Source organism: Pusillimonas sp. T2, from assembly GCF_002236805.1.
Lineage (GTDB): Bacteria > Pseudomonadota > Gammaproteobacteria > Burkholderiales > Burkholderiaceae_B > Neopusillimonas.
On the sequence record NZ_NIQA01000004.1, the window covers coordinates 1 to 57,671 of the forward strand.

Sequence of the window (57,671 nt, forward strand, 5' to 3'; positions counted from 1 at the left end):
GTAGCCGCCTGCCTTGCCCCAAGGCTCCGCGCTCGTGCAGTACACTTGGACTTCGGGTGCGCTCAGCGGTGAGAGGGTGCGTTCAGCGGTGAGAAAGTGACTGTAGTGGTTGGCCCGGACAGTAGGTAGAGCAGTAGGCAAAGATCAATGGGTCAAGATCAGTGGGTAAAGATCATTCCCAGCGTTGCTGGTACGAAAACACAGGCAAACGCCAATGGAAGCGGATGGCCAACATGCGAAACGCCACACCGCAGCCAAAACAGACCAGCATCGTGATGTTCTCGCCAACGCCTACCCATTGCATGAGCAAGAATAGAACACATACAAACAACGACACACTGGCGTAGAGTTCGCGGCGAAACACTACCGGTACCTGGTTGCACAATACATCGCGCATGACGCCGCCGCTAATGCCTGTCAGCATGCCCGAAATAATGACAACCACAATGGGGTAGTCGAGCGTCAGTGCAATGGTGCAGCCAATAACCGAAAATGCAACCAGCCCTAAAGCGTCCAGCATTAGAAACAATTGCTTGAGCCGAAGCATGTATCGTGCAACTAGCGTCGTCAGCAGTCCTGCTGACAGCACGATATAGACATACTCGGGGTGTTGGGTCCAACCTATGGGGTAGTTGCCCAACGTAACGTCGCGGATAGTCCCGCCGCCTAAGGCGGTCACAAAAGCAATTACCGCTACACCAAAAATGTCCATACGTCTGCGCCCTGCGGCCAGCGCACCCGACATTGCTTCGGCAGTAATCGCGATCAAATAAATGATCAACATCATATTGATGTCGAGATTGCTAAAAGGGTGCAGCGCGCTGGATAGACTGTCCATGAGGGTTCTGGGTAAGTTGACGAGTATCAGGCCCGTAATAGAAGGGCAGGTTAAAATATACTGAAATTAATTGCTACTGATGATTTGGAGGGTCTATGACCGAAGCACTACCGCCGGAAGAAAACAAAGGCTTGTCACTCAAGTGGCTGACGCACATTATTTATGGCTTGTTCGCCTTGGGTGTGCTTAGTGCCGGTTTTATCGGTGTAGCTACAATCGCGGCCATGGTGCTGGCTTATCTAAAGCGCAGTGATGCCGCAGGCACAATTTATGCCGTGCATTTCGACTGGGTCATTAAAACATTCTGGTGGGGTCTGCTCTGGGTCATTGTCAGTGCTTTGCTGACCTTTGTTTTTATCGGCTGGCTTACTGGCCTGGCTGCTGTGATTTGGGTGGTTTATAGGCTGATTAAAGGCTGGCTGGCCCTCCTTGAAGGCACTGCCCCCAGTCCCGAAATCTAACGCACTTTTTGGCCCCAAAAAAACTTCACCCCAAAGGTTGGCATAATGTCCAACGTTTGGGGTGAAGTTCGTGGTGCAGGCTTGTTAACGCAAACCTGTGCCGCTGTTTACTTCAAATGGGCGCTGACCAGCTTGGTCATTTCGAACATAGAGACCTGGTCTTTACCAAAAATAGGGCGCAGTTTGTCATCGGCATTGATGTTGCGACGGTTTTTGGGGTCTTGCAAATCGTTCTTTTTGATGTAGTCCCAAAGTTTTTTAGTAACTTCGGTACGCGGCAACGGTTCGGCGCCAACAACAGCAGCCAAAGTAGCGCTGGGGGTAAGGGGCTTCATGAATGCTGCGTTGGGTTTACGCGCGGTTTTTTCGGTGGTTGCCATATGTTATTTGCTCCTGTTAGTAAAGGTCAGGCACGAGCATAACGCTTCTTGAGCCCGACAGCAAAAGTGTTTGTACCTTATTTTTCTGAATTGCGCATCGGGAAATTCTTTTGGTTAGCCCCTGCAACGTTACCATACGCGGTGCTTTCGACTAAATATTAACGAGGTTTTCATGAGTTCCGACATTTCGACATTGACCATTACACGTCCCGACGATTGGCACTTGCATCTGCGTGATGGCGAGATGCTGCAGTCGGTGGTGGCCGATAGTGCCCGCCAATTTGCGCGGGCCATTGTCATGCCGAACCTTACTCCGCCTGTGACCACAGTGGCTGCTGCTCGGGCTTACCGCGAACGCATACTCCAGGCGCTAGCGGCAAACGGCTTGTCTGGCGACGCTTTCCAGCCGCTCATGACGTTATATCTCACGGACAATACCTCACCCGAAGAGATTCGTCTTGCAGCCGATAGTGATGTTGTGTTTGGTGTGAAGCTGTACCCGGCTGGTGCAACAACCAACTCTGATGCCGGTGTTACCGATTTGCTGGGCCATTGCGTTAAGGCGCTGGAAGCGATGCAGGACAAGGGGCTGCCGTTGCTGGTGCATGGCGAAGTCACTGATCCGTCTGTCGATATCTTTGATCGCGAAGCTGTCTTTATTGACCGCGTCATGATTCCGTTACGCAAGGCGTTTCCGCAACTTAAGGTGGTGTTTGAGCACCTGACGACGCAACAAGGCGTTGAGTACGTTCGCGATGCCGAGGGCCCGGTCGGCGCCACAATTACGGCGCACCACTTGCTCTACAACCGCAATGCGCTTTTCCGGGGCGGTATGCGCCCGCATTGGTATTGCTTGCCGGTTCTCAAACGCGAGCAGCACCGTTTGGCGCTTTTGCAAGCCGCGACAAGCCAAAGTAATCGTTTCTTTTTGGGTACCGACAGCGCACCTCATGCCCGAGGCCTGAAAGAAAACGCTTGTGGTTGTGCTGGCTGCTACACCGCTTTGCATGCCATGGAGCTTTACGCGATGGCTTTTGACTCGGTTGGCAAGCTCGACCGTCTTCAGGCTTTTGCCAGCGAAAACGGCCCAGCGTTCTACGGCTTGCCGCAAAACAAGGGCACGCTGACACTTAGGCGCGAAGGGTTTACGGTGCCCGAAGCCTTGCCGGCCGCGGGTACAAGCCTGGTACCTTTGGCGGCGGGTGAGCAACTGTCTTGGTCAGTCGCCTACGAATAAGGCGCGGCCACGCCGCGGCCTCATCGGGGTCGTGATTATTCAGAACCGGCCTGTTTGGCTTCGAGCGCTTCCCAACGCTCGAAGCTTTTACTAAGTTCGGCTTCGATGGTGGCCAGTTCTGTATTAATGTCGTGTACGCGGTCAGGATCTTTTGTATAAATCTCGCCGTCGGCTAATGTCTCTACCAGGGTGCTTTGGCGGCTTTCCAGAGCGGCAATGGTCTCGGGAAGCGCATCCAGCTCTTTTTGCTCCCACGATGTAATACGACTTGCTTTGGCGGGTTTGGCGCGCGATGCCGGCTTGTCTGCGGGCTTCGCTGCCGAAGCGTCGCGCTCCGCAACCGATTTAGACTCATCATTGGAAAAGACGGGTACCGCAGCTGGGCGTTGCTCGAGCCAGTCGTCGTAACCACCCGCATATTCGCGCCATAGGCCGTCCCCTTCCCAGGCCAGTGTCTGGGTGACCACATTATTCAAGAAGGCGCGGTCGTGACTGACCAGCAAGACGGTGCCAGGGTAGTCTTGCAGCAGCTCTTCAAGTAGTTCCAGGGTTTCGATGTCAAGGTCGTTGGTGGGTTCGTCGAGCACCAGAATATTGGTAGGTCGAGCAAACATTCGGGCCAGTACCAGCCTGGCTCGTTCGCCACCCGACAAACTACTGACCGGCGAGCGTGCGCGTGCTGGTGGAAACAGGAAGTCTTCGAGGTAGCTCATGATGTGCTTGCGCTGGTCGCCGATTTCGACCCATTCGCTGCCGGGGCTGATCGTGTCGGCCAAGGTTGCGTTTTCGTCTAGCTGCGAGCGCATCTGGTCGAAGTAGCCAATAGTGAGGTTTGTGCCTAGCTTCACGATGCCTTCGTTGGGTTCGAGCTTGCCCAGAATGATCTTGAGCAGTGTTGTCTTTCCGGCGCCGTTGGGGCCAATCAGGCCAATGCGGTCTTTGCGCAGGATGACAGTCGTCAGATCGTTGATGAGGCGTTTGTCGCCGTACCCGTGTGACACGTGCTGGAGTTCGGCAACCAGTTTGCCTGAACGCTGGCCTTCGACAACGGCCAAATTGACATTGCCGGACCGTTCTCGGCGTGCGGTGCGTTCGCGTCGCAGTTGTTCCAGTCGGCGGACCCGACCTTCGTTACGTGTCCGGCGGGCTTCGACGCCTTTCCGGATCCAGACCTCTTCTTGAGCCAGGAACTTATCGAATTTTGCGTTTTGTTCTTTTTCGGCTTCTAGCCATTCGGCCTTGCGTTGTTGCCACTGCGTGAAGTTACCCGGAAAACTGAAGAGTTTGCCCCGATCGAGTTCGACGATGCGCGTGGCGACGGCGTCAAGGAAGCGGCGGTCGTGCGTGATGATGACCACGCTGCATCGGGCGTTCTGCAGTAACTTTTCGAGCCAGGCGATCCCGATGAAATCAAGGTGGTTGGTAGGCTCATCAAGCAAAAGCAAATCGGGTTCGTCGGCGATTGCTTTGGCCAGGGCAACGCGCTTGCGTGTGCCGCCCGAAAGCCCGGCGATGAGCGCGTCGGCGTTCAGGCCAAGTTCGGTCATCAGCGCTTGTGCGCGCGCTGGCCGTGCCCAGTCTTCGGTTTCTAGGTAGTCGGCGCACAGGACATCGAGTACGGTCGAGTCGGCTGGAAGGTCGGGCTCTTGCTCGACGGTGGCTATTTTTAGGCCGCCTACACGCATAATGTCGCCGTCATCAGGTGCATTGCGTCCGTCAATTAGTTTTAGCAGCGATGACTTGCCAGCACCGTTGCGGCCGATCAGTCCGACGCGTTCGCCGGTTGATAGCGTGAGGTCGGCATGATCGAGCAAGGGATGATGGCCATAGGCCAGTTGAATCTGGGTAAGGGTAACTAAAGGTGTGGCCATATATTTACTGCGCAAAAGAGCTCAAAAAGAAACAACAGCTATTGTCGCAGTTTGTGGCGATTTGTTCAGTGACCATGGGTTAAAGGGGCTACAATGCCGTGGCGGGGCAGGCTGGGCAATCGCGGTATCGTGTATATCGAGGAAGGTCCGGACTCCACAGGGCAGGGTAGCGGCTAACAGCCGTCCGGCAAGCGGGCGTGAACATGCCCTCAAGCCGAGGAACAGGGCCACAGAGACGAGTCTGTTGCATGGGCGTGCATTGCACGCACCGATACGGCAACTTCCGTATGGCGCGGTCGGGTAACCGTTCGCAATGCAGCAGGGTGAAACGCGGTAACCTCTATCCGGAGCAACACCAAATAGGCATACGACGAGCTTTCGGGCTCACAGGGCGGCCCGCCCGAGTATGCGGGTAGGTGGCCAGAGCGCGTCAGCAATGGCGCGCCCAGATGAATGATTGCCCGCCGGGTTTCCCGGCGTACAGAATCCGGCCTACAGGCCTGTCCCGTCTCTTTGCATTTTTCTGCATCTAGTCCCGCAGCCAAAGACACGCGCGCGTGTCTGCGCGTCGGGTTACGGTGTAATTTCCCGCGTTCATATCGTCGGCCCCCGCTGGGTCGGTCTGCTGGCGCGTCCATATCCGCCATGTTTTGCTAAATAGCCGTCTTGCGTTCTTATCTGCACGAAATTTCCGAATAAACCACTTCCAGTTGCAGCTGCAATCTATTGATTTAACGGACTATTTTTTTCAAAGGAATTCTTCTTTTTGGCTCTAAGTGCTTGTTGTCATTGAAAAAAATGCAATTTAGCGCTTGACCGACCCTGTTTGATGTCGTAGAGTGGGAAAAAGTAGGATAATGTGCAAAAAAGTGGGGTAAAACGTGTTCCAGGGTTGTAGCGCACTTACGCTCGATGCTAAAGGGAGGGTCTCTATACCCACCCGGCATCGTGACGCGCTCGTTTCCCAGGAAGGCGGCAGCCTTACGCTGACGCGTCACCCTGACGGCTGTTTGCTGGTCTATCCTCGTAGTGTTTGGGAAGCTCGTCGCGAGCAAATCGCGCGGTTTCCGATTTCGGCGCGCGCCTTGCAGCGTTTGCTGTTGGGTAATGCGCTTGATGTCGACATGGATGGCTCGGGGCGCATTTTGGTGTCGCCCGAATTGCGCCAGGCCGCGGGCTTGACGCGCGAGGTCATGCTGCTCGGTATGGGCAGTCATTTCGAGTTGTGGGATGCCGAAGCCTGGGCACGGAATGAGGCCGAGGCGTTGTCTAAGGGCATGACCGATGCCCTCGATGACTTCTCTTTCTAAGGGCCGCTATGACATTTGTCCACCTGCCCGTGTTGCTCGAACCCACGGTCGATGCGCTCGTTAGCGAGCCCTTCGGTCGCAAGGGGCGCTCGTCGGTTCGGGTGGGTACGCGCCCGGCGTGCGCCAATGGCATTTTTGTTGACGGCACATTCGGGCGTGGCGGGCACAGCCGGCTGTTGTTGTCTCGTCTTGGCCCCGACGCCCGACTTATTGTTTTTGATAAAGATCCCCTTGCTATCGAGACGGCGCTGACGCTGCAGCGCGAAGATGCGCGCGTAACCGTCGTTCACCAGGGGTTTGCGTCTATGGCGCAGGCGTTTGCCGAACTGAATATCGACCACGTTGATGGGGTCATGCTCGATCTCGGGATTTCTTCCCCGCAAATCGACGACGCCGGGCGTGGTTTTTCTTTTATGCGCGAAGGTCCTCTGGACATGCGCATGGATACGAGCAGGGGCTTGACTGCTGCTCAATGGCTGGCGCAAGTCAGTGTTGAAGAACTTAAGGAGGTCATAGCAAAATATGGCGAAGAACGGTTTGCTTTCCAGATTGCAAAGGCGGTTGTTGCTCGCCGCGAATCCAGGCCGCTGCGCACAACGCTCGACCTCGCCGAGCTCGTCGCCAGTGTCGTCCGCACGCGCGAAAAGGGTCAACATCCGGCCACTCGCACCTTTCAGGCTATACGGATTCACATCAACCAAGAGCTTGAAGAACTCGCGTGCGCCCTCGAGGCAGTTTTAACCTTACTGGCACCAGGTGGTCGCCTCGCGGTGATCAGTTTCCATTCGCTCGAAGATCGAATGGTCAAGCAGTTCATCACGGCCGCTTCTCGTCCTCCCGAAGCGACGGCCCGATTGCCTATTCCTGAAAAAGATATGCCGCAGCCCGTGTTGGTGTCGCTCGGGCGTGTGTTGCCATCCGACGAAGAAGTGGCAGCCAACGCGCGTTCGCGTTCAGCGGTATTGCGTGTGGCCCAACGCACAGAAACGCCCGTTTTGCCGGGTGAAGCTGCCGGGTACGTCAAGGCGTTGCGCCTTTCTACTAATGACAGTGGCTCGTCTCATAAACGGAGGCGGGCATGAATCGTTTGTCATTGTTGTTTGCCGTCGTCTTGATGTTGTCAGCCATTTCCTTGGTGACGGCGCGCTATCAATCGCGGCAGTTGTTTATTGCCTCCGAGCGGTCCACCGCGCGAACACAAGAGCTGGATATCGAGTGGCGGCGTCTGCAACTCGAGCGTGCCGAGCTGGCGCGCAATGCCCGTGTTGACGAACTTGCCCGGCACGATCTGCAAATGGTGGTGCCGCGTCCCGTAGGCACCATTTATATTAAAGAGAACCGGGTAGTGGCGAACCCCTTCATGAAAAGCGGGGCCAAGCCATGAAACGCTTCCGCTTTTACGATAGCCCTGTCCTGAACATTCAGATGCCACTGTGGCGATCGCGTTTGGTGCTGGTGTTGATGCTGCTGGGTTTTGTGGCCCTGATCGCCAAGGCTTTGTATTTGCAGGGCTTGTCTAATGACTTTTTGCAGAAGCAGGGCGAGCGACGCTACGAAAAGACGCTCGTGTTGCCTGCCATGCGCGGCAAGGTGTTTGATCGAACAGGTAAGGTCGTACTGGCCTCCAGTGTGCCGGTCAAGGCGATCTGGACAGTACCTGAAGACGCCCAAAACGTGCGTCCCGAGCAGCTGGCGCAAATGGCGACATTGCTCGATATGCCGGTGGTCGACATCAAGGCTCGCCTTGCCAACGTCGACAAGAATTTTGTGTATATCAAGCGTCAGGTGGCCCCCGACGTTGCCGAGAAAATTCGTCAGCTGAAAGTCCCCGGTATCTATTTACAGGACGAAGTGCGCCGCTTTTACCCCGAGGGCGATATGACCGCCCATGTACTGGGCTTTACAAACATCGAAGACCGCGGCATTGAAGGTATCGAGCTGACGTTCAACGATGCGCTTTCCGGGCAGCCAGGTAGCCGTCGTGTAATCAAAGACCGTTTGGGGCGTGTCGTCGAAGATGTGCAGGCAGCCGTGCCGCCCATGCATGGCAAAGACCTGTTCTTGTCGCTCGATGTTGGTCTTCAGTTCGATTTGTACTCTGCGTTGAAAAGTGCAATGCAAGAGCACAAGGCAACGGGTGCTGCGGGCGTGGTCATTGATGTGCGTACGGGTGAAATTCTGGCGCTGGCCAACTTGCCGGCGTATAACCCGAACGATCGCGGCAGCCGCTCAGGGAACGAGTTGCGTAACCGAGCCATTGTCGATACGTTCGAGCCGGGCTCGATCATGAAGCCGTTCACCGTGGGGCTGGCGCTCGACCTGGGGCGTATTCGCACTACCACCCAATTTGATACCGGCGATGGTAAATATCGCTATCACGGTGCAACTATTTCTGACGTGTCCCGTAATGGGGTGATTGATGTGGCCGGGGTGTTGCGCCGCTCAAGCAATATCGGAATGACGATGATTTCCGAGAAGCTAAGCTCGCAAGAAATGTGGACCAAGTTCACGCAATTGGGCTTTGGGCGCGCGCCGGACGCAAATTTTCCGGGTGTTGCCGCAGGTCGGTTACGTCCCTGGGAGCGCTGGCGCCCGATCGAACGGGCCACCATGTCCTACGGATATGGTCTGTCGGTGTCGTTACTTCAAATTGCGCATGCTTACAGCGCATTTGCTCGTAATGGCGATATGGTTTCAATGACCCTTTTGCGTCGTCAGGGCAAGCAGCCCACCAGTGTTCAGGTATTTACCCCTGAAACTGCTAAATCGGTTCGAGCCATGCTCGAGGCAGCAGCCGGCCCCGATGGGGCGAAACTGGCGCAGGTGCAAGGCTACCGTGTGGCGGGCAAAAGCGGCACGGCGCGCAAAATTGTGAACGGCAAGTACAGCACCAAGCAGTACCGCAGCTCGTTTGTCGGTTTTGCGCCGGTTTCAAATCCGCGCATTGTGGTGGCGATTTCTATCGATGAGCCGCAGTCGGGTGTTTATTACGGTGGGCGTGTTGCCGCACCGGTGTTTGCTAATGTAGTGGCCAGCAACTTGCGTCGTATGGGGGTGCAGCCCGATGCACCGATCGATTCCTTGGTAGCGGTAGGCCCGAAAGAAGGAGCCGCCCGATGATCGCCCAGGATCTCGTCAAACAACTCAAGTCTATTGCCGGCGACCAGGCACATCTTTGCCTCGATTCGCGTCAGGTAGGCGCAGGCGATATTTTCTTTGCCTGCCCGGGTCGTGCTTCCGACGGGCGCCAATTCGTGAGTCAGGCCGTCCAGGCAGGTGCGGCCGCCATTGTCGTTGCCGATGTGTCCAGCGACGCCTATGCCGGCTACAAGGTCCCAGTCATTACAGTGCCTGACGTGCAAGATATGCTGGGGCAGATCGGCCACGAATGGTACGGGCAAGCGTCTGCTGCGCTGACGGTTGTCGCAGTGACCGGTACCAATGGAAAGACCTCAACGGTTCAGTGGTTGGCCCAAGCCTTAAATGCCGAGGGTGTAGCTTGCGGCACGATTGGCACATTGGGCGTGGTGTTGCCCGATGGCACCAATTTGGGGGCCACGCTGACGACGCCTGATGTCTTGTCCGTCCATCGCTGCCTCGCGGCGTTGCGCGACGCTGGCGCTCGCGTTGTGGCAATTGAGGCCTCGTCGATTGGGCTCGAGCAAGGCCGATTGCAGTCGGTTTGCATCGAAATTGCGGCCTTTACGAATTTGTCTCATGACCACCTCGATTACCACGGTACCGTCCAAGCCTACGCCGCGGCCAAGCAGCAGCTTTTCGCCTGGCCCGGTTTGCGCACTGCCGTTATTAACGCCGACGATGCTGTAGGCAGGCAGTTTGCCCAGTCGTGCCGGGCGCCGCAAATTGAGACCTACTCAATTGAAGGGGATGTCGCTGCAAGCCTGCGTGCCACTGATATACAGACGGGTTCGCACGGGGTGATTTTCAATCTGGCGCTGGCGCATGGCGTTGCCCAGATCATGACGCGTTTGGTGGGTCGACATAATATTTCGAACTTGCTGTTGGTGGCTGGCGTTTTGCAGGCGCTCGGCTGGCAGCTGTCAAAAATTGCCCGGGTGTTGGGGCAGCTTAAATCCGTTGAAGGTCGTTTGCAGTTGGTCGAGCCACATAACTGTGGGGCGCCCGAGATGGCTTTGCCCATGGTGGTTGTCGACTACGCACATACGCCCGACGCTTTAACACGCGCGCTGGATGCGCTTCGCGATGTCGCGAAAACGCGTTCAGGCAAACTTGTCGTGGTGTTCGGTTGCGGTGGCGACCGTGACCGTGCCAAGCGTCCTATGATGGGCGACATTGCCGAGCGACTGGCCGATCACGTCATCCTGACCAGCGACAATCCGCGCACCGAGTTGCCCGGGCAAATTCTCGAGGCGATTGCATCGGGTATGCGGGATCGGCCTGTCATTATTGCCGATCGGGCCGATGCCATTTTGTCGGCAGTCTGGCAGGCGAACGCAGCCGATGTTGTCTTGTTGGCAGGTAAGGGCCATGAAACTTATCAAGAAATTGATGGTGTCAGGTTGCCGTTCGATGACCGGGAGTGGGCGCAGGCGGCCTTGGCATTGCTGCAGGGAGTCTCAGTTTCGACTGACTCGCGCGCTATCGAACCCGGGCAGCTTTTCGTAGCGCTTAAAGGCGAGACCTTTGACGCACATGATTATCTGGACCAGGTTGCGCGGGCGGGTGCCTGCGCGGCAATTGTCGCTGTTCGCCGGGCTGACCTTGCCATACCGCAGATTGTGCTGGGCGACACTCATGCGGCGCTTACGCGCCTGGGCCGTGGCTGGCGTCGTCGCTTTAACTTGCCTGCAATTGCGGTTACCGGCAGTAATGGCAAAACCACGACCAAAGAAATGGTCGCCTCGATTCTACGGGCCTGGGTGGGTAATGACGATGCGCTGGCAACGTCGGGTAACTACAACAATGACATTGGCGTACCTTTAACGCTCTTGCGTTTGCGTGCCAATCATAAGGCTGCCGTTTTCGAGTTGGGGATGAACCATCCGGGCGAGATTGCGCATCTGGCCGAATTAGCCCAGGCGGACGTGGCGCTGGTCAACAATGCACAACGAGAACACCAAGAGTTCATGCATACGGTCGAAGCTGTTGCGCGTGAAAACGGTGCGGTGATTCAGGCGTTGCCGGCTGATGGCGTAGCCGTTTTTCCGGGCGATGACGCGTACAGCGCCTTATGGTCGGAGTTTGCCGGTCAGCGCCGCAGCTTGCAGTTTGGCTTGGCCGATACCTTTGAGGTCTACGCTGACCATATTCATGCCGAGCCGGCTGGAACGCGGTTTACCTTGCACACGCCGGGCGGTACGGCGACGGTCCAGCTGTCGGCGCCGGGTCGCCATAATTTGAGTAATGCTTTGGCAGCTGCAGCATGTGCTGTTGCGGCCGGTGCAGGGCTTGATGCGATAGTAGAGGGCTTGCAAGCGTTCAATCCGGTCAAAGGACGTATGCAACCCCATCTGCTACTCGATGGTCATCAGCTTATCGACGACAGTTACAACGCGAACCCCGACTCGGTGCGTGCCGCCATTGATGTGCTTGCCAGTTTGAAGGGGGGCAAGGTGCTCGTCTTGGGTGGAATGGCCGAGGTCGGCGAGAACGGACCCGCAATGCATGCTGAAGTTGGCGCATATGCACGGTCGCAAGGTATTGAGCATTTGCTGACACTGGGTGGTGCCGCACGTGACTGTGCTACTGCGTTCGGGTCGGGTGCAGAAACGTTCGACAACGTCGACGACTTGGTCTCACGTTTGGTGGCGCTGACGCCGGCGCATGTGCTGGTCAAGGGGTCGCGCAGCAGCCGCATGGAGCGGGTTGTTCAGGCATTTCAAAAACAAAAAGTATCTGTAAACGAGGGATCTGATCATGCTGCTTGAGCTTGCACGCTGGTTGTCCGAGTCGCCGCACTTCCGTGCCCTTGGTGTTTTCGAATACATCACTCTGCGTGCCTTGTTGGCTTGCGCCACGGCCTTGTTGATCGGCCTTGTCGCCGGGCCGGCAGTAATTCGCAAACTTACCGCACTGAAAATCGGGCAGGCCGTCCGTAGTTATGGGCCCGAAACCCATCTGGTTAAGACAGGCACCCCCACCATGGGCGGCGCCTTGATTCTGATTTCAATCGCTGTCAGTACCTTGTTATGGGCCGACTGGACGAACCGTTTTGTATGGGTCGTGCTGTTGGTGACTTTCGGCTTTGGCTGGATAGGTTGGGCGGACGACTATAAAAAGGTCGTGCATCGCGACCCCGAGGGCATGTCGTCGCGCCAGAAGTTTTTTTGGCAGGCGCTGATTGGCATCGTTGCTGCCGTCTATCTTGCCTTTGCGGTGTCGGCGCCGGCCAATGCAGAGCTTTGGCCGCTGTTTCGCGATTGGGTGGCGAGCGGGTTTACCATGTCTTTGCCCACGCGCGCTGACTTGATCGTGCCGTTTTTCAAGAGCGTAAGTTATCCGCTGGGCGTATTCGGCTTTGTGGCGCTGACCTGGTTCGTGATCGTGGGGTCGAGTAACGCGGTCAATCTGACTGACGGCCTAGACGGCCTGGCCATCATGCCCACCGTCATGGTTGGAAGCGCGCTGGGTATTTTCGCGTATGTCGTGGGTCGCGTCGACTATTCCAAGTATTTGCTTTTCCCTTATATTCCGGGCGCTTCAGAGCTCATGGTATTGTGCGCGGCCATTGCCGGTGCCGGTCTGGCGTTTTTGTGGTTCAACACGTATCCGGCCCAAGTTTTTATGGGTGATGTCGGTGCGTTGGCGCTTGGCGGTGCGTTAGGCACAATCGCCGTTATCGTGCGTCAAGAAATCGTACTGTTCATTATGGGTGGCGTCTTCGTCGTCGAAACGTTGTCGGTCATGATTCAGGTCACGTATTTCAAGTACACCAAACGAAAGTACGGACAAGGGCGACGAGTATTTCGAATGGCGCCGTTGCACCATCACTTTGAGGTCGGCGGCTGGAAAGAAACCCAGGTGGTCGTTCGGTTCTGGATCATCAGCATGATGCTGGTGCTGATCGGTTTAGCTACTTTGAAGTTACGTTGAGCTCATGAGCGAATTCGATTTTCCCTCCATCCCTGTCGAACAGCCAACGCTTGTGCTTGGCCTGGGCGAAACAGGTATGGCCGCAGCACGCTGGTGCGCCCGTCATGGTGCGCCGTTGCGTGTGCTCGATACGCGCGAGAGTCCTAAAGGCCTCGATGCATTCAAGACAGCCCTGTCAGGGTACGCTGTTGAGTATCAACTGGGCGTCAATGCGCTGGTCCCTGCGGCGCTAGAGGGTGTTGCACAAATTGTTGTCAGCCCCGGCCTTTCGCCGCTCGCCGAGCCGGTGTGCGGGTTTCTTAAGGCCGCACGCGAGGCCGGTATCGAGGTGCTGGGCGAGATCGAGTTGTTTGCGCGCGCGTTGGCAGACATGCGCGGGCAAGGTTATGCACCCAAGGTATTGGCGGTCACTGGCACCAATGGGAAAACGACGGTTACGGCCATGACACGCCATTTGTTGGCGGGTTGCGGTATCAGTACGCGTGCTGCCGGCAATATCAGTCCGGCCGCATTGACCGCCCTGATGGACGCCATGGACAACGACGCGTTGCCTCAGGCCTGGGTTCTGGAGTTGTCGAGCTTTCAGCTGGAAACCACCCATTCATTGGCGCTTGATGCTGCGGTAGTGCTCAACGTGACACAAGATCATCTGGATTGGCACGGATCGATGCAAGCCTATGCTGATGCCAAGGCACGCTTGTTGAGCATGGCGAGTGTGGCCGTGATCAACCGTGATGACCCTGCTGTGTCCCAGATGGTAGGTGCATTGGAAGATGTGGCAGTACGGTCTTTTGGCCGCGCCACGCCGACGTTGACCGGTGATTTCGGGTTGTCGTCTGATCATGGTGTCAACTGGTTGTGTGTGGCTGAAGCGGCTGACTTCGATGCGCCATCGGCGCCGCGACGTCGCAAACAAACAGAGCAGCAACGACGCGAGGTTGGCCGTCTCAGTCGCCTGATGCCTGTTGATGCATTAAAGATTCGTGGCATGCACAATGCCCTGAATGCCCTAGCTGCGCTGGCGCTGGCGCGCGAAGCAGGGTTAGGTTGGGCGCCGTTGTTGCACGCATTGCGCGATTATGCCGGCGAGCCTAATCGCACCGAATTTGTTCGTACTGTGGCTGGCGTAGATTTCATTAACGACAGCAAGGGCACAAATGTCGGCGCAACGGTTGCCGCCCTCGAAGGCCTGGGGCAAAACGTAGTGTTGATTGCCGGCGGTCTTGGCAAAGGCCAAGATTTTTCTGTGTTGGCGCCGGTTGTGCGCGCCTACGCGGCCGGGGTTGTGCTTATTGGCCAAGACGCCGCGCGTATCGAGCAGGCATTGGCAGACACTGGCGTGCCCGTGGTACATGCGGCAACCATGGACGATGCAGTCAGGCAGGCCATGCTGTTGGCCAAAGCAGGGCAGGCCGTGCTGTTGTCACCGGCATGCGCCAGTATGGATATGTTCAACGATTACGCGCATCGGGCGCGTGTGTATATTGACGCGGTCAACGAGCTGGCTATGGATCACGGAGAGGTGGTATGAGCTTGTTCGCCGACCTGACATCCGGTATCAACTCGGTCAAGCCGGGGCGCACCAGTATGCCCAGCTTCGACTTTAGTGTTTTGGCTGTCACGCTGGCGCTGGTGTTGTTCGGCTTGTTAATGGTGTATTCGGCTTCGATTGCGCTGGCCGACGGGCCACGTTATGCCAACTACGGTCGCTATTACTTTGTCGTGCGTCATGGCTTGTTCCTGGCCGTCGGGCTTGTGGCTGCCGTCATGGCCTTTAGTATTCCACTCCGGGTTTGGGAAAAAATCGCTATTCCGCTTTTCCTGGTGTGTTTGTTTTTGTTGTTGGTCGTCCTGATTCCCGGCATTGGGCGGGAAGTGAACGGGGCGCGTCGCTGGCTACCGCTTGGGCCGATTAATTTTCAGCCGTCCGAACTGATGAAGGTGGCTATTTGTTTGTTTGCGGCGTCTTATACCGTGCGTAAGCAGGCACATATGCAAAGCTTCCTGCGGGGGTTCATGCCTATGGCGGCGGCATTGGCCATGGTCGGCATGGTGCTGCTCCTCGAACCAGACCTTGGTGCGTTCATCGTCATTGTGGCCATTGCCGTGGGTGTGTTGTTTATTGGCGGGCTGAACGGCAGACTGTTTTCGGCCTTGCTAGGCATTCTATTGACCAGCTTCCTGATGCTGATATGGCTTGCGCCGTGGCGTCGCGAGCGTTTGTTCGCTTATCTCGACCCCTGGAATCCTGACAATATGTATGGCAGTGCTTATCAACTTTCGCACTCCCTGATCGCGTTGGGGCGGGGCGAGTGGTTTGGCGTGGGTTTGGGCGCCAGTGTTGAAAAGCTCCATTATCTGCCCGAAGCGCATACTGACTTTATCGTGGCTGTTATTGGCGAAGAGCTTGGCTTTGTGGGTGTCTTGTGCCTGATTCTCGGCTTTGCCTATGTGATCTGGCGGGCCTTCGATATTGGCCGTCAGGCCATCGCCATTGAGCGTGTCTTTAATGGTCTGGTCGCGCAGGGCGTGGCAATGTGGTTTGGTATTCAGTCGTTTATCAATATTGGCGTTTGCGTGGGTTTGTTGCCCACGAAGGGGCTTACCTTGCCGCTCGTCAGTTACGGGGGCTCGGGTATTGTGATGAATATGGTGGCGGTTGCGATATTGCTGCGCGTCGACTACGAAAACCGAAACCTGATGAGAGGTAAACGGACATGACGGCGCGTACGTTAATGATCATGGCGGGTGGTACAGGCGGGCACATCATGCCCGGTTTGGCGGTTGCCCACGAAATGCAGTTGCGCGGCTGGCGCGTCGTTTGGCTGGGTCACCCTGAGCGCATGGAGGGTCGTTTGGTGCCTGCGCATGGGCTGGCGCTCGAGCCGTTGCGTTTTGCTGGTGTACGAGGCAAAGGGCTCAAGGCACTGGTGACATTGCCATTCAGTTTGCTTCGGGCTAGCTTGCAAGCCCGGTCTGCGCTCCTGCAGGTCAAGCCCGATGTGGTGCTTGGTATGGGCGGCTATGTCGCGTTCCCCGGCGGTTTGGCCGCTTGGTTAAAGCGCATCCCTATGGTCATACACGAACAAAATGCGGTGGCCGGCACGGCTAATCGTTGGTTAGCCAAAATGGCTGACAAAGTATTGGTCGGCTTTCCCGGTGCGCTGCCTGGCGCCCTAATGGTCGGTAACCCGGTTCGCGCTGAATTAATGCAAATAGATGCCGCTGATCAGCGTTATGGCCGCCGAGAAGGGCCGTTGCGGCTATTGGTGGTGGGTGGGAGCCTAGGGGCTAAAGCCTTGAACGAAACATTGCCAGAAGCGTTGGCTTTGTTGGCTCCAGATCAACGGCCTATTGTCGTGCACCAAACCGGCGAGCAGCATCTTGATGCCGTAAGACAAGCTTATGCGAGCGCGGGTGTTGACGCACAGTGTCACGCATTTATTACCGATATGAAAGCGGCGCTTGCCGATGCCGACTTGCTGGTGTGCCGGGCCGGCGCAATGACGGTGGCCGAGGTCGCTGCCGTTGGCGTGGCTGCGTTGTTTGTACCATTGCCGCATGCCATTGACGATCATCAAACGGCTAACGCCCGCTACCTTAGCGAGTGTCACGGGGGGTGGTTGCAGCCTCAGTCCGAGCTGACACCGCAATGGTTGTCCAGCTGGTTGCAGCAGCGTTCGCGCGCCGAGCTGGCCGGCATTGCGCGCCATGCTCATGAGCATGCCAGTCTGAACGCGACTCAGGCGATTGCGGACGCATGCGAGTTAGCCGCCGGGAGGGGCGCATGAAACATAGAATTCAAAGTATCCATTTTGTCGGTATTGGTGGCTCCGGGATGAGCGGCATTGCCGAGGTTTTGCTGAACCTGGGTTACGCCATCAGCGGCTCCGACATTCAGGCGTCTGCCGTCACGCGACGTTTGGAACAGTTGGGGGCGAAAGTAACGATTGGTCATCATGCCGACAATATCAAGGGCGTGGGGGCTTTGGTGACCTCCACCGCCGTATCGGGCGATAACCCTGAAGTGCTTGCCGCCCGTGCCGCCCACATACCGGTTGTACCGCGCGCCCTGATGCTGGCCGAACTCATGCGGCTCAAACGCGGTATTGCAGTTGCCGGAACCCACGGTAAAACCACGACAACCAGTCTGGTGGCCAGTGTGCTTGCCGGGGGTGGGTTGGACCCAACCTTTGTGATCGGCGGGCGGTTGACGTCGGCCGGCGCGAATGCCCGCTTGGGTCAGGGTGAATTCATCGTTGTTGAAGCCGATGAATCGGATGCGTCGTTTCTGAACCTGCTGCCGGTGATGGGCATCATCACTAATATCGACGTCGACCACATGGATACCTACGGCCATGATGTCGCCCGGCTGAAAAGCGCGTTCATAGAATTCACGCAGCGCTTGCCGTTTTACGGCAGCGCCATTGTGTGTGGTGATGATGCTTACGTCCGCGAGATTATTCCCTTCATTTCGCGGCCCGTAACAACTTACGGTTTTGGTGAAGACGTTCTGGTCCGCGCTGTGAATGTGCGTCCTGAAGGCACGACGATGTGCTTTGACGTTGTTCGCAAATCTGTTGACGGCCAATTGCCCTTGTTGTCGGTGCGCCTGAATTTACCAGGTCGTCATAATGTGCTGAACGCCTTGGCAGCGATAGCCGTTGCCACTGAGTTGGGTGTCGAAGACGCAGAAATTGCCCGAGCGCTGGCCGAATTCAACGGCGTTGGTCGCCGGTTTACCCAAGTGGGTGATTTTGCGGTGCCTCAGGCGCACGGTGGTGGCAAATTTACCCTGGTTGACGATTATGGTCATCACCCGGTCGAAATGGCCGCGACATTGTCGGCTGCGCGCGGCGCCTGGCCCGACCGCCGAATCGTTCTGGCCTTCCAGCCACATCGTTACACCCGAACCCGCGATTGCTTCGAAGATTTCGTCAGGGTGCTCAGTCAGGCCGATGCGGTATTGCTTACCGAGGTCTATCCGGCGGGCGAAGCGCCGTTGGTTGCTGCCGATGGCCGCGCCTTGACCAGGGCCGTGCGGGTGGCCGGAAAGGTTGAGCCCTTGTTTATAGAGAGCGTGGCAGATCTGCCGCAAGCCATTGTTGATTTTGCACGCGATGGCGATGTTGTGATTGTTATGGGTGCCGGTTCGATCAGTAAAGTTCCGGCACAGTTAGGAGATTTGGTATGACCAAGGCTTACGGACGCGTTGGCGTGTTGTATGGCGGTTCTTCGGCCGAGCGCGAAGTGTCATTGATGTCCGGTGAGGGTGTGTGCTCAGCCTTGCGTAGCGCCGGCGTTGATGCACACTTGTTCGATACCGGCACACGTAGTCTGCAAGAGCTTGTTGTTGCTGGTTTCGATCGGGTGTTTATTGCGTTGCATGGCCGCTATGGTGAAGATGGCACGGTGCAGGGCATGCTGGAGCTGATGGGCGTGCCTTACACCGGAAGCGGTGTGCTGGCCTCCAGCCTGGCCATGGACAAGATCATGACCAAAAAAATCTGGATCAACGTCGGGCTGCCAACGCCCGGGTATGCGGTCGTCCAGCACGAAGACGAGCTCGAAGCGGCCGGACGCGAAGTCGGTTACCCCCTGATGGTCAAGCCGCCCCACGAAGGGTCTACGCTGGGTATCACTAAAGTGAGCGACGAAAGTGAGCTGTTGGCCGCGTATAGGTTGGCCGCCCGTTTTGATGACGAGGTCTTGCTGGAAGCTTTTGTGCAGGGCCGCGAACTGACAGTGCCAGTGCTGGGTAAAGGGCGCGAGGTTCGCGCGCTGCCGGCGATCGAGATCATTGCGCCTGGCGGCAACTACGATTACGAGCACAAATACGTCTCTAACGACACCCGTTACGAATGTCCGGCGCCCGTCGAGAAAAAGACAACCGTCGAACTGATCCGGTTGGCAGAGCAAGCCTATACCGCGCTGGGTTGTGAAGGTTGGGGGCGTGCCGATTTTATGCTCGATGCGCAGGGGCAGCCCTGGTTGCTCGAAATGAATACATCGCCTGGCATGACTAGCCATTCTTTGGTACCCATGGGGGCCAAAGCGGCGGGCATGACATACGCCGAATTATGTCTGGCTATCCTTGATACGGCGTCGTGCAAAGTGCGCGCACCCGAAAACGCATAAGGACCTGAACGTGTTTAACGACGCCCGTCTCATCAACTTCATTGCGAATACGCTGGCGATGCTGGCGTTGTTGGCTATGGTGGTGGGCGTTGTCGTTTGGGTGGTTCAGCGGCCTTACTTTGCTATTGCGCAAGTTCAGATCAAGCCCATGGACGAGCAAGCGTTGGGCTATGTGTCGGCGGCGACGGTCCAGGCGACCATTGCCGGCAAGTTGATGGGCAACTTTTTCAGTGTAAATCTGGATGAGGCCCGGCGCCTGCTTGAAACTGTGCCGTGGGTGAGAAACGTCAGCATTCGTCGCGTCTGGCCCAATACTTTGCAGGTCGAGTTCGAAGAGCAGCAGCCTTTGGCACTATGGAATGAAGATCAGATGATCAATACCTGGGGTGAGGCATTTCGGGCCAACCAGGGTGAGCTGCCCGACGATGCTGCACTGCCTGAGTTTTCGGGCCCGAAAGACGCTGAGCGGCTGGTCGTGCAGCGTTACGCTGAACTGGTGCGCTGGTTTGCTCCCTTGGGTCTGACCGTACGCGAAATTCATCTCAGCCCGCGGTACGCGTGGTCTGTGAAGCTGTCTGATGGCCTTTTGCTTAACCTGGGGCGAGATCCGGCTGCCGACGTTGCGGATCCGCACGGGCGTTCGGGGGCGTTGCCGTTTGCCAAGCGCATAGAGCGTTTTGTGCAGGCTTGGCCCGTGTTAGCTCAGCAGCTCAAGCAAAAAGTGGCCAGTGCCGATTTGCGTTACCCAGATGGGTTTGCCGTTACTTTGGCGCCCGTTTCCTCTTCTTCTTCTGAATAAAACATTATGACGCGTGACATCAAAGATCTGATTGTTGCCCTGGATATCGGTACCAGCAAGGTGGTTGCGGTGGTGGCCGAAATTTTGCCGGAAGGTCGCTTCGAAGTGATCGGCCTGGGGCAGCATGAATCGCAGGGCATGCGCAAGGGTGTTGTGGTCAACATCGAGGCAACGGTTAACTCGATCCAGCGAGCACTTGAAGAGGCCGAACTCATGGCCGATTGCAAGATCCGTGAGGTATACACGGGCATTGCCGGCAGCCACATTACCAGCTTCAATTCCAGCGGGATGGTGGCCGTCAAAGACAAAGAGGTCACCCCCACCGATGTCGCACGCGTTATCGAAACTGCTAAGGCCGTCAATATTCCGACCGACCAACAAGTTTTGCATGTACTGACGCAAGAGTTCATTGTCGATAACCAGGACGACATCCGCGAGCCTATCGGCATGAGCGGCCTGCGGCTTGAAGTGCGAGTGCATATCGTGACCGGTGCTGTCAGTGCGGCACAAAATATTGTCAAGTGTGTGCGCCGCTGTGGGCTCGAGGTGCAAGACCTTATTTTGCAACCTTTGGCCTCCAGCATGGCGTGCCTGACCGCCGACGAAAAAGAGTTGGGCGTTGTTTTAGTGGACATTGGCGGGGGTACGACTGACATAGCCATTTACACCGGCGGCGCCATTCGCCATACTGCCGTGGTTCCGATCGCGGGTGATCAAATTACCAGCGATATCGCGGCCATGTTGCGCACGCCAACGCCCGATGCTGAAGAGATCAAGTTGCGTTACGGGATAGCCAAGCAAGTGCTGGCCAACCCCGAAGAGCACATCGAAGTGCCGGGTTTGGGCGACCGCCCGAACCGGCATGTGAAGCGTCAGGCGCTGGGTGCAGTCATCGAGCCGCGCGTTGAAGAGTTGTTTACGTTTGTACAGCAGGTGGTTCGCGAGTCGGGATACGAAGATTTGCTGGCGTCAGGGGTGGTGCTTACGGGTGGCACAGCCTTGTTGCCTGGGGTGGTAGAGCTGGCCGAAGACGTTTTCCTGAAGCCTGTGCGCGTTGCCGTGCCGGCCTACGAGGGCAGTTTGGCCGATGTGATGCGCAATCCAAGGTTTTCTACGGTTATGGGGCTGTTGACCGAAGCGCGTTTGCAGCGCGTTCGGGGCAAGAAAGTGGCGCAGCAAAAAGGCAGCGTCAAAACATTGCTGGCCCGCATGAAAGAGTGGTTCATGAATTAAGGCGCGTAAGTGCCTTGATGGGCAGGTCGGGAGGCCTGTTCAAAGAAGACGTTTCAAATCAGATGCGAACAACCAGTTGGCATTTCCTTTGAAGCGATTTCTGAAAATAGCGGTATTGGGGAATTTTGAAAACTAATTTTTGAACATGTGAGGGAGTCAACATGATGAATTTCGAAATGCTCGACAACAATAACAGCGGCACCGTTATCAAGGTCGTCGGTGTTGGGGGGGCCGGCGGTAACGCTGTGGCCCATATGATCCGGTCCGGTATCAGCGGTGTCGATTTCATTTGCTGCAATACCGATGCGCAGGCCTTGGCTGCTACCGAAGCGCCTGTGCAGATCCGTCTTGGCCGCACCGGCTTAGGTGCTGGCGCCAAGCCCGAACAGGGGCGTGCCGCGGCTGAAACAGCCCGCGAAGAGATCCGTGCCGCCCTGAACGGTGCGCACATGGTCTTTATCACTGCCGGTATGGGTGGCGGTACAGGCACGGGGGCAGGTCCGGTTGTAGCCGAAGTGGCTAAAGAGCTCGGTATTTTGACGGTCGGTGTGGTAACCAAGCCGTTTTCGTTCGAGGGCCACAAGCGTCTGCGCATGGCCGAAGAGGGCATTTCCGAGTTGTCACGTCATGTGCACTCCCTGATCGTCGTACTGAACGAAAACCTCTACGACCTGATGGATGATGACGCCACCCAGGAAGATTGCTTCAAGGCTGCCGACGACGTATTGCACAATGCATGCGCCGGTATTGCCGAGATCATCAACGTCGAAGGCAACGTCAACGTCGACTTCGAAGACGTTAAGACCATTATGGGTGAGCAGGGTCAGGCCATGATGGGCACTGCGATTGCAGCCGGCGCAGATCGTGCGCGTGTGGCTGCCGAGCAAGCCATTGCTTGCCCGCTGCTCGAAGGTGTTGACCTGCATGGTGCCCGTGGCATGCTGGTTAACATTACCGCTAGCCGTACGCTCAAAATGCGTGAAACGCGCGAAATCATGGATACCATCCGTGGCTTTGCCGCAGAAGATGCCACCGTTATTTACGGAACGGCTTACGACGAATCTATGGGTGAGAACCTGCGTGTGACCGTTGTGGCTACAGGCTTGGGCCGTGCAAATGCACGTCCTCAGTTGGTGCAAACCCAGCACGAAGCGCGTCGTACTGGTACCGACGACGCGCCGTTCGCAAGCGGTCACGATTTTTCGGGTGCAGCCGAAGTGCCGGCGGTTATTCGCAACCCGCGTAGTCAGGCTTCGGCTCAGGTGCGCGCCCTCGAAACGGCGGGTATGGATCACTTTGATATCCCCGCGTTTTTGCGCAAGCAGGCCGATTAAACTCCTCGGCACGCTGTAGCGTAAAAACGACTCTCACATGTAGGGGTGTGGTTTAGCCCTGGCGCAGCCCGCCCGCCGGCCTGTTCTGGGGAACAACAGGCCGGCGGGCGGGCGCGTGTGCTTGAAATTTTCAGATTGTTTCAGGGGCAGTACAAAAAGCTTAACGTTGCCCGATAAGCGGTTACAATAAAAACCTCGTCGTGAATACATCACGGCGCTAAAAATAGCACCATAAATATCATCATGTTACGTCAGCGCACCCTGCAAAAACCCATCAGTACGACCGGGGTTGGTCTTCATTCCGGCCGTCGGGTCGAGCTCACATTGCGTCCAGCCGAACCCAACACAGGTATCGTGTTCCACCGAACCGATCTGCCTCAGGTCGTCGACTTGCCCGCCCAGGCTAGTCTGGTAGGGGGCACGCGCATGGCGTCTGTTTTGCAGAAAGATAATGTCAGGGTCTCTACGGTTGAGCATCTGATGTCGGCGCTCGCCGGTCTGGGCATCGATAATTTGCACATCGACCTCAACGCCGAAGAAGTCCCCATCATGGACGGCAGTGCTGGTACCTTTGTTTATTTGCTGCGTTCGGCCGGCCTCGAAGAGCAGCAGGCCGCCAAAAAATTCATTCGCGTACTCAAGCCCATCGAGGTTCGAGAGGGCGAGGGCAACGACCTCAAATGGGCTCGTCTCGAGCCCCACGATGGCTTTGCCTTGTCGTTTTCCATCGATTTCCGTCACCCTGCTATCGATGCTACCGCCAACTTTGCTGAAATCGATTTCGCAAAAGAGTCTTACGTCAAGGCGATTGCGCGCGCGCGTACCTTCGGCTTCGTTAACGAGCTCGAGGCCTTGCTTGCCGCAGGTTTGGCACGCGGCGGCAGTCTTGATAACGCCATCGTCATGGACGAATATCGGGTGCTTAATTCCGATGGCCTGCGCTACGAAGACGAGTTCGTCAAACATAAAATTCTCGATGCCATTGGCGACCTGTACCTTATCGGTAAGCCATTAGTGGCCCGCTACGTGGCGTGCAAGTCGGGTCACGGGCTTAATAATCAGTTGGCCCGTGCATTGTTGGCCGACGAGTCTGCCTGGGAAATCGTCACCTACGAGTCTGCCGCCGCTGCGCCCAAGGCTCTGGTCCACGAATGGAAACTTGCGTAAATTCAATCGGTTAAACTAACCGATATGGCAATAAAAAAACGCTGCCCTTTGCAGCGTTTTTTATTTTGCAGTGGCGTCGGGTTATAGCTTGTGGCGCGCAATAAGCCGCGCCAAGGCGTCTGACAGCGGCCCCTCGGGGGTGTTTTTGCGCAAGTGTTCAAAAGCCTCCAGGGCTTGGGCATCCAGCGGGATCACATCTTTTTCCCGTGCTGTTTTTATCTCGCCCTGTAACAGGTTTGCTTGAACCTTGACGCCGATTTCGTTAACGTTCCAGCCAGTTTGTATCAGCAACTGAACGATTCTTGGGGCGAGCTGTCGAAGTTTCGAGGCATGAGAGGCGCTGGGTACTGCCAGTGTCACTTTATCGCCTTCTATGCGAGCAACGCGGCAGCTGCTGGCCAGGGCCGGTGGCAGTGCTTTCTGTGTTGCGCGCTCAATTTGCAGCAGTTGTTGCGCTGTTGCCAGTACGTTGACCCCCCGCTGGTCATTGTTCAGCCAATCGTAGGCTGTATGACCCGTCTTGCGCCCAAAAAAGGCACTTGCGCGGCGTGGTGTGTCTGACATATGCAGGATAAGTAAGGAATGACAGTTGTGAAAGAATTGAAGTCTGAAAAGCAAGACCCCGTCAGTGCGCATTCTAGCGCCAAAGACAAACGGCTTTGGGTTTGGGTGCCGGCGGCGCTTGCCCTGATGGTAGGCTCGGCAGGCGCTGGGGCCTGGGGTTACGCACAATTGGCTCAGGCCGACAGCGTGATGCCTACGCACAGCATGCCGCAGAACTATCAGGTCGCTGCGCGCGACAGCGGATTGCTGCGCGCTAACCTGGGGCAGTTGGCCGCAAAGGTCGGCGAGCTTCAGGCGCGGGTTATTGAAATGAACGGGGTGAGCAAGCGGGTTGCGCAGGCGGCAGGTGTGTCGTATACCGACCCGGAAGTGCAAGCGAGCCTCGAAGAGGGGGTGCATGTGCTTGATGAGCCGGGCGGGCTGGCTGTGCCTTACGAGTCTGCTGAAACCCTGGGGCGCGAATTGGACTTGCTGGAACGCCGGCTGGCCATGCAGCGAGACAGTTTTGCCATGCTTGACCTTGTCATGACAAAGCGTGCGGGGATCGAGGCCAGCATGCCTTCTTACTCACCTGTTAATTATCCTTATCTCAGTTCGTCGTACGGCTGGCGTCGTCACCCGATATCGGGGCGTCATACGATGCACGAAGGGCTGGATTTTGCAGCGCCCCATGGTGCGCCTATTTATGCGGCCTCTGGCGGTGTGGTGACCTTATCGGGTAATCAGCCCGGTTACGGTAAAACCATCGAAATTCAGCACGGTCATGGTTTGGTAACCCGATACGCGCATGCGTCGCAGCTCGGCGTCAAGGTTGGTGACCTCGTCGAAAAAGGTCAGAAAATCGGGAAGGTGGGTTCTACGGGTCGTTCTACGGGCCCGCACTTGCATTTCGAAGTCAGAATCGGCGGCCACCCGCTTGATCCACGACTTTTTTTAAGCCAGCCTGAGGTTGAGAAAACCTTGGTGGCCAGTGCAGATGACGACGTCAAAAACGTGCGTTCTCAGGTGCGTTAAACTGTATTGTTTTCCTGCGGCGCGGCCGCCAACTCATACGAAGAACTATGGTTTCTCTGCTTAAAAAGCTTTTAGGTTCCCGCAACGACCGGATCCTCAAACAGTATCGAAAGCTGGTCGGGCAAATCAATGCCCTCGAACCGTCGCTTCAGGCGCTGTCCGACGACGAGCTCCGGGAAAAAACAACCCAGTTCAAAGCGCGGTTGGCCGAAGGTAAAACGCTCGACAGCTTATTGCCGGAAGCATTTGCCGTGGTTCGCGAAGCCAGCAAGCGTGTTTTTGGCATGCGGCACTTCGATGTCCAGATGCTCGGGGCTATTGCCTTGCATAACGGCAAAATTGCCGAGATGCGCACTGGCGAAGGTAAAACCCTCATGGCCACCCTGGCGGTTTACCTGAATGCCCTGGCGGGTAAGGGTGTTCATGTGGTTACCGTGAACGATTACCTTGCACGTCGCGATGCCGGCTGGATGGGACGTTTGTATAACTTCCTGGGGCTGTCTGTGGGCGTTGTCGTGCCCCAGCAAGAAAACGACGAAAAAATTGCAGCATATGCCGCTGATATTACGTACGGCACCAACAACGAGTTCGGCTTCGATTACCTGCGCGACAACATGGAGTATCGCTCAGAAGATCGGCGTCAACGTGGCCTGAATTTCGCGATTGTCGACGAGGTCGACTCGATTCTTATCGACGAAGCTCGTACGCCGTTGATTATCTCCGGTCAGGCCGAAGATCACACCGATCTTTACATTCGCATGAATGCGGTACCGCCCATGATGGTGCGCATGGCCTCCGAGCCAAAGCCCCACGAGCCGGAGCCGGAAGGCGATTTCTGGGTCGACGAAAAAGGCCAGCAGGTGCACTTGTCTGAGTCGGGCATGGAGCACGCCGAAGAGATCTTGTCGCGCATCGGTTTGCTCCCCGAGGGCGAGTCTTTGTACGACCCGCGTCATATTTCCCTTATTCACCATTTAATGGTTGCGTTGCGGGCGCACAATTTGTTCCATCGCGACCAGCATTATGTGGTGGCCGACGACGAAGTCGTTATCGTCGACGAGTTCACCGGTCGCCTCATGGCGGGCCGTCGCTGGTCCGATGGTCTGCACCAGGCAGTCGAGGCCAAAGAAGGCGTAAAGATCCAGAACGAAAACCAGACACTGGCTTCCATTACGTTCCAGAACTATTTCCGTATGTACGAGAAGTTGTCGGGCATGACGGGTACCGCCGATACCGAAGCCTACGAGTTTCAGGAAATTTACGGTCTTGAGACCGTACTGATCCCGACCAATCGTCCTATGCTCCGTATCGACCAGAACGATCAGGTGTTCAAAACTGACGACGAAAAGTACAACGCCATTCTGGCCGACATCAAAGACTGTCAAGAGCGTGGTCAGCCGGTGTTGGTCGGTACGACCAGCATCGAAAACTCAGAGCGCCTGTCGACCTTGCTGGGCAAGGCCGGGCTGGTTCACGAGGTGCTGAACGCCAAGCAGCACGCGCGCGAGGCCGAAATTGTTGCCGAAGCAGGTAAGCCGGGCCGTATTACCATCGCCACCAATATGGCAGGTCGGGGTACCGATATCGTGCTCGGCGGCAGCATCGACAAGCAGGTCGATCTGATCCGTGCCGATGAATCATTGTCTGAAGACGAAAAGCAGGCTCGCGTCCAGCGGGTCAAGCAAGAGTGGCAACCCCTGAACGAGCAAGTTAAGACAGCAGGGGGCTTACGTATTATTGGTACCGAGCGCCACGAGTCACGGCGAATCGACAACCAGCTGCGTGGCCGCGCCGGTCGTCAGGGTGATCCCGGTTCTTCGCGTTTTTACTTGTCCCTCGAAGACTCCCTGATGCGGATTTTTGCAGGCGATCGGGTGCGTGCCATTATGGAACGTTTGCGTTTGCCCGAGGGCGAGCCTATCGAAGCGCGCATGGTGTCTCGCTCCATCGAGTCTGCACAGCGCAAGGTAGAGGCACGTAACTTCGATATCCGCAAGCAGTTGCTGCAGTTCGACGACGTGTCCAATGATCAGCGCAAAGTGCTTTATGCTCAGCGCAACGATGTGCTCGACGCAGCGGATGTCGGCGACACGGTGGTCAATTTGCTCAATGCCACCATCGTGGAAACGTTCCGCGCCTATGTGCCTGAAGAGTCAGTCGAAGACCAGTGGGATATCGCCGCGTTGCAGGCAACGCTCGAGTCCGACTGGGCTATTGTCCTGCCCTTGGCCGATATGCTCGAGAAAGAGCCCAATCTTACCGATGAGGATCTGCTAGAGCGCGTGCAGGCCGAAGCGCTGCGGTTGTATCAGGCCAAGGTTGAGCTTGTCGGTCGCGACAACTGGGCGCCGTTCGAACGCTCGGTGCTGCTCCAGGCCATCGACACCAACTGGCGTAACCACTTGTCAGCCCTCGATCACTTGCGTCAGGGTATTCATTTGCGGGGTTATGCTCAAAAAGATCCTAAGCAAGAATACAAACGCGAAGCCTTCGAGCTATTTTCCGATATGCTCGACCGGGTGCGTACGGAAGTGGTTCGGGTATTGATGACTGTACGTATTCAAACGCCCGAGCAAGTCGAGGTTGCCGAGCCCGAGCCGTCTGGCGTGGGTAGCGTCACCTACCATCACTCCGACTATGATGCCGCACTTAGCGGTACAGACCCTGGCTTGGAAGAAGAGCCTGCGTCGATGGGGGCGTTGGGTGGTGTACCTAAAGTAGGGCGAAATGATGCGTGCCCTTGCGGTAGCGGTAAAAAGTACAAGCACTGCCACGGCAAGTTAAGTTAACGCGCGGTCAGGCTAATAAATTACACCCCAAGAGCTGGAGGCTAATCCAGATTTTGGGGTGTTTTTTTATGGCGATATGTGAAGGGGCGTTGTGCAGTGGCAAGGCTTATAGGGCCTGTCACCTTAGCTTAGAGCAGAAACAAAGACGCCAGGCCCAGGAAAATAAAGAAGCCTAACGAGTCGGTGGCAAAGGTAAGCAGCACCGAAGAGCCCATGGCGGGGTCTTTGCCGAAGCGGTCGCGCAGCACCGGGATAAGTACACCCAGCGCGGCACCAATAAGCATGTTGCCGATCATGGCGATCATCATGACCAGAGCAATGGCCCATTCGCCGGAAATCCACCAGGCAAAGCTGGCGGCGACCAGACTGCCGCAAGCGCCCACCATGAAGGTGACTTTTAACTCGCGTTGGACCAGTCGCCAGGCCGAAGAACCGGTGACGCGCCCCATGGCCAGCGCCCGGATGACCATGGTCATGGTTTGGTTGCCCGAGTTGCCGCCGATACCGGCGACGATGGACATCAAAAACGCCAGAATGACAATGTGGCTGACGGTGTCTTCGAAGCGGGACGCGACGAATGACGCGACCGATGCGGTAATCAGATTGACCAGCAGCCAGGGTGCGCGGTTGCGGATGGCGCTGACCACCGGCGCGAACATGTCTTCTTCTTGCAGACCGGCACGAGACAGTGCCTGCTCTTGTGAGTCTTCTTGAATCACGTCAACCACTTCGGCGATGGTGACGCGGCCGATCAAGCGGCCCTGGTCGTCGATGACGGGGGCCGAGACCAGATCGTAGCGTTCGAAAGCCCCTGCCGCATCGGCGTCGGAGTCGAGCGGGTTGAGCGTGAGAAAGTCGGTATGCATGACCTCTTTCACATCGACTTCGGGTTCGCTGACCAGCAGTCTTGAAACCGGCAAAACGCCTTGCAGCTTGTCTTGTCGGTCGACCACAAAGATCTGGTCGGTGTGGTCGGGGAGCTCTTGCAGGCGGCGCAGGTAACGCAACACGACCTCAAGCGAGACATCTTCGCGCACCCGGACCATTTCGAAGTCCATGATGGCGCCCACCGTGCCTTCGGGGTAACCCATGGCCTCGATGAGTTGTGCCCGCTCTTCGTCGGTCAGCCCTTTTTGGACTTCGGCAACGACGTCGGGTGGCAGATCGGCGACCAGGTCGGCGATCTCGTCGGCGTCCATCGCCTCGGTGGCGGCCACGAGGTCTTTGCGATCCATCGACTTGATGAGAGACTCGCGCGCCCAGTCATCGATCTCGAGCAGAACGTCGGCATCGAATTTGGGGTTGACCAGTTGCCAGACGGCCTGGCGCTCGTCGACGGGCAGGGATTCGAGAATGAAGGCAATATCAGACGGATGCAGGTCGTTGATAATGTCTTTGATTTCGCTTTCGTGCTGACGATGCAGAATCCCTTCGAGCAGGTTGGATTTGTCGTCTTCTTCGTACTGGCGATGCGCGAGGGCCTCGACAACTTCTTGCCGTTTCAGGATACCCTGAAGCTTTTGCAGCGCTTGCTGGGCGTCTTCGGGGTCGAGGCGCCGCGGAATGGTGATGGGCTCGTTGACGGGTTGTTGCGCGGGAGGTGGTGTTTGCTGCATGGGTAGGCGCGACCTTCAGTTGGCCTGGCGAAGCCAGCGGCAAGCCAGCTCGACCCAGTAGCTGGCCCCGATGGGCAGCAGATTGTCGTTGAAGTCGTAGCTCCCGTTGTGCAGCGTGCAAGGCCCAAGACCGTGGCCCTTGGTGCGATGGTCGCCGTCGCCGTTGCCTATCCAGACATAACAGCCCGGCTTTTCTTTGAGCATGAAGGCGAAGTCTTCGGCGCCCATAGAGGGTCGGATGTCTTGAAATACCAGGTCATCGCCGACGATGTCGCGAGCCACGTCGGCGCAAAGAGCCGCCTCTGCCGCGTGGTTGACCGTAGGCGGGTATTTTCGGGCAAAAACAAAGTTTGACGCGCAGTTGAAGGCTTCAGCCGTGTGCCTGATGATGTCGTCCATGCGTTGTTCGATAAGGTCGAGTGCAGCTTCGGACAGCGTGCGTACCGTGCCTCGAATTTCGGTGGTGTCGGGTATGACGTTGTCGGCGGTGCCGCCATGAATTTGCGTCACACTTAAGACGGCTGGCTCGAGTGGGTCGAGGTTGCGGGTAATCGTGGTTTGCAGCGACTGCACAATTTGCACTGCCGCCATGATGGGGTCGTTGCCCAAGTTTGGCATGGCTGCATGGGCGCCTTTGCCTTGTAGGGTGATTTCGAAATTGTTGCTGCCGCCCATGATGGGGCCTGGGATGACCCCGAAACTGCCCGCAGGCATGCCGGGCCAGTTGTGCATGCCGAATACGGCATCGATCGGGAACAGGTCGAACAGGCCATCGTCGATCATGCGTTTTGCGCCGCTGAAGCCTTCTTCTGCAGGCTGGAAAATGACATATACCGTACCCGGGAAATCGCGACTTTGTGCGAGATATCGGGCTGCCGCCAACAACATGGCTGTATGACCATCGTGGCCACAGGCGTGCATTTTGCCGTCGTGTTTGCTGGCATGCGCAAAGCTGTTGGTTTCTTGCATGGGCAAGGCATCCATGTCGGCGCGCAACCCTACAGCTTTACCCGGTCTGTTGCCTGTAATGGTGCCAACGACCCCTGTAACGCCCAGCCCACGGTGTACCGGGATCTCCCACTTTGAGAGTAGCTCGGCCACGACATCGGCCGTACGGAACTCTTCGTAGGCCAGTTCGGGGTGTGCGTGGATGTCGCGACGAATGGCGGCGATTTCGGGTTGCCAGCTGACCAAAGGTTCGACAAGCTTCATGATGTTTGCCCGGATTGACTGGATGGATTGGATGACGCGAGTTTGCCTTGGGCCAATTGCTGCATGGGCTGGGCCAACCGCTTGTTGGCTGCATAGATATTGCCGCCAATAGGCCATGGGGTATGGCCGTTGATGTCGTCGGCCACGCCGCCCGCTTCACGGACCAGCAGGGTGCCTGCGGCGACATCCCATGAGGCCAGGCCCATTTCCCAGTAGCCGTCGTAGCGGCCGCACGCTGTCCAGGCCAGGTCGAGCGCCGCCGAACCAAAGCGCCGAACCCCGCGGGTATTGTGCATGGCCTGGGTTAGCGTGGGCATGTACGAGTCGTAGAAACTGAAGTCGCGAAAGGGCAGGCCTGTGGCCAACAAGGCTTCGGTCAGTGTGTCGGTATGCGAGCAGTTAATACGATGACCGTTTAGCCATGCGCCACTGTCGTGTAGTGCAGTGAAAAGCTCTTCGCGGCACGGGTCGTAGACGACCCCGATGACCGGCGTATCTTGGGTCAGCGCGCCCACGCCTGGCAATTGCGTGCCAATGTGCGCGACCAGGGCAATAGAAACGGCGTAATGCGGGATGCCATGCAGAAAGTTGGTTGTACCGTCGAGCGGGTCGATGTACCAGGTGGCCAGGCCGTTGACGTCGCCGCCAGTTTCTTCAGCCACAATGCCAAATTGTGGTGTGTCGGTTTTAAGAACCTCTAAAATGGCTAGCTCTGCTTCGCGGTCGGCCTGCGATACGAGGTCGTTACGGGCCTTTTTGTCGATGATCAGGTCTTGTCGACGATGCGCATACGACTGCAGTATTGCAGCGCCAGCGCGGGCTGCGCGCACAGCGGTCTCGAGGTTTTCGCCAAGGTGAAGTGATTGTGTATTCATGCCGATTTTTACTGTTGCCTTCGACCTATAAGTTTACGCAACATTATGCGTGCCGTCTCTGACAGAATTAATAAAACGTAATGAGTGATTCTCCCTGCAGCCTGGCAATACCGACGCAGGCATGGTTGTCGGCAAGCGGCTTACCGGTCGGGTGGCGGGGGCGTTCGTCATTTACGGTGTGCGACACAGCGTTCGGCGCCGGGCATCGATTCATTTCAACCTGGTCGACTTGGCGTAGCGATGCGAATCGTTCTGAGCGATTGCATTACGTGGGATTTTGCCCGGCCGACGTCAACCCGGCTGGCGACCCATGGCTTTTTGCGTCCGACGATGAGGCAGCGTGTCATGAAGCGCTGCGCGTTGCGCAATCTGTCTATGCGCCGTTGCCGGGTGTCAGTCGCCTCGATTTTGAGGGTGGGGCGGTCACATTGACCCTGTTCCACATGCCGCTTTGGAAGGCGCTGATGCAGGCCGAGGCCCGTGTTGATCATTATTTTGTCGATGCGATGCTGGCCACCGTCGGTGCGCAAACCGGTGGGTATTCCCCTTACGGGCAATTGGCCCGCATGGCGGCACGCGAGGCCAGTGTGGCATTGCCGGCCGTCGATGTTTCCAGTGATCTCGGAAAAGGACTCAAAAAGGCAGGGTTTATTGTGCCGACGGCAAGCGGCGATCTTGCTGAGGTTTGTGTGGCGAGGTTGCGCCCCGGCATTTTTCATGGCGCCCATCTTGCGTTCCCCGAACAGGGCAGAGCCTTGTCTGTGGCGCCGGTGATGGTCATTGGCGGCGGTATTGCCGGGGCCGCTGTCGCATGGGCGTTTGCCTCCCGGGGTCGTAAGGTAGATATTATTGATCCTGCTTTTTCTCGATCAGCACAAGGAGTTCATGCAGGGCATCTGGCGGCAGCGGCCACACCGGTGGTCTCGCGCGACGACGATTACCGGGCGCGTCTGACGCGGTCAGGCGTTCGTCTGGCGTGGCAGCGCTGGCAAGCGCTCGCGGCCGACGCCAGGCCGCTTCAAACCGGGACGCTCGGTTTGGCCGGTGATGCCGATGAGGTTGATCGTGTGCGTGCGGCGCTGGAAGGCGGAGGCTTTCCCGCGGGCTGGGCCCGCTGGCAAACTTCGCTTACCGCATCGCTTGCCGCGGCTGTGCCTTTGTCTGTGCCGGGGGTATTGTTTGCCGATGGTTTGCTCATCAGGCCAGGGGCGCTGATCGCCGCACTAACGTCATCGCCACTTGTGCGGCGCATTTCGGCCGCTGGGCACCGGCTTGAGCGGGCCGATGATGGGGGCTGGTTGCTGCGCAGCGCCGGTGATCATGTCCTGGCTCAGGCTGCCACCGTAGTTGTGGCGAATGCCGCTGGTGTGGTCCCTCTCTTGCAACGCAGTGGGTTGTTGGATCGGGCGCCGCGATTGCGGCAATTGCAGGCTATTGCGGGCCAAGTCAGCTACTTCGACACACAGCGCACTGCCGCCAATCCGAACGTAGTGATTGACGGCCCCGGCTATTGGCTGCCATCGGTCGATGGAGTTAATGTAGCCGGCGGGACTTACGCATTGGGTGCTGAAACGCCCGCTGTGACGCAGGCAGGCCACGACGATATCATTGAAAAGTTGGGCGCGTTTTTGTCGGCAGAAACAATACAACGATTACCTGATGCGGTCGTAGGCGGGTGGTCGGGCTGGCGGGCGGTGGTGCCCGGTCGGTTGCCCGTTGTGGGTGAGCTTTTGGGGGCAAACGGCGTTTGGGTGGCCTGCGCGTATGGGTCCAGGGGGTTGAGCTGGGCGGCGCTTGCTGCCGAAATTATCGCTGCGTCGGTCTGTTGCGAACCGCTGCCACTAGAGCGTGAACTGTTGATGGCCATTGCGCCTGGCAAGCGTTAAAAGTTGCATCGGTTAGTGATAACGGCCCCATAATATGCCGGGTCACCAGAAAATCGGTGTCTTGAGTGGCGGGATTAGGTCGAAAAACAAGAAACGATTTTGTTTTATAGCGTAAATCCGTCAAAATAACGTCTTTTGAATGCTTTGAGGCTTTAAGCCCAGGGAATGCGCTGTGTCGCCAAAGTCTGACCTTGAAAACGTGAAGCCCATCGATCTTCTGAAATTTATAAGCGCAAAATCAACGACGGTTGATTTTCAGATCGCCGATACCGATTCGTATCTGCGCATCGAAGCCCATGCGCCGGGCGTGTTCCGCCTGCAGTGCGGCGCGCTGGCATTGCTGTCACCCGAAAAGCCGTCCGCGCGTGCCGTGCGACACGCCGAGATGTTGCTGGTGCGCCCCGAGCCCGTAAGCGAGCTTGCGGTCAGCTCAGTGCTCGATGGCGGTGGCAACGCATGGTGCATCGAGCAGGGCGATATTTCGCTTGAAATCCAGTCCAACGGCTGCTGGTCGTTACTGCGGGGCGAGCACCTGCTGCTTGCTTCTGGTACACCAGCGCTAGCGCAATGTGGCACCGATGCGGGCCTTGTCTGGCATGCCCACTTCGAACTCGATGATGAAGAGTCATTATTCGGCTTGGGCGAAACCGCTGGCGACTTCGACCGCAGAGGACAAACACTGATCAGTGACTTGCCCGATAGCCGCGCACTGCCGTTGTTGTGGTGCCCGACCGGTTGGGGGGTGTATGCCAATACGCTTTCGCGTGTTTGTCACGACCTGGGCGATACCGATCCTGGGCTGTATACGCTGGCACTTCACGACGATGTCCTCGATGTGTTTCTGTTTGCGGGTGATCCGTCCGAAATTCTCAACCAATACACTGCCCTGACAGGGCGTGCAGGCCAGCCCGGCCTGTGGCCCATGGGCGTCTGGCTTGATCAGGCGCCGGGTCAATCCACTGCTGAACTGCTGTCGGTGGCACGCAAGCTTCGCGACGCCGCTTTTTCGTTTGATGCGGTTCGTCTCACGGGTCCGGCACCTTATGGGTTTCAGGCCGACAAACCGGTTTTCGAGTGGGACGCCGGGCGCGTGCCCGACCCGAAAGCCCTGATTGCCGAATTTGCAAAACTGAATGCGCAAGTGGCTGTGCCTACCTTCCCGGGTGTGCTAGCCGATACCGTATTGTTCGAAGAGTGGGAAGACCGCGGTTGGTTACTGATCAATGACGACGACGGCAATGCGCATGTCTTTGACGGCACGCCGGCCAGCGCCGGGCGACCGTTCGGTTTGCTCGACCTGACCAATAAAGATGTCTACAAGGCCTGGTCCGAACGTCAGCGTCAGGTTTTTGATGATGGCATCGGCGCTCCAGTGTGCGACGCGCAGTTTAATATCCCAGACGGCATTACGGCACGCGGGGGCGAGTCCGGGGCGCAGCTTCGAGTTGTCTACCCCTTGCTGGCTCGCCGTGCCTTGTTCGATGCCGTAGCGGGTCACAAGACACCGCAAGAAGGCGTGGTGTTCAGCAACGACCTTTTCCCTGCGGTGCAGCGGTTTGCGTGGCAGTCGGGCCCAGCTGTTTCCAACGATTGGGCGGGCTTTGAGCGTTCGCTGCGTACGGCGCTTTCGGTTGGGGCCAGCGGCGTGCCCGTGCAAATGCATGCGTTGGGCAACGCGGCGGCATCTGTGGCCAACCTGACACCAGAACTTTACGTGCGCTGGTTGGCCGCGTGCGTGTTCTCGGCTAATTTCAGTTTTCAGGCGGCAGAGGCTTTGTTGCCGCAGGCGTTCGATGCCCAGACACAGGCGTTGGTTAAACATTGGTTGCAGTGGCGTTATCGTTTGGTGCCTTACGTGCTTGGCATCATCGAAGATGCTGTGCGTACAGGTTTGCCGGTTCAGCGCACGATGGCCATGGTGTTTCCCGATGATGTCGTTGCCCATGCTTGGGACACCCAATATATGCTGGGGCCGGCATTGCTGGTTGCGCCCGCAACGCAGCCTGGTCGCCAGGTAAAAGTGTACTTGCCCGAAGGGGCCGCCTGGTGGGATCTGAACACGGGGTGGCGCTACGAGGGCGGGACAACGCTGTTGGTCGATGCCGGGCTTGATACTTTGCCGGTATTTGGTCGCGAGGGGCAAATGCTGTGCTTGGGGCCGGTGGCGCCGCATACCTCCGAATTCAATTCAGCACGTTTGCTCGAAGAGGTCTGGTTGTTTGGTATGCCCGAGCATAGCCCTGCCGTTATGCGCAATAAGATTCGAGTCATGCAGATGCAAGGGTCCAGTTATATCAAGGGTCTTGAAGGCTTGAAAATCTTGCCATCCGAGGGTCTTGAGGTAAAACGTCGCGGCGCCGAAGTACGAATCTCAAGAATGAGGTAAACTAGCGCCCTTCGGAAATAAAACGACGTTTTTTTGTCGCCATGTTTTCCGGAGTAAAAACCAAAAAAATTTAAAATTTCTTGGTTTTTATTTGACAGACCGATAAAGTTTATGTCATAATTTAATTCTTCGGTCGGGTTGGTAGCTCAGTCGGTAGAGCACCGGACTTTTAATCCGTTGGTCCTGGGTTCGAATCCCAGTCAACCCACCACAAAATTCAAAGGGCCGCGTCCAAAAGACGCGGCCCTTTTCGTTTATGCGCTAGCCGTGGTTGCACGCTTTGCATCCATTGCCGCGGGGCACGTTCGCTTTGGCACAGATGGGGCGCTGCCTGCTGAAAAAAAAGCGCCGGGAAACCGGCGCTTTTTTTATGTGGAGGTCGCGTTGCAGCGGGCGGTTGTATAGCCCGATAGACGGATTTAGCGCGTTACCCGAATGGTACGCGTTGCCGCCAGCTTGTCGGCCTGGTCGCGAATACGTATCGTGACTTGTACAGGCGTAAACGCGCGTGGCAGTTCGGCGGCCCCTGTTAGGGCCGTGTAGTGGCCGATTTCTACTGTGCTGACGGGTATATCGACCGTGGTTGAGTGCCCGTTGGGGTAGCGTCCTTCAACGGCGAAATCCATCTTGCCTTGAAATGCTGGCGCTTCGGCGCTGTTTTGCATGACCAGCAGCTTGTAGGCCAGCTGGCCATTGACAAGGGTAAAGTCGGCAGCCCGTATGCCCGGCGATGTGCCGCGAGGGTCGGCCGGCACCGCATCTGCAAGCACTTGTACGCTTTCGCTAAGTTGCTTGTAGTTCTTTTCAGCGCTGTCGGCCCGCACTGTCTGTTTTTCAAGTGCGCTACGCAACTCGTCGAGTTCGTGAGTTTGGCGGTCAACCTGTGTTAGCAGGCGCTGTTTGTCCAGATTTGTGCTGTTTAGATCCTGGCGAAGCTGGTCGGCTTGTTCGACCGTCAGCAAGGTCGGGCCGTAGCTTTTTTGTATAAACAGCAGTCCGCCGGACCCCAACACCACACCGGTCAGCATCAAAATCAGCCAGCGTGGCACGCGGCGTTTTTTGCGCGTTGAGCCATAGGGCGTGGGTTTGAAAGCTGTGCGTTTAGAGGAACCGAATAGTGCCATGTTTTACTTCCTGTGATTGGCAGACGTGATATCAAGGGCTTCGGGCACGGTGCTTGCGCCCGCGCCAGAGTGTGTTTACGTGAGTGAGCTCAACCCCGTGGTTGAGCGACCAGTTGCTGCTCAAGTGCAGCCAGCCGTTCGGGTGTGCCAACGTCGACCCAAGCGCCATTGTAATGCGTGCCGATGACTTGTTGCTTTGCCATGGCAGCCCGCAGCAAGGGCGCCAACGGTGCGGGCTGGTTAACAGGCAACTCGTTGAACAGCGCGGGGGCGTAAACACCTATGCCGGAAAACGTAAGCTTACCTGTAATGCCGTCTGAAGGGTCGGGACGAATGTGGCCGTTTGTTTCAAGATAAAAGTCGCCTTGAGGGTGGTGGTCGGGGTTGTTGACCAACAACAGCCAGGCTTGTTTGCTTTGCCCGGATAATTGATCGGCCATGTGTTGGGCCGATTCAAATGGCCAGTTGCACCATACGTCGCCATTAACAACCAGAAAGGGAGCTTCGCCCAGCAGAGGCAGCGCTTTGGCAATGCCGCCAGCGGTTTCCAGGGCAGTGGGCTCGGGCGAATACTGAAGGTGCGCACCCAAGGCATGACCTGTTCCTAGCGCAGCTTCTATTTTATGGCCCAGCCAGGCATGATTAATGACGATTTGCGTTATGCCGGCCTTGACCAGACGTTCGATGTGCCATTGGATAAGCGGCTTGCCCGCAACGCTCAGTAACGGTTTGGGCGTGTGGTCAGTAAGCGGCCGCATGCGTTCGCCACGGCCCGCCGCTAAAATCATGGCACGCATCAGAATGTATAACCTTCTATGACTTTGCGGTTTTCAAGCCGGTCGAGCATACGCAGCAAGGGGATGAAGACCCCGTAACGCGAGGCTACCTGGCGCACGTAATTGCTGACGCGCGGCATATGATCTAGGTAGTGGTGTTTGCCGTCGCGGTGGGATAAGCGGGCGAAGACCCCCATAATGCGCAAATTGCGTTGCAGGCTCATCCATTCGTAGGCCCGATGGAAGTCGGCAAAGTCGGCGGCGATGGGCAGGCCGGCTTTGCGTGCCATTTCCCAGTATCTGATCGCCCAGTCGAGTTGTTGCGGTTCTTCCCAGGTGGTGCGGGCATCCATGACCAGCGATGCGATGTCGTAGGTAATGGGCCCTGCCAGGGCGTCTTGATAGTCGATGATCCCGGGGTTGGCGCCGTAGCGTGCCTCGGTACACAGCATCAGGTTGGGTGAGTGGAAGTCGCGATGGACCAGTACCGTACCCTGCTTGACGTTGTCCTCGAGTAGTGTCTCGAAAATGACCGAAAGTTGCTGCGACTCTTTTTCGGTGAGTTCGGCTTTGCAGTGCCGGGCGACGAACCATTCGGGGAAAACAGAAAGTTCTTGCTGCAAACGGCTTTTGTCGTAGGCGGGCAGGTTGGTAGTTTGGGCCCCCTGCATTTGCACCAACGCCGCCAAGGCTTCGCGATAACGCAGCTGAAGTTCGGTATCGCTCAGGCCCGACTGTATGGCTTGGTAATAAGTTTGTGGGCCCAGGTCTGACAGCAGCAAAAAGCCTTGGTCGATATCTTGCGCCAGAATCGATGGCACGTTAAGGCCGGTATCGCGGAGCAAGGACGTTACGTGTATAAAAGGGCGGCAATCTTCGTTGGGCGGGGGAGCGTCCATGACAACCAGCGTGCCGTTGCGCGCCTGCAGACGGAAATAACGACGGAAACTGGCATCGGCCGAGGCTGTTGCCAGGGTGTCGAGATCAAGGCCGTGTGCTGGCGCAAGTGCCTGTAGCCAGCTTTTTAGTGCATTCAGGCGGGTTTGATCATGTGTATGCAGCGATGAGTTCATTGGGCAGACAATAAAGTGTCGAGTCAAGTTATAGTGTCGTGATCTTCGGCAGACCGGCTTCTCCTATAATACCGGGTTGCAAATATTTGTTGCGGCCTGGTGGCCAAAATCATAATCCGTTTTCTGGGGCGATACTCTCGTGCGTTTTGTTGGGTGGGCAGTTCTTTTGGCGATGACCAGCGTGTCGGCAGCACAGGCCAGCGGGCGTGACGCCACCATGCCTGTGCCCAAGCTAACCATTACCGAAATACCAGCTGAGGCGCAGCCCCAGTTGGCCGAATCAAGTCAGTTGCGTGTACATGGTGGCCTTAAAGACGACGACAAAACGTCATTCATTGTGGCTGATCAGGTCGAAACCGACCCAGACGGCAAGTTGACCCTGACGGGCAAGGCCCAGGTGCGTCGCATCGATTCCGTGGTCAAGGGTGACCGCATCGATTACCAACGCAATACCGGACAGGTCGACGTCTGGGGCGATGGCATGATGATGCGTGATGGCAACATCATCCGTGGCCCCGAACTGCATTACAACTTCGACAGCGATACCGGCGAAATCACTACGCCCGATTTCTGGCTGGGCGCGGGGGGCGGCTCCGGTACTGCCGAGCGCGCGCAAATATTCAGCCGATCGCAGATGCGGCTTACCGACATGACCTACGCGGCCTGTCCGTGCCCCGATCCGGCCTGGTACATATCGGCCCCTCGGGTCGACTTCGATACCGAAGAAAATGAGGGTGTGGCCCGAAATGGCGTGCTGTACTTCAAAGGGGTGCCTATCCTGGCGTCGCCTTATTTGTCGTTTCCGCTGCGCAAAGAGCGGAAATCCGGTTTTCTCATCCCCAGTTATGGCGGGTCCAGTAATTCGGGCTATGAATTCGCGCTACCGTATTACTTTAACCTTGCACCTAACTACGACTTGACCGTCACGCCGCGCTATATGTCGAAGCGGGGCGTTCAATGGGGCGCTGATTTCCGTTACCTGGGGCAGTCGTACACCGGCCAGTTGGCCGGTTCTTACCTGGCCAACGACAAAGAAACGCAAAACAAGCGCTGGATGTATTCGTGGCAGCATACCCAGACGTTCGGGCACGGGTTCTACGCGTCGGCTGACATCAATGCGGTGTCCGATGACAACTACTTTCGCGACTTCTCTACGATTGGCATTAACCAGGCTTCAATCGATTACCTTCCGCGGATATTGACGGTAGGGTGGGCCGGCAGCCCGTATTGGTCGGCAACGGTTCAGCATTACACCTATCAAACCCTGCAAGACACAACTGGGGGTGCGGCTTATCGTACGCCGCCCTACAACAAAGAGCCCGAACTTAATATTGTCGGCGCGCGCTACAACTGGAACGGGCTCGACATGGTGTCTTCAAACTATGTCACCCGGTTTGTATTGCCGCGTTACGACGGCGGCGGTTACGCCGGTTATGTCGATGGGCAGCGACTCGGGCCTGACGGCACGCGCTTCAAGTCGTACAACACGGTGGCCTTGCCCATCGTGCGCTCGGGTTGGTACGTGACCCCCAAAGTGGGCGTACATTTAAGCCAGTACAACACCGAGTGGTATACCCCCAGCCAGTACGGCGCCACAGGGTATAGCTCTTATCCCCGCACGCAGTCGCGGGTCGTGCCCATCATGTCTCTTGATTCCGGCATGACCTTCGAGCGCGATGCCAGCTTTTTCGGGAAGGCTGCCGTTCAGACGCTCGAGCCCCGTTTGTATTACCTCCGGGTGCCTTATCGCGATCAATCCAGTATTCCGGTATACGACACCGGTGTGGCCACCTTCAATTTTGGGCAAGCGTTTGACGAAAACTACTTCAGCGGCGGCTGGGATCGTATCGCCGATGCCAATCAGCTGACCCTTGGTTTGACGTCACGCTGGCTGGATGCGAATTCGGGTGTCGAGCGTCTGTCGTTGTCGGTTGCTCAGCGACGCTATTTTGCCGACAGGCAGGTAACGCTGCCCGGTGGCAAGCCCCGGGTAGACCAAAAGTCTGATTATCTGGTGGGTGTATACGCTGCGCTTACCGACAAGCTCAATGTGCGCTTCGATGCGCAGTTCAATCCCGAATCTAACGAGCGCAATCGTATGACGGCGGGTTTGCGTTGGCACCCCAAGCGCCTGGCGACATTGTCGGCCACTTATCGTTACGAGCGCGATCCAGAGCAAATCAGCAACCCCAACGGGTTCAATATTCCAGGCTACATCGACCGCTCCAAAGAAAATCTGGTCGTGTCTACTCAGTGGCCGCTGACGCAAAAAATTTATGCCATGGGGCGTGTCGATTACTCCATCCAGGAAAAGCGTTCGACGCAAACCATTATGGGGCTTGAGTACAAAGGCGATTGTTGTTGGGCAGCGCGTGTGGTGTTCCAGCGGTATTCGGTGTCGCTGGGCGACAAAAATACCGCGCTGTTCCTGCAACTCGAGCTGACTGGCCTAGGGTCGCTGGGTACTGACCCGCTGAATTTCCTGGGTCGAAACATTCCGGGTTACGAGCCGGTCACGCCGCCGATACCCAACAAAACCACCTTCGAGAGGTACGAATAATGCGTTGTGTGCACATCAATCGCCGGCTTGCCGTGCTGATGATTCCGGTTGTCGGGCTGTTTTCTTGGCCCCAGGCGGGCAGCGCCCAGCCAAGGTCAGCCGCAGCCCCTGCTGCCGCGCCGCAGCCACAACGTTTTGCCGACGGCATCGCCGCTGTGGTCAACAAGCAAGTGATTACGTTGCAGCAGGTCGATGCCGAAGTACGGGTAGCGCGTAAGCAGCTTAAGGCCCAAAACATTCAGGTGCCTGACGACGAAATTTTGCGTCGCCAGGTGTTGCAGCGCATGATCACCGAAACCTTGGTGCGTCAGGAAGCCGAGCGGTTGCGCATTGACGTTACCGATAAGCAGCTTCAAGAGGCTGTGAGCTCTGTTGCGCAGCGTAACAACATGACCAAAGAAAAGCTCCGAGCCGAGATCGAAAAAACCGGCGTGGCCTGGTCTTATTATCTTGATTCTTTGCGTCAAGAAATGTTGACCGACATGGTGCGTCAGCGTGCTGTCGACAGCCGTATTGTTGTTTCCGATGCCGAGGTCGATGCTTTTTTGAACAGCCAGGGCCGTTCGGGTAATTTATTGGGCGGCGCACAGCGTGGCGCGGCGGCGCAGCAAACGGTACCGCGCGAGCTGGGCTTGGCCCAGATTTTGGTTCAAGTTCCAGAAGGCGCATCGACACAGCAAATTCAAGACCTGCGGGCTAAAGCCGAAAGCTTGCTGGCTCGCGTGCGCGGGGGTGCCGATTTCGCCAGTGTGGCAGCGGCCTCATCCGATGGCCCCGAAGCCCTCGAGGGCGGCAATATGGGTGTACGCCCCACCGAGGGTTGGCCAGACATCTTCTTGCGTGCTGTCAGCAACGTGGCTACCGGCGCCGTCAGCGACATCGTTCAAAGTGGCAACGGGTTCCATATTCTCAAGGTCACCACGCGCGGCCCCGAACCGGGGCAGTCGCAAGCTGCCAGCGCAGGGGTACCTCAACCTCAGCAAGAAATGTTTGCACAAGAAGGGCCCATGATGGTGACCCAGACGCGTGCGCGCCATATTCTTATCAAGATCGATCAGGTCACCTCCGAAGAGCGTGCGCTCACGCGTATTCGCGATTTGCGTCAGCGTATTGTCATGGGTGAAGATTTCGCTGAAGTCGCACGTCGCTCTTCTGACGATGCATCCGCGCCTGAGGGCGGCGACTTGGGCTGGTTGACGCCGGGTGAAACTGTACAACCCTTCCAGCAGGCTATGGATGGGCTGCAACCGGGGCAAATCAGTGAACCCGTGCTGACGCAATTTGGCTGGCATATTATTCAGGTCGAAGAGCGTCGGACACGCGACATGGAAGACGAGTTCAAACGCATGCGTGCGCGTCAGGCATTGTTCGAGCGTCAGGCCGGCCCGGCATTCGAAGACTGGTTAAGCCAGATTCGCAGCCAAGCCTACATTGACAACCGTCTGGTACCACGCGCCAGCAACAACCGTTTTAACCGATAGGCGGCACAGAACCGGTTATGGCGCAACATCAGGCCCGCAAACGTTTCGGCCAGAATTTTCTGGTCGATGCTTCAGTCATTGAGTCAATCGTTCGGGCAATCGCGCCTATGCCTGCTGAGCGCATTGTCGAGATTGGCCCGGGGCTGTCTGCGCTGACGGGGCCGTTGCTTCAGGCGCTCGATCATCTTACGGTCATCGAAATCGATCGTGATTTGGCTGCGCGGCTACGCAACCGGTACCCAGCAGGCCGCTTGACGGTGATTGAGGCCGACGTCCTTACCGTAGATTTTTCGACGCTGGGCAGTGGTCTGCGTGTTGTAGGAAATCTGCCCTACAACATCTCTAGTCCGTTGCTTTTTCAGCTCATGAATTATGCTGATCACATTATTGATCAGCACTTTATGTTGCAACGCGAGGTTATCGACCGCATGGTCGCGGCACCCGGCTCATCCGACTATAGCCGCCTGACCGTCATGCTGCAGTCGCGATATCGCATGGAAAAGCTCTTTGATGTTCTGCCCGAGGCGTTCGACCCCCCGCCACGCGTTGTGTCGGCGATTGTGCGTATGGTGCCCTTGCCGGCCGACAGGCCGCAACCAAAAGATCAGGCATTGTTCGAGCAGGTCGTGACCAAGGCATTTGGCCAGCGTCGCAAAATGTTGCGCAGAAGCCTGTCAGATTGGTCGGGACGCATTCGGTGGGACGAACTGGGTATACCCGAAACGGCACGCGCGGAAGATCTTTCGGTCGCGCAGTTTATGGCGTTGGCCGATTCGCTGGTTGATTAAACAAGCGCGCCTGCAGGCGCACAGCTGGCGCTGTCAGGCAGCATGCGCGGCGACGTTAGACGTACTGTCTTAGAGCAAGGCTTCAGCAGGGCCTCTGGTTAGCCGAAAAACCAGTAGCAAACCGCAATGGCTGCGGTAATTCCGGCCACATCGGCGACCAGCGCACAGCCTACCGTATGCCTGACGCGTTGAACTCCCACCGCTCCAAAATAGACGGCCAGTACATAAAATGTGGTCTCGGTACTGCCCTGTACGGTGGCGGCCAATAAGCCCTGGAAGCTGTCAACGCCGAAGTGTTGCATGGTTTCGAGCATCATGGCGCGCGAGGCACTGCCCGAAAAGGGCTTGGTTAACGCCGTGGGCATAGCGTCGATAAACCTCGTATCGAGCCCGCCAGCATCTGCCAGCCAGCGCAGCCCGTCTAGCAAGGCGTCAAGCGCCCCTGAGGCCCGCATCACGCCTATGGCACATAGCATCGCTACCAAGTAGGGCAGCAGGCTTTTTGCCACATCAAACCCTTCTTTGGCGCCTTCGATAAATGCATCGTAAACCGGTACTTTTTTCCAGGTGCCAGCAATCAAAAATGCAATGATCAGGCTGAATAGCGTCAGGTTTCCCATGAGTGACGACAGGGCGGCCATTGCTGTTGCGCTGAGGGTGGCCAGAAAGGCCATGAACAGGCTGAGTACGGCGATTATCGACCCCAGCCATAGCAACAGAACGGGATCAGTCAGTTTGATGCGTTGTACCGCGATGACCGCCAGCAAGCCCGCCAGAGAAGAAGCGGCTGTGGCCAGCAAAATAGGCAAGAAGACGAGGGAGGGATCTGGGGCGCCTTGTTGGGCGCGGTACATGAAAATGGTAACGGGCAACAACGTCAACGACGAGGTATTGAGCACCAGAAAGAGGATTTGTGCGTTGGTGGCTGTGTCGGGACGGGGGTTCAGCGTTTGCAGCGCACGCATGGCTTTCAGGCCAATGGGGGTTGCGGCGTTGTCCAGGCCTAAGCCGTTGGCAGCAAAGTTAAGGGTGATCAAACCCAAGGCGGGATGGCCCCGGGGCACACCCGGCATGAGGCGCGCAAACAACGGGCTTAGCCAGCGCGATAATACGTCAACCAAACCCGCCGCTTCGGCAATACGCAGAAAGCCCAACCAGAGCGTCAAGGTGCCAAACAGCAGCACCATGATATTGACGGATAGTTCGGCCATGCCGAACAGGCTTTGCACGATGCGTGCAAAGACGTCGGGGTCGGCCAGGACCAGCCAATGGTAAAGGCCGCTGGCAGCACCGATTAAAAAAAAGGCCAGCCAGAGTGTGTTCAACATGGTGACTGCGCAGGGGTGAGCATACGCGTCAGGACTTAATCCTGGCGACCCTTGCGTTCGATCAGTTCAATTTTGTAGCCGTCCGGATCTTCGATGAAAGCGATAACTGTGGTGCTGTGTTTCATGGGGCCGGCTTCGCGGACGATCTTTCCCCCTCGCGCACGAATTGCGTCACAGGTGGCGTAGGCGTCTTCGACCTCAAGGGCAATGTGACCATAGCCTGTACCCAGGTCATAGTGGTCAGTGTCCCAGTTGTGGGTCAGTTCAATTACGGCACCTTCGTCTTCGGGCTGATAGCCCACGAACGCCAGTGTGAATTTGCCTTCGGGATAGTCTTTCCTGCGCAGCAGTTTCATTCCCATGACTTCGGTGTAGAACGCCAAAGATTGATCAAGATTGCCGACGCGCAGCATGGTGTGCAACATACGCATAACAGGTCTCCTTAGAGCAAAGGTAGTGAGGCTGGATCGTGGCCACGTAAAAAGTCACGTGCCGATTTAAATGGAGGACAAAGCCGCTCGACCTCCTGCCAGAAGTCGCGGCTGTGATTCATGAATCGCAAATGGGCCAGCTCGTGGGCGATGACATAGTCGATGATGGCCGGTTCGAAATGAACCAGGCGCCAATTGAGCATAATATGCCCCGCCGAGTTGCAAGAGCCCCAACGGGTAGCGGCGGCAGACAAGCGCCATTGTTTGGGCATAACGCCAAACTTTGCATGAAAGTCGTCAAGGCGCAGACCAAACCAGTGCCGGGCGCGTGCCTGAAGCCAGGTATCTACGCTGTCGCGAATACGGGTGTGGTCGGCATGGGCGGGCAAGTTAAGATGCAATACATTGCCGGGCGCGGGCTGCAGGTCGTTACCCTCGAACTGATGCGGTGCTGTGCCTGGATGACCGAGCGCCAATGTGATTTGCCTGCCCAGATACGCGATCTGCCCGCCGCAGCGCCACTGGGTTTGAGCCATCGCCAACCGTTGCTTGCGGTTTTGGTAATGGGCCAACTTGGATAAGATCCAGGCAGCTTTCTGGACCACTGCATCGTCGATTTGCCCCAAACCGACCCATTGAGGAGCCGTAACGCGCAAGCCATCATCGGTAATTTGCAAACCGATGCTTCGCCGTTTGGATCGAACCAGTGTAAAACCGATCGCTTGATGGGGGGTGTCGATTTCGCGCCATTTTGCGCCCGGGGGGAGCGAGGGCGGCGGTTCGGTTTTGATTTGGGTGCTGTGGGTGGGGGTACTGTGCCTGGAAGGCGTTATTAGGTCGTGGGTCGGCCCAAGCGTGCCGCCAAATGCCGCAGGCGTTTCCGAGAGGGCATAGCCCGCGTCAAAGAGCGGCAACTGCTCAGTTTTTGCCATATCGCTCCGGATTCAACACTCGCATTTCCGATTCAATCCAATCTTGCACTTTCTGGTTTAGCGTATCGGCATCCAGGCCGGTGCTGTCGATGGCGGGGCCGATAGAAACTGTGATGAGTCCTGGCTTTTTGATGAAGGCGTTTCGGGGCCAGCACTCACCAGCGTTCAGGGCAACCGGAATAACGGGGGCGCCGGTTCGGGTAGCCAAAATAGCGCCGCCCGATTTGTAGCGGCCCGTTTTGCCTGGGGCTACTCGGGTGCCTTCAGGAAACAATACGGGCCAGCGCCCCTCTTGCAGACGAAGCTTGCCAACCTTGACCACTTGCTCGAAGGCGTCGCGGCCTTTTGCTCGATCGATCGGGATCATTTTTAATAGCGCCAGACCCCAGCCAAAAAAGGGAACACGATGCAGCTCTTTTTTGTAAACAAAACAGGCTTGACGCGGTAAATAAGCCGGCAGAAAGAGCGTTTCCCAGGCGGATTGGTGTTTAGAGAGGATGATGGCAGGACCGTCGGGGAAGTGTTCTGCCCCTTTGATTTCCCAGCGTATGCCGACGATGACGCGGGCCCCCCATACCGCCAGCCGGGGCCAGCCCATGGTCAGCCGGTAACGCCATTTAAGCGGTAACGGCGACCAAATTAGGCATGCAAATGCATAAGGAATGACCGTGACGATCAGGAACAGCATGTAGAGTGCAGAGCGGATACCGGCCATGATTACCCTTCGAGCCAGGCGTCGACGACTTCGGCCAGGTTCTCGCGCACCTGTGTACCGCTGGGCAGATCGCCTTTGTCCCAGGTTTTTCGGCCGTTACCGGTAAGTACCAGCCAGGTTGCGCAACCAACGTTGGCGGCGGCTTGCAGGTCGCGCCACGAATCGCCCACTGCAGGTACATTTTGCATGCTGATGTCGTAGCGTTTGGCGATGTCGAGGAACATGCCCGATTTTGGCTTGCGGCACTCGCAGCCGTCGTCTGGGCCGTGTGGGCATATAAAAATGGCATCGACCTGCCCGCCCACTTGAGCCAGTTCATAGCGAAGCTTGGCGTGAATAGCGTTGAGTGTTTCAACGCTGTACAAGCCGCGAGCCAGCCCCGATTGGTTAGTCGCCACCACCACGCGCCATCCCGCCTGCGATAAGCGGGCGATGGCCTCGAGGCTACCTGGAATGGGAATCCATTCGTCGGGGCTCTTGATGTAGGCGTCGCTGTCGTGGTTGATGACGCCGTCACGGTCGATGATGGCGAGTTTCACTGGGCTAACCTTGAAATGTCGGCAACCTGGTTCATCAATCGTCCTAATTGCCCGAGCAGGGCCAGTCGATTGTTACGTATTTCGAGGTCTTCGGCCATGACCATGACATCGTTGAAGAACTGATCGACGGCGTTGCGGGTGTGCGAGAGTGTTGCCAGTGAACCCGCAAAATCGCCGTCGGCAAACTGCCGGCGGGCTTCGGGTTCTACCTGCGCGATTTGCGCAGCAAGCGCCTGCTCAGCCGGTTCTGCGAGCTTGCCCGTGTCGACGCTATCTGGCACGTGGTCGGCTTTTTTCAGCAGGTTGGTGATGCGCTTGTTGGCAGCGGCAAGACTTTGCGCTTCGGGCATTTGTGCAAAGCTGGAACACGCTGCGACGCGTGCCTGAACTTCGTGCAGGGGCGGCTCGAGGCTTAACACCGCATCGACCACATTGCGGTCGTGGTCGGCGCCGAGCTGGTTGCGATATCGCTCGTAGATGAAGCTGGTGACGTCGTCTACGGTACTGGCGGCCAGCCCGAACTGGCTGAAAGTTTCGGCAGTTTTGTCGAGCAGGCTGCGCAGGGCCAATGTCCCTGTCTTACCTGGGCCGATATAGTCGCCTGCGGCAAGTTGCTCGAAGGCGCTGATCAGGCCCAGTGCAGCGCGACGCAAGCCATAGGGGTCGCGTTCGCCGCTGGGCACAAGGCCTATACCCCAAATGCCCACAAGCGTTTCGGCGCGTTCAGCGATGAATAGAATGGCACTGGTCAGGCTGCTGGCGTTGACGGGTTCGTCGAGGCGAATGCGGTATTGTTCGCCAATGGCAGTGACGACGTCGGCGGGCTCGTTATCGCCTTGGGCGTAGTAGGCGCCCATAATGCCTTGCAGTTCGGGGAACTCGCCGACCATATTTGAGTTCAGGTCGGCCTTGGCCAATAGTGCGGCACGGTCGGCATGTTGTTCGTTGCCGCCCAGTTGTGCTGCAACATAGCGGGCTATGGCGCGAACCCGTTCGATGCGGTCGCGTTGCGAACCCAGCTTGTTGTGATAGACACGGTTGGCCAGCGACTCGACGCGGCTTTCGAGCGTGCTTTTGCGATCGGTATCGAAGAAGAACTGGGCGTCGGCCAGGCGAGGGCGCACGACGCGTTCGTTACCTTCAATAATGTGGCGCGGGTCGGCCACCTGCATGTTGCTGACGATCAGGAACCGGTGCGTGAGTTTGCCGGTGGTGGGTTCGAACAGCGGAAAGTACTTTTGGTTCAGGCGCATCGTCAGGATCAGGCATTCGGACGGTACGGCCAGAAATTTAGGGTCGAATTGACCGGCATAAACGGTGGGGTGTTCGACCAGCGCGGTGACTTCGTCGAGCAGCGCATCGACCTCGGGGCCTTGCCCGATAGTGCCGCCCAGCGCGGCGGCCTGTGCGGCCAGCTGTTGGGTAATGGCGGAGCGACGATCATCGAAGCTGGCAATGACTTTGCCTTCGTCAGCCAGTTGCGCCACATAGGTGTCTGGCGACGTGATGGACAACGTTGCTTTGCCCATGAAACGATGACCATTGCTGACGCGATCGGCATTGAGCCCCAGCGTGGCAATGGGCACGACGTTGGCGCCATGTAGGGCCACCAGATGATGGGCCGGGCGCACAAACTTGACGCTGGTTTTGCCGTCGTCTAGCTGATAGCGCATGACCTTGGGTATCGGCAAGCCGGCAATGGCGGCCTCGAGGGCCTCTTGCAGTGACTCGGGCAGCGAGGCGCCTGGCGCAGTGCCTTTGGCATAAAGGTAGTCTTGCTTGCCGTCAGACTCACTGATCAGATCAGCCGGTTGCAAGTGACCCAGCCCTTTACTTTCGAGCTTCTTAACCAATGCGGGGGTCGCCTGACCGTCGGGCGTGAGCCCGACTTTGGCGGGCATGAGCTTTTCGGTAAAGGCTTGTTCGGGAGCCTGGTCGAGGACGTGGCTGAGGTGCACGGCCAGACGGCGAGGCGTGGCGTAATCGATAACCTTGCACTCGGCCGACAGTAGCTGCTTTTTAGCCAGCACGCTGCTAATGCCCTCGGCAAAGGCTTTGCCCAGTTTGTTCAGTGCTTTTGGGGGCAGCTCTTCGGTGACCAGTTCGACAAGAAGAGGGTGTACTTGGGCTGTGGTCATTGCGCAGCCTCTGTGGTTTGATCAAGCATGGGGAAACCGAGTTTTTCGCGTGAATCGTAGTAGGCCTGTGCGACAGCGCGCGACAGATTGCGGATGCGGCCGATATAGGCGGCCCGTTCGGTAACGCTGATGGCACCGCGTGCATCAAGCATATTGAAAGTGTGCGCCGCTTTCAGGGCGGATTCGTAGGCCGGCAGGGCCAGCGGAACCTGAATGAGCTTTGTCGCCTCAGCTTCGTAGTCGTTGAAGTGCGCAAACAACATGTCGGTCGAGGCGTGCTCGAAGTTGTAAGTGGATTGCTCGACTTCGTTCTGATGGAATACGTCGCGGTAAAGCACTTTGCGGCCGTCCGCAGTTTGTGTCCAGACCAGATCGTAGACGCTTTCTACGCCTTGCAGGTACATGGCCAGACGCTCAAGCCCGTAGGTGATTTCGCCCGTCGTCGGTGTGCAATCGAGGCCCCCTACTTGCTGGAAGTAGGTGAACTGAGTGACTTCCATGCCATTGAGCCAGACTTCCCAACCTAGACCCCAGGCGCCCAGCGTGGGGTTCTCCCAGTCGTCTTCAACGAAACGGATGTCGTGCTCGTTGGGATCGATACCTAGCGCTTTGAGCGAGTTGATGTAGAGATCGAGAATGTTTGACGGGGCGGGCTTAAGCACAACCTGATACTGGTAGTAGTGCTGCAGGCGATTGGGGTTTTCGCCATAACGGCCGTCTTTGGGGCGGCGCGAAGGCTGTACGTAAGCCGCACGCCAGGGCTCGGGCCCGATAGCCCGCAAAAATGTGGCGGTATGTGAAGTGCCGGCACCAACTTCCATGTCGTAGGGCTGCAGCAGGGCGCAGCCTTGTTGGTCCCAGTAGTTCTGGAGCGTCAGGATAATTTGCTGAAACGTGAGCATGTGTGAGAGCCAAAAGCGCGAGAAATCCGCAAAAGGGTTCAATTTTAGCGTGCTTCGAAGAAGCGTCGTTCGCCCGGTTGGGCTTTGTGTCCATTTTCAACCCGCAGAACGGGGATTTGACCTTTCGGATGGGCAGTTTAGGCGCCATTCGATTTTTGGTTGAAGCCTGAAAGGTCGTATGATATTGAGTTATCGATTGTTTTCAATAGTGCGTTTTTTGCGCAGGAGCTTTTGTACATGACAGATCTGGTTAAAACCGAAGTGGTCGGCCGTGTAATGGTCATTACCATTAACCGCCCCGAGGCCCGTAACGCCATCAACTTTGAAACCGCACACGAAATGGCCAAGGCCTTTGATGCGCTTGATGCCGATGACAATGTCGTGATTGGTATTCTGACAGGTGCGGGTGGTTCGTTTTCGTCGGGGATGGATCTGAAAGCTTTTGCCAAAACCGGCCAGCGCCCGCTGGTGCCCGGCCGTGGCCTGGGTGGTCTGTGCGAAAAAAGCCCCAAAAAACCACTGATTGCCGCCGTCGAGGGTTACGCCCTGGCAGGTGGCTGCGAGCTGGCTTTAGCTTGCGACATGATTGTTGCAGCCAACAACGTTAAATTTGGTTTGCCTGAAACCAAACGTGGTTTGGTGCCCAGCTCGGGTGGTATGTTGCGTTTGCCCAAGCGCATCCCGTATCACATTGCCATGGAATACATCTTGACCGGCGAAATGCTGCCCGCCGATCGCGCCTACCATTTTGGTATGGTGAACCGTCTGGTTGAGCCGGGTAAAGCCATTGAAGGCGCCCTGGAACTGGCCACCATTATTGGTGAAAACGGCCCCCTGGCTGTCCAGATGGCCAAGCGCATCGTGCTCGAGTCCCAAGATTGGCGTCAGTCCGATATGTTCGACCTGCAGCGCCCGCGTGTTCAGCCTATTTTTGAATCGGCCGACGCCAAAGAAGGCGCGACCGCTTTTGCCGAGAAGCGCAAGCCTGTCTGGCAAGGCAAATAATTATCGGGTTGGGTGGCTCTGGCCTTGTTGGCGTCACCCGGCTCGACACGTTTTCACACTTACCACGTACCGTAACCTGCCATGACTACTCTTATTAAAGAAGACGATCTGATCCAGTCGATTGCCGACGCAGTCCAGTTCATCAGCTACTACCACCCCGCCGATTACATTCAGCATCTGGCCCGTGCCTACGAGCGTGAGCAAAGCCCCGCTGCCAAAGACGCCATTGCGCAAATTCTGACGAACTCGCGCATGTGTGCCGAAGGGCATCGGCCCATTTGCCAGGACACGGGCATTGTCAATGTCTTCCTGAAAATCGGCATGAACGTGCGCATCGATTCGCAGCGCTCCATGCAAGAGCTTTGTGACGAAGGCGTGCGCCGGGGCTATCTGAACCCTGACAACCCGTTGCGGGCATCGGTGTTGTCCGACCCGTTGTTCACGCGCAAGAACACGCGCGACAATACGCCCTGTATTGTGGGCGTCGAGCTGGTGGCCGGCGATACCGTCGATGTGCAGGTTGCGGCCAAAGGCGGCGGTTCCGAAAACAAATCCAAATTTGTCATGCTTAACCCCAGCGACTCTCTGGTCGACTGGGTACTTAAAACAGTGCCTACCATGGGTGCTGGCTGGTGTCCGCCGGGCATGCTGGGTATTGGCGTCGGTGGTACGGCCGAAAAAGCCATGCTGATGGCCAAGCAGGCGCTGATGGAAGACATCGATATGTACGAGTTGTTGGCCCGCGGCCCGCAGAACAAGCTCGAAGAGCTGCGTATCGAGCTGTACGAAAAGGTCAACGCGCTGGGGATCGGCGCTCAGGGCCTGGGTGGTTTGACTACTGTGCTTGACGTCAAGATCAATACGTTCCCCACCCATGCAGCGTCTAAACCCGTGGCCATGATCCCCAATTGTGCTGCAACGCGTCACGTGCATTTCGTGCTCGACGGCTCGGGGCCTGCTGCGCTTACACCGCCAGCCTTGTCCGATTGGCCCGATGTGAACTGGGCGCCCGACTACAACAAATCGACCCAGGTCGACTTGAACACGCTGACCAAAGAACAGGTCGCCAGCTGGAAGCCCGGTCAAACGCTCTTGCTCTCGGGCAAGATGTTGACTGGTCGTGACGCTGCTCATAAGCGCATTCAAGAAATGCTGGAGCGTGGTGAGTCGTTGCCGGTCGAGTTCAAGAACCGTGTGATTTACTACGTTGGCCCTGTCGATCCGGTTCGCGACGAAGTCGTCGGCCCGGCTGGTCCGACCACAGCTACGCGCATGGACAAATTCACCGATATGATGCTGGAAAAAACCGGCCTGATCGCCATGATCGGCAAGGCCGAGCGTGGTCCGGTGGCTATCGAATCAATTCGTAATCATCAGTCGGCTTATCTGATGGCGGTAGGTGGTTCTGCTTACTTGGTCTCTAAAGCCATTCGTGGCGCCAAGGTTGTCGGTTTCGAAGACCTGGGCATGGAAGCCATTTACGAGTTCGATGTAAAAGACATGCCGGTTACTGTAGCGGTAGATTCAACGGGTACATCGGTGCACCAGACCGGGCCTAAAGAGTGGCAGGCGCGCATCGCCGATATCGCCATTCAACCGGTTTAACGGTTGCCAGCGGCCAGATCAGGGCAGTGGTTCAATGCCCTGATCTGCGCACTTGGCCAGTAGTGTGTCTATCGAACCTTGCGTCAGCATCAAGTCTGGCGCAAGGTTTTTTAATGGCCGCAATACAAAGGCGCGCTCGTGCATGCGCGGGTGCGGCAGGGTCAGCGTCGGGTCGTTCAGCGTGACATCGTCATACAACAGCAAGTCGAGGTCGAGCGTGCGCGGGGCATTGCGCCAAGGGCGTTCGCGGCCGAAATCGTGTTCGATTTTTTGCAAGGCAGTTAACAGGTCGTGCGGCAACAGCACGGTTTGCAACTGAATGACGGCGTTGATGTAATCCGGGCCGGATGAGTCGACAGGGGCGGTTCGATAGAAGGGCGATGACTCGACAGCGCGAACGCCGGAGAGCCCGACAAGGGCCTCGCGAGCCAGCGTGAGTGTGGATACGGCATTACCCAGATTGGCGCCCAGGCCAATATAAGCCGTTGCCCAGTGCGTTGCGGTCATCATGTTGTACCGAGGGTGATAGCTCTGGTCGACCTAAGAAAATCAAGAAAGGCCGACCGGTGGCTTAATGTACTTTGGCCGCTGCGCCGGCAGGGTTGCGTCGTGGACGTCGACGGCGCCGCGACCGGCTTGCTGCACCGCCTTCGTTGCGGTTGCGCACTTGGTATTGCTCAATCAGTTCACCGCGGTCTTCGGGGTCGGCATTAGCCAGATCCATCCACCACTGGGCCTGAACGCTGTCAACTTCGTGCGATGCAGCCCGTAACTGCAGGAAGTCGACTGCTGCGCGAAAGCGAGGGTGTTCGATCATGCGCCAGATGGCTTTGGGCGTGGCTCGCTCGAAGCGTGGCTGCATGAACCAGATCTCGCGCATGTCGCCCTGGAAGCGCTTTTGGATGGCCATACGCCCCGATTGTTCGTCGACAACGAGGTCGGCGGCCGTAACTAAAGCCTGCATGGGTGGCTCGCCGTCGAAAACTCCTTGTTTCCAGCGTTTGTCGACCATGCGCCAAAGCAGGGCTGCAAACAGAAAACCCGGGCTGATGGTTTTGCCGGCGCGCACGCGCACGTCAGTGCGTTCGAGGGCCAGTTCGAGAAACTTGCGGTCGTCGGCGTCGTTGAGCAGCGTGTCGATGAACGGGAGCAGGTGACGATGTAGGCCAAGTGCGCGTAGCTGCTGCAGGCAATCCATGGCGTGGCCGCAGGTCAGCAGTTTGATGAGCTCATCGAAAAGTCGTGAGGCGGGCACGTTTTCGATGAGGTGGGCCATGGACTTAATAGGGGCCAAAGATGCCGGGTCGATATTGGCGTTGAGTTTTGAGGCAAAACGTACGGCCCGCAGCATGCGCACCGGGTCTTCCCGATAGCGGGTTTCGGGGTCGCCGATCATGCGCACAACTTTCTTTTTCAGGTCGGCTACACCGTGGTGGTAGTCGATGACCTCTTCGGTAAGCGGGTTGTAATACAGAGCGTTAAGGGTGAAGTCGCGGCGCGCTGCATCTTCGGCGTTGGTGCCGAATTGATTGTCGCGCAAAATGCGCCCGTGCTCGTCGGTTTCTTGATCTTCAGAGGCAGGCGCCCGGAAGGTGGAGGTTTCGATGATCTCGGGGCCGAACACGACGTGAACCAGCTGGAACCGTTTGCCGATGATACGTGCGCGCCTGAAAAGCGCCCGGATCTGGTTTGGCGTTGCATTGGTGGCTACGTCGAAGTCTTTGGGTTCAAGACCAACAATCAGGTCGCGTACTGCGCCGCCCACAATGTAGGCATCGTATCCGGCCTGGTTTAGTACTTCGCAAACCTTGATGGCATGACGTGAAACGTTGCGCCGGTCAATGCCGTGCTTTTCGGGTTTCAGGCGTTCGGGGCCACGGGCCGGCGATGAAAAGAGTCGGCCGACAAAGTTTTTTATTGTTTCGGTAAGCATGGACGGTATTTTAGGGCTTTGCGCACGGCATGTCTGGAAATTTCATGTGGCGACCACGGTGTTGCCGGGCGCAGGGTGGTGATCAGGGCGTGGCGAGTGCTGCAGTGTCTTCATGGGCCAGGAATTCGCGGAGTAGCGGTAGCGTGATAGCACGCTGCTTTGCCAGCGAATAGTGATCCAGCGCATCAATCAGGTGACTTAGCCGGTTCATGTCGCGGGCGTAGTGGGTGAGAATCCAGTTGATGACTTCGGGCGACAAGTGCAGTCCGCGCTCGGATGCACGGGTCTGCAGGGCCTGGCCCCGCTCATCGTCTGAGAGCAGTTCGAGCCTGAAGACCAGGTCCCAGCCCAACCGTGTGCGCAGATCTTCGCGGACAGGCATATGCATGGGGGCGCGATCGCCTGCCACCAGCAGGGCAAAGGCATGTGTACTGGATGCCGACTCGCGCCAACGATTGTAAAGGGCAAACAGGGCGGCCTGGGCCTCGTCGTCGTAGCGTTCGACCCCATCGACCGCAATGCGCCGGTAGTCGATGATATCTGCCTCGACCACGCTTTGGAGCAGCCTGTTGGCGTTATTGTGGTGAATGTAAAGGGCGTGATCGGCAAACCCCAGTGCCTGCAGCAAGTGACTGCGGCCGGCGCCGGGCGGCCCCCAAAGGTACACCGCCCGACCCGGCTCACAGCCCTGCAGGGCTGCAATAGCGGCCTGATTTTTACCCGGCACGTAGTTGTCCAGAGTAGGCACAGGTGCGGGCAGCAGGTTGAGGATCAGTTGTTGGGTCATCGATGGCGGTAAAAAGCGTAAAATGCGCCTTGGTATTTTATTTAAGACGCAATTCTTGCACATCCCACGGCTTTTCTCATGACAAACAATCAATCCACCTCTTTAACGTACCGCGATGCGGGTGTCGATATCGATGCAGGCGACGCGTTGGTCGATCGCATCAAGCCGCTGGCGGCCAAAACCATGCGTGCCGGCGTTATGGCCGGGATTGGCGGGTTTGGTGCATTGTTCGAAGTGCCCAAAAACTACAAAGAGCCGGTTCTGGTGTCGGGTACCGACGGTGTGGGCACCAAGTTGCGTCTTGCCTTCGAATGGCAACGCCACGATACGGTCGGTATCGATCTGGTCGCCATGAGTGTTAACGATATTCTGGTGCAGGGTGCCGAGCCGCTGTTTTTCCTCGATTATTTTGCCTGCGGCAAGTTGTCGGTAGATACCGCCGCAGCCGTGGTCGGGGGTATTGCCAAAGGCTGCGAGCTGGCCAATTGCGCCCTTATCGGCGGCGAGACTGCCGAAATGCCCGGCATGTACCCTGATGGTGAATACGACCTGGCGGGGTTTGCTGTAGGCGCCGTCGAGAAATCGCTCATCATCGATGGCAAGTCCATTAAAGAGGGAGATGTCGTTCTGGGGCTGGCGTCCAGCGGCGCGCACTCCAATGGTTTTTCTTTGCTCCGTAAAATTATCGAAACCACCGGCGCCAAGCCGGAAGATGATCTGGGTGGTCGGCCTTTAGGCGATGTTGTTATGGCGCCCACGCGCATCTATGTGCGCTCGGTATTGGCGGCGCTAAAGGCGCACGGTGCGGCAATCAAGGGGCTGGCACATATCACCGGGGGTGGTTTGCTCGACAACGTCCCGCGCATTTTGCAGCCTGGCCTGTCCGCCCGGTTGTATCGCGATGCCTGGGAAATGCCCGAACTGTTCAAGTGGATGCAAAAGGGCGGTAATGTAGCCGATACCGAAATGCACCGCGTGTTCAACTGCGGTATCGGTATGGTTATTGTTGTTCCTGCAGACCAGGCTGATGCGGTTGCCGCCACACTGGCGTCACACGGCGAAAACGTCAGCCGCTTGGGTGAAATCGTTGCCCAAACCGGCGATATGCCGCAAACCGTTGTTGTTTAATTCATCGACGGGCGTAAGGTGTTGACCATACGCCCGTCGCTGCATCCAGCACCTGGGCGACGACATCGGGTGCAAGGCAATCAATAATTTGACGGTCGGGTTGGGCGCGTAGCCACGTCAGTTGCCGTTTGGCCAGTTGGCGGGTTGCGGCAATGGCCTGTTCAATCGCCTGGGCTTTGCCAGTCTTGCCGTCCAGATAGTCCCAAAGCTGGCGATAGCCTACGCACCGTATCGACGGCAGG

48 protein-coding genes, 1 tRNA gene and 1 other RNA gene (1 of these 50 running past the window's edge) are annotated in these 57,671 nt (G+C 57.2%); 29 read left to right on the plus strand and 21 right to left on the minus strand.

The features are described from left to right. Positions 1-172 precede the first annotated feature (172 nt). On the minus strand, positions 173-838 hold the full coding sequence (locus PuT2_RS08220) for a trimeric intracellular cation channel family protein (protein WP_233574840.1): 666 nt from the start codon (positions 836-838) through the stop codon (positions 173-175). Positions 839-933: 95 nt separating this feature from the next. On the opposite strand from PuT2_RS08220, the gene PuT2_RS08225 reads away from it, so the two are divergent. After that, positions 934-1,299, plus strand: coding sequence for a hypothetical protein (locus PuT2_RS08225; RefSeq protein ID WP_093970569.1), 366 nt, complete (start codon positions 934-936; stop codon positions 1,297-1,299). A 107-nt stretch (positions 1,300-1,406) separates the two neighbouring features. Here the strand turns inward: PuT2_RS08225 and PuT2_RS08230 are convergent, their stop codons facing one another. Beyond that, positions 1,407-1,679, minus strand: a complete 273-nt coding sequence (locus PuT2_RS08230) for an SWIB/MDM2 domain-containing protein (RefSeq protein WP_093970570.1) — start codon at positions 1,677-1,679, stop codon at positions 1,407-1,409. 172 nt (positions 1,680-1,851) lie between these two features. Between PuT2_RS08230 and pyrC the strand changes: the two genes are divergently transcribed. Beyond that, positions 1,852-2,916: a dihydroorotase gene (pyrC, locus tag PuT2_RS08235; protein ID WP_093970571.1), complete on the plus strand. Its 1,065-nt coding sequence runs from the start codon at positions 1,852-1,854 to the stop codon at positions 2,914-2,916. Positions 2,917-2,951: 35 nt separating this feature from the next. On the opposite strand, the gene PuT2_RS08240 is transcribed toward pyrC, so the two are convergent. Beyond that, positions 2,952-4,787 carry an ATP-binding cassette domain-containing protein gene (locus PuT2_RS08240; RefSeq protein ID WP_093970572.1) on the minus strand — a complete coding sequence of 612 codons (1,836 nt, stop codon included), beginning with the start codon at positions 4,785-4,787 and terminating at the stop codon, positions 2,952-2,954. Between the two features lie 103 nt (positions 4,788-4,890). Here PuT2_RS08240 and rnpB point away from each other — a divergent pair. From rnpB to lpxC, 16 genes are all read left to right on the plus strand, one after another. Next, an RNA gene (gene rnpB, locus PuT2_RS08245) (RNase P RNA component class A) lies at positions 4,891-5,298 on the plus strand. Between the two features lie 370 nt (positions 5,299-5,668). Continuing rightward, a complete protein-coding gene (mraZ, locus tag PuT2_RS08250) occupies positions 5,669-6,097 on the plus strand; it encodes a division/cell wall cluster transcriptional repressor MraZ (protein ID WP_093970573.1) in 429 nt (142 codons plus the stop codon). 8 nt (positions 6,098-6,105) lie between these two features. Then, positions 6,106-7,179, plus strand: coding sequence for a 16S rRNA (cytosine(1402)-N(4))-methyltransferase RsmH (rsmH, locus tag PuT2_RS08255; protein WP_093970574.1), 1,074 nt, complete (start codon positions 6,106-6,108; stop codon positions 7,177-7,179). Next, entirely contained in the window at positions 7,176-7,481 is a 306-nt protein-coding gene (gene ftsL, locus PuT2_RS08260) for a cell division protein FtsL (RefSeq protein ID WP_093970575.1), read from the plus strand. The genes rsmH and ftsL overlap by 4 nt, the downstream gene beginning before the upstream one ends. Beyond that, positions 7,478-9,217, plus strand: a complete 1,740-nt coding sequence (locus PuT2_RS08265; protein ID WP_093970576.1) for a penicillin-binding protein 2 — start codon at positions 7,478-7,480, stop codon at positions 9,215-9,217. Before ftsL ends, PuT2_RS08265 begins: the two co-directional genes overlap by 4 nt. Further along, complete coding sequence (murF, locus tag PuT2_RS08270) at positions 9,214-12,006, plus strand: bifunctional UDP-N-acetylmuramoyl-L-alanyl-D-glutamate--2,6-diaminopimelate ligase MurE/UDP-N-acetylmuramoyl-tripeptide--D-alanyl-D-alanine ligase MurF (RefSeq protein ID WP_093970577.1); 2,793 nt, start codon at positions 9,214-9,216, stop codon at positions 12,004-12,006. The genes PuT2_RS08265 and murF overlap by 4 nt, the downstream gene beginning before the upstream one ends. Further along, positions 11,996-13,171 carry a phospho-N-acetylmuramoyl-pentapeptide-transferase gene (mraY, locus tag PuT2_RS08275; protein WP_093970578.1) on the plus strand — a complete coding sequence of 392 codons (1,176 nt, stop codon included), beginning with the start codon at positions 11,996-11,998 and terminating at the stop codon, positions 13,169-13,171. Before murF ends, mraY begins: the two co-directional genes overlap by 11 nt. A 4-nt stretch (positions 13,172-13,175) precedes the next feature. Beyond that, entirely contained in the window at positions 13,176-14,702 is a 1,527-nt protein-coding gene (murD, locus tag PuT2_RS08280) for a UDP-N-acetylmuramoyl-L-alanine--D-glutamate ligase (protein WP_093970579.1), read from the plus strand. Beyond that, complete coding sequence (gene ftsW / locus PuT2_RS08285; protein WP_093970580.1) at positions 14,699-15,892, plus strand: putative lipid II flippase FtsW; 1,194 nt, start codon at positions 14,699-14,701, stop codon at positions 15,890-15,892. Before murD ends, ftsW begins: the two co-directional genes overlap by 4 nt. Beyond that, positions 15,889-16,962 carry an undecaprenyldiphospho-muramoylpentapeptide beta-N-acetylglucosaminyltransferase gene (gene murG, locus PuT2_RS08290; RefSeq protein WP_093970581.1) on the plus strand — a complete coding sequence of 358 codons (1,074 nt, stop codon included), beginning with the start codon at positions 15,889-15,891 and terminating at the stop codon, positions 16,960-16,962. Before ftsW ends, murG begins: the two co-directional genes overlap by 4 nt. Continuing rightward, the gene (gene murC, locus PuT2_RS08295) at positions 16,959-18,365 is read left to right on the plus strand and encodes a UDP-N-acetylmuramate--L-alanine ligase (protein WP_093970582.1); all 1,407 of its coding nucleotides are present in this window, start codon (positions 16,959-16,961) and stop codon (positions 18,363-18,365) included. The genes murG and murC overlap by 4 nt, the downstream gene beginning before the upstream one ends. After that, positions 18,362-19,309, plus strand: a complete 948-nt coding sequence (locus PuT2_RS08300; RefSeq protein WP_093970583.1) for a D-alanine--D-alanine ligase — start codon at positions 18,362-18,364, stop codon at positions 19,307-19,309. Before murC ends, PuT2_RS08300 begins: the two co-directional genes overlap by 4 nt. Positions 19,310-19,319: 10 nt before the next feature. After that, positions 19,320-20,108, plus strand: coding sequence for a cell division protein FtsQ/DivIB (locus PuT2_RS08305; RefSeq protein ID WP_093970584.1), 789 nt, complete (start codon positions 19,320-19,322; stop codon positions 20,106-20,108). Between the two features lie 6 nt (positions 20,109-20,114). Continuing rightward, a complete protein-coding gene (gene ftsA, locus PuT2_RS08310) occupies positions 20,115-21,341 on the plus strand; it encodes a cell division protein FtsA (RefSeq protein WP_093970585.1) in 1,227 nt (408 codons plus the stop codon). A 161-nt stretch (positions 21,342-21,502) separates the two neighbouring features. Beyond that, a complete protein-coding gene (gene ftsZ / locus PuT2_RS08315) occupies positions 21,503-22,675 on the plus strand; it encodes a cell division protein FtsZ (RefSeq protein ID WP_093970586.1) in 1,173 nt (390 codons plus the stop codon). 243 nt (positions 22,676-22,918) lie between these two features. Further along, positions 22,919-23,842 (plus strand): UDP-3-O-acyl-N-acetylglucosamine deacetylase, encoded by a 924-nt coding sequence (gene lpxC / locus PuT2_RS08320; RefSeq protein WP_093970587.1) that lies wholly within the window; start codon positions 22,919-22,921, stop codon positions 23,840-23,842. Positions 23,843-23,923: 81 nt separating this feature from the next. On the opposite strand, the gene PuT2_RS08325 is transcribed toward lpxC, so the two are convergent. Continuing rightward, complete coding sequence (locus tag PuT2_RS08325; RefSeq protein ID WP_093970588.1) at positions 23,924-24,406, minus strand: DciA family protein; 483 nt, start codon at positions 24,404-24,406, stop codon at positions 23,924-23,926. An 18-nt stretch (positions 24,407-24,424) separates the two neighbouring features. Between PuT2_RS08325 and PuT2_RS08330 the strand changes: the two genes are divergently transcribed. Together PuT2_RS08330 and secA are read left to right on the plus strand one after the other, a co-directional pair. Then, positions 24,425-25,420, plus strand: a complete 996-nt coding sequence (locus PuT2_RS08330; protein ID WP_233574842.1) for a M23 family metallopeptidase — start codon at positions 24,425-24,427, stop codon at positions 25,418-25,420. 47 nt (positions 25,421-25,467) lie between these two features. Beyond that, positions 25,468-28,209, plus strand: a complete 2,742-nt coding sequence (gene secA / locus PuT2_RS08335; protein ID WP_093970589.1) for a preprotein translocase subunit SecA — start codon at positions 25,468-25,470, stop codon at positions 28,207-28,209. Between the two features lie 128 nt (positions 28,210-28,337). Here secA and mgtE read toward each other — a convergent pair whose 3' ends face one another. From mgtE to PuT2_RS08350, 3 genes are read right to left on the minus strand one after another with little or no spacing between them, the layout of a single operon-like run. Then, the gene (gene mgtE / locus PuT2_RS08340) at positions 28,338-29,825 is read right to left on the minus strand and encodes a magnesium transporter (RefSeq protein ID WP_093970590.1); all 1,488 of its coding nucleotides are present in this window, start codon (positions 29,823-29,825) and stop codon (positions 28,338-28,340) included. Between the two features lie 15 nt (positions 29,826-29,840). Next, complete coding sequence (locus PuT2_RS08345) at positions 29,841-31,037, minus strand: M20 aminoacylase family protein (protein WP_093970591.1); 1,197 nt, start codon at positions 31,035-31,037, stop codon at positions 29,841-29,843. Next, the gene (locus PuT2_RS08350) at positions 31,034-31,912 is read right to left on the minus strand and encodes an inositol monophosphatase family protein (protein ID WP_093970592.1); all 879 of its coding nucleotides are present in this window, start codon (positions 31,910-31,912) and stop codon (positions 31,034-31,036) included. Before PuT2_RS08350 ends, PuT2_RS08345 begins: the two co-directional genes overlap by 4 nt. Positions 31,913-31,992: 80 nt before the next feature. Between PuT2_RS08350 and PuT2_RS08355 the strand changes: the two genes are divergently transcribed. The 3 genes from PuT2_RS08355 to PuT2_RS08365 all read left to right on the plus strand — a co-directional run bounded on the left by PuT2_RS08355 (position 31,993) and on the right by PuT2_RS08365 (position 36,395). After that, on the plus strand, positions 31,993-33,798 hold the full coding sequence (locus PuT2_RS08355; protein ID WP_093970593.1) for an FAD-dependent oxidoreductase: 1,806 nt from the start codon (positions 31,993-31,995) through the stop codon (positions 33,796-33,798). A 172-nt stretch (positions 33,799-33,970) separates the two neighbouring features. Next, positions 33,971-36,184, plus strand: coding sequence for a glycoside hydrolase family 31 protein (locus tag PuT2_RS08360; protein WP_093970594.1), 2,214 nt, complete (start codon positions 33,971-33,973; stop codon positions 36,182-36,184). Between the two features lie 135 nt (positions 36,185-36,319). Continuing rightward, positions 36,320-36,395 (plus strand) — tRNA-Lys (locus PuT2_RS08365). Positions 36,396-36,603: 208 nt separating this feature from the next. Here PuT2_RS08365 and PuT2_RS08375 read toward each other — a convergent pair. The 3 genes from PuT2_RS08375 to PuT2_RS08385 all read right to left on the minus strand — a co-directional run bounded on the left by PuT2_RS08375 (position 36,604) and on the right by PuT2_RS08385 (position 39,157). After that, positions 36,604-37,308: a hypothetical protein gene (locus PuT2_RS08375; RefSeq protein ID WP_093970596.1), complete on the minus strand. Its 705-nt coding sequence runs from the start codon at positions 37,306-37,308 to the stop codon at positions 36,604-36,606. Between the two features lie 89 nt (positions 37,309-37,397). Next, on the minus strand, positions 37,398-38,105 hold the full coding sequence (murU, locus tag PuT2_RS08380; protein ID WP_093970597.1) for an N-acetylmuramate alpha-1-phosphate uridylyltransferase MurU: 708 nt from the start codon (positions 38,103-38,105) through the stop codon (positions 37,398-37,400). After that, positions 38,105-39,157, minus strand: a complete 1,053-nt coding sequence (locus PuT2_RS08385; protein WP_093970598.1) for an aminoglycoside phosphotransferase family protein — start codon at positions 39,155-39,157, stop codon at positions 38,105-38,107. The genes murU and PuT2_RS08385 overlap by 1 nt, the downstream gene beginning before the upstream one ends. 139 nt (positions 39,158-39,296) lie before the next feature. Between PuT2_RS08385 and PuT2_RS08390 the strand changes: the two genes are divergently transcribed. Genes PuT2_RS08390 through rsmA form a run of 3 tightly spaced genes read left to right on the plus strand, consistent with a single transcriptional unit; the run spans position 39,297 to position 43,986 of the window. After that, complete coding sequence (locus tag PuT2_RS08390) at positions 39,297-41,717, plus strand: LPS-assembly protein LptD (protein WP_371596593.1); 2,421 nt, start codon at positions 39,297-39,299, stop codon at positions 41,715-41,717. After that, positions 41,714-43,198 carry a peptidylprolyl isomerase gene (locus tag PuT2_RS08395; RefSeq protein ID WP_370318037.1) on the plus strand — a complete coding sequence of 495 codons (1,485 nt, stop codon included), beginning with the start codon at positions 41,714-41,716 and terminating at the stop codon, positions 43,196-43,198. The genes PuT2_RS08390 and PuT2_RS08395 overlap by 4 nt, the downstream gene beginning before the upstream one ends. A 17-nt stretch (positions 43,199-43,215) precedes the next feature. Continuing rightward, a complete protein-coding gene (rsmA, locus tag PuT2_RS08400) occupies positions 43,216-43,986 on the plus strand; it encodes a 16S rRNA (adenine(1518)-N(6)/adenine(1519)-N(6))-dimethyltransferase RsmA (protein WP_093970600.1) in 771 nt (256 codons plus the stop codon). Positions 43,987-44,084: 98 nt separating this feature from the next. Here rsmA and PuT2_RS08405 read toward each other — a convergent pair whose 3' ends face one another. The 7 genes from PuT2_RS08405 to glyQ are packed head-to-tail and all read right to left on the minus strand — an operon-like array spanning position 44,085 to position 50,971. Continuing rightward, a complete protein-coding gene (locus tag PuT2_RS08405) occupies positions 44,085-45,314 on the minus strand; it encodes a nucleoside recognition domain-containing protein (protein ID WP_093970601.1) in 1,230 nt (409 codons plus the stop codon). A 35-nt stretch (positions 45,315-45,349) separates the two neighbouring features. Then, positions 45,350-45,745, minus strand: a complete 396-nt coding sequence (gene gloA, locus PuT2_RS08410) for a lactoylglutathione lyase (RefSeq protein WP_093970602.1) — start codon at positions 45,743-45,745, stop codon at positions 45,350-45,352. 11 nt (positions 45,746-45,756) lie between these two features. After that, positions 45,757-46,677: a M48 family metallopeptidase gene (locus PuT2_RS08415; protein ID WP_093970603.1), complete on the minus strand. Its 921-nt coding sequence runs from the start codon at positions 46,675-46,677 to the stop codon at positions 45,757-45,759. Then, the gene (locus tag PuT2_RS08420; protein ID WP_093970604.1) at positions 46,664-47,392 is read right to left on the minus strand and encodes a 1-acyl-sn-glycerol-3-phosphate acyltransferase; all 729 of its coding nucleotides are present in this window, start codon (positions 47,390-47,392) and stop codon (positions 46,664-46,666) included. Before PuT2_RS08420 ends, PuT2_RS08415 begins: the two co-directional genes overlap by 14 nt. Before the next feature lie 2 nt (positions 47,393-47,394). Then, on the minus strand, positions 47,395-47,931 hold the full coding sequence (gene gmhB, locus PuT2_RS08425; protein ID WP_093970605.1) for a D-glycero-beta-D-manno-heptose 1,7-bisphosphate 7-phosphatase: 537 nt from the start codon (positions 47,929-47,931) through the stop codon (positions 47,395-47,397). After that, entirely contained in the window at positions 47,928-50,069 is a 2,142-nt protein-coding gene (gene glyS, locus PuT2_RS08430; protein ID WP_093970606.1) for a glycine--tRNA ligase subunit beta, read from the minus strand. The genes gmhB and glyS overlap by 4 nt, the downstream gene beginning before the upstream one ends. Then, on the minus strand, positions 50,066-50,971 hold the full coding sequence (gene glyQ / locus PuT2_RS08435) for a glycine--tRNA ligase subunit alpha (RefSeq protein ID WP_093970607.1): 906 nt from the start codon (positions 50,969-50,971) through the stop codon (positions 50,066-50,068). Before glyQ ends, glyS begins: the two co-directional genes overlap by 4 nt. A 237-nt stretch (positions 50,972-51,208) precedes the next feature. Here glyQ and PuT2_RS08440 point away from each other — a divergent pair, with 237 nt between their 5' ends. Beyond that, positions 51,209-51,976 (plus strand): crotonase/enoyl-CoA hydratase family protein, encoded by a 768-nt coding sequence (locus PuT2_RS08440; RefSeq protein ID WP_093970608.1) that lies wholly within the window; start codon positions 51,209-51,211, stop codon positions 51,974-51,976. 81 nt (positions 51,977-52,057) lie between these two features. After that, positions 52,058-53,581, plus strand: coding sequence for a fumarate hydratase (locus tag PuT2_RS08445; RefSeq protein WP_093970609.1), 1,524 nt, complete (start codon positions 52,058-52,060; stop codon positions 53,579-53,581). 18 nt (positions 53,582-53,599) lie between these two features. Here PuT2_RS08445 and folK read toward each other — a convergent pair whose 3' ends face one another. The 3 genes from folK to hda form a co-directional block, all read right to left on the minus strand. Beyond that, entirely contained in the window at positions 53,600-54,091 is a 492-nt protein-coding gene (gene folK / locus PuT2_RS08450) for a 2-amino-4-hydroxy-6-hydroxymethyldihydropteridine diphosphokinase (protein ID WP_371596600.1), read from the minus strand. Positions 54,092-54,152: 61 nt separating this feature from the next. Then, complete coding sequence (gene pcnB, locus PuT2_RS08455; protein ID WP_093970610.1) at positions 54,153-55,514, minus strand: polynucleotide adenylyltransferase PcnB; 1,362 nt, start codon at positions 55,512-55,514, stop codon at positions 54,153-54,155. An 82-nt stretch (positions 55,515-55,596) separates the two neighbouring features. Beyond that, positions 55,597-56,301: a DnaA regulatory inactivator Hda gene (hda, locus tag PuT2_RS08460; protein WP_093970611.1), complete on the minus strand. Its 705-nt coding sequence runs from the start codon at positions 56,299-56,301 to the stop codon at positions 55,597-55,599. A 78-nt stretch (positions 56,302-56,379) separates the two neighbouring features. Here hda and purM point away from each other — a divergent pair, with 78 nt between their 5' ends. Continuing rightward, the gene (gene purM / locus PuT2_RS08465; RefSeq protein ID WP_093970612.1) at positions 56,380-57,429 is read left to right on the plus strand and encodes a phosphoribosylformylglycinamidine cyclo-ligase; all 1,050 of its coding nucleotides are present in this window, start codon (positions 56,380-56,382) and stop codon (positions 57,427-57,429) included. Between the two features lies 1 nt (position 57,430). Here purM and miaA read toward each other — a convergent pair whose 3' ends face one another. After that, positions 57,431-57,671: the 3' end of a tRNA (adenosine(37)-N6)-dimethylallyltransferase MiaA gene (gene miaA / locus PuT2_RS08470; protein ID WP_093970613.1), read on the minus strand. The gene runs 716 nt beyond the window's last position; the window shows 241 of its 957 coding nt (coding positions 717-957); its start codon lies off the right edge, out of view; its stop codon occupies positions 57,431-57,433.

What these genes read in the sequence shown, in the direction of transcription:
- PuT2_RS08220 (WP_233574840.1), bottom strand. Translation starts at nt 838, where the DNA reads ATGGACAGTCTATCCAGCGCGCTGCACCCTTTTAGCAATCTCGACATC.
- PuT2_RS08225 (WP_093970569.1), top strand. Translation starts at nt 934, where the DNA reads ATGACCGAAGCACTACCGCCGGAAGAAAACAAAGGCTTGTCACTCAAG.
- PuT2_RS08230 (WP_093970570.1), bottom strand. Translation starts at nt 1,679, where the DNA reads ATGGCAACCACCGAAAAAACCGCGCGTAAACCCAACGCAGCATTCATG.
- pyrC (WP_093970571.1), top strand. Translation starts at nt 1,852, where the DNA reads ATGAGTTCCGACATTTCGACATTGACCATTACACGTCCCGACGATTGG.
- PuT2_RS08240 (WP_093970572.1), bottom strand. Translation starts at nt 4,787, where the DNA reads ATGGCCACACCTTTAGTTACCCTTACCCAGATTCAACTGGCCTATGGC.
- rsmH (WP_093970574.1), top strand. Translation starts at nt 6,106, where the DNA reads ATGACATTTGTCCACCTGCCCGTGTTGCTCGAACCCACGGTCGATGCG.
- ftsL (WP_093970575.1), top strand. Translation starts at nt 7,176, where the DNA reads ATGAATCGTTTGTCATTGTTGTTTGCCGTCGTCTTGATGTTGTCAGCC.
- PuT2_RS08265 (WP_093970576.1), top strand. Translation starts at nt 7,478, where the DNA reads ATGAAACGCTTCCGCTTTTACGATAGCCCTGTCCTGAACATTCAGATG.
- murF (WP_093970577.1), top strand. Translation starts at nt 9,214, where the DNA reads ATGATCGCCCAGGATCTCGTCAAACAACTCAAGTCTATTGCCGGCGAC.
- mraY (WP_093970578.1), top strand. Translation starts at nt 11,996, where the DNA reads ATGCTGCTTGAGCTTGCACGCTGGTTGTCCGAGTCGCCGCACTTCCGT.
- murD (WP_093970579.1), top strand. Translation starts at nt 13,176, where the DNA reads ATGAGCGAATTCGATTTTCCCTCCATCCCTGTCGAACAGCCAACGCTT.
- ftsW (WP_093970580.1), top strand. Translation starts at nt 14,699, where the DNA reads ATGAGCTTGTTCGCCGACCTGACATCCGGTATCAACTCGGTCAAGCCG.
- murG (WP_093970581.1), top strand. Translation starts at nt 15,889, where the DNA reads ATGACGGCGCGTACGTTAATGATCATGGCGGGTGGTACAGGCGGGCAC.
- murC (WP_093970582.1), top strand. Translation starts at nt 16,959, where the DNA reads ATGAAACATAGAATTCAAAGTATCCATTTTGTCGGTATTGGTGGCTCC.
- PuT2_RS08300 (WP_093970583.1), top strand. Translation starts at nt 18,362, where the DNA reads ATGACCAAGGCTTACGGACGCGTTGGCGTGTTGTATGGCGGTTCTTCG.
- ftsA (WP_093970585.1), top strand. Translation starts at nt 20,115, where the DNA reads ATGACGCGTGACATCAAAGATCTGATTGTTGCCCTGGATATCGGTACC.
- ftsZ (WP_093970586.1), top strand. Translation starts at nt 21,503, where the DNA reads ATGATGAATTTCGAAATGCTCGACAACAATAACAGCGGCACCGTTATC.
- lpxC (WP_093970587.1), top strand. Translation starts at nt 22,919, where the DNA reads ATGTTACGTCAGCGCACCCTGCAAAAACCCATCAGTACGACCGGGGTT.
- PuT2_RS08325 (WP_093970588.1), bottom strand. Translation starts at nt 24,406, where the DNA reads ATGTCAGACACACCACGCCGCGCAAGTGCCTTTTTTGGGCGCAAGACG.
- PuT2_RS08330 (WP_233574842.1), top strand. Translation starts at nt 24,425, where the DNA reads ATGACAGTTGTGAAAGAATTGAAGTCTGAAAAGCAAGACCCCGTCAGT.
- secA (WP_093970589.1), top strand. Translation starts at nt 25,468, where the DNA reads ATGGTTTCTCTGCTTAAAAAGCTTTTAGGTTCCCGCAACGACCGGATC.
- mgtE (WP_093970590.1), bottom strand. Translation starts at nt 29,825, where the DNA reads ATGCAGCAAACACCACCTCCCGCGCAACAACCCGTCAACGAGCCCATC.
- PuT2_RS08345 (WP_093970591.1), bottom strand. Translation starts at nt 31,037, where the DNA reads ATGAAGCTTGTCGAACCTTTGGTCAGCTGGCAACCCGAAATCGCCGCC.
- PuT2_RS08350 (WP_093970592.1), bottom strand. Translation starts at nt 31,912, where the DNA reads ATGAATACACAATCACTTCACCTTGGCGAAAACCTCGAGACCGCTGTG.
- PuT2_RS08355 (WP_093970593.1), top strand. Translation starts at nt 31,993, where the DNA reads ATGAGTGATTCTCCCTGCAGCCTGGCAATACCGACGCAGGCATGGTTG.
- PuT2_RS08375 (WP_093970596.1), bottom strand. Translation starts at nt 37,308, where the DNA reads ATGGCACTATTCGGTTCCTCTAAACGCACAGCTTTCAAACCCACGCCC.
- murU (WP_093970597.1), bottom strand. Translation starts at nt 38,105, where the DNA reads ATGCGTGCCATGATTTTAGCGGCGGGCCGTGGCGAACGCATGCGGCCG.
- PuT2_RS08385 (WP_093970598.1), bottom strand. Translation starts at nt 39,157, where the DNA reads ATGAACTCATCGCTGCATACACATGATCAAACCCGCCTGAATGCACTA.
- rsmA (WP_093970600.1), top strand. Translation starts at nt 43,216, where the DNA reads ATGGCGCAACATCAGGCCCGCAAACGTTTCGGCCAGAATTTTCTGGTC.
- PuT2_RS08405 (WP_093970601.1), bottom strand. Translation starts at nt 45,314, where the DNA reads ATGTTGAACACACTCTGGCTGGCCTTTTTTTTAATCGGTGCTGCCAGC.
- gloA (WP_093970602.1), bottom strand. Translation starts at nt 45,745, where the DNA reads ATGCGTATGTTGCACACCATGCTGCGCGTCGGCAATCTTGATCAATCT.
- PuT2_RS08415 (WP_093970603.1), bottom strand. Translation starts at nt 46,677, where the DNA reads ATGGCAAAAACTGAGCAGTTGCCGCTCTTTGACGCGGGCTATGCCCTC.
- PuT2_RS08420 (WP_093970604.1), bottom strand. Translation starts at nt 47,392, where the DNA reads ATGGCCGGTATCCGCTCTGCACTCTACATGCTGTTCCTGATCGTCACG.
- glyS (WP_093970606.1), bottom strand. Translation starts at nt 50,069, where the DNA reads ATGACCACAGCCCAAGTACACCCTCTTCTTGTCGAACTGGTCACCGAA.
- glyQ (WP_093970607.1), bottom strand. Translation starts at nt 50,971, where the DNA reads ATGCTCACGTTTCAGCAAATTATCCTGACGCTCCAGAACTACTGGGAC.
- PuT2_RS08440 (WP_093970608.1), top strand. Translation starts at nt 51,209, where the DNA reads ATGACAGATCTGGTTAAAACCGAAGTGGTCGGCCGTGTAATGGTCATT.
- PuT2_RS08445 (WP_093970609.1), top strand. Translation starts at nt 52,058, where the DNA reads ATGACTACTCTTATTAAAGAAGACGATCTGATCCAGTCGATTGCCGAC.
- folK (WP_371596600.1), bottom strand. Translation starts at nt 54,091, where the DNA reads ATGATGACCGCAACGCACTGGGCAACGGCTTATATTGGCCTGGGCGCC.
- pcnB (WP_093970610.1), bottom strand. Translation starts at nt 55,514, where the DNA reads ATGCTTACCGAAACAATAAAAAACTTTGTCGGCCGACTCTTTTCATCG.
- hda (WP_093970611.1), bottom strand. Translation starts at nt 56,301, where the DNA reads ATGACCCAACAACTGATCCTCAACCTGCTGCCCGCACCTGTGCCTACT.
- purM (WP_093970612.1), top strand. Translation starts at nt 56,380, where the DNA reads ATGACAAACAATCAATCCACCTCTTTAACGTACCGCGATGCGGGTGTC.